Here is a 54,405-nt window from a genome sequence, read left to right as displayed (position 1 = left end):
CGGTCGGCGTGGTGATCGCGTTGCTGGTGCTGCTGCCCGAGACGCTCGCCGCGATCCGGGCCGCGCGCCGCGACCAGGTGCAGATCGGTCTCAATCTGGCCCTGGGTTCGGCCATGGCGAGCATCGGCCTGACCATCCCGGCGATCGCGGTGGCGAGCATCTGGCTGGACGGCCCCTTGGTGCTCGGCCTCGGCGCGACCCAGATGGTGCTGCTGGCCCTGACCGTCGTCGTCGGCGGCCTGACGATCGTCCCCGGACGCGCGACACTCCTCCAAGGGGGCGTCCACCTGGCGGTGTTCGCGGCTTTCGTCGGCCTGGCAGCCAGCCCCTAGCGTCGGTTTCTCGCGGCCTGCGCACTCGGGGGCCGCAGCGGTCAGTGGGGGTGCTGCGCGGAGTATCTGGCGCGTTCCCGCGCTTCCCGCTGGGCTTGTCGCGGGTTCTTCAGATCGGCGGGCAATCCGTGCTTCGCGAGCCGGTGCGCGCGGTTCATCGGCATGAAGGCGACGGTGTAGACCGGCGGGCCGCCTCGTTCACCCGGGTGAGGGCGTCGCGCAGCTGCTCGAGGTCGGCCATGGTCACGCCGAGGCGCTGTACGACGGCGGGCGGGATCTGCTCGGCCTTAGCGCGCAGCGCGGCTCCGTCCGACGTCAGGTTCACCACCAGGTTCCGCTCGTCCCGGCTGTCTCGTTCGCGACTGATCAGCCCGGCCGCTTCCAGGCGCTCGAGCAGCGGGGACAGCGTGGGAGAGTCGAGCTGGACGGCTTCGGCGATCGCTTTGACCGACATCGGCGCCGCACCCCACAGCGCGAGCATCACCAGATACTGCGGGTGGGTCAGGCCGAGCGGCTCCAGCTGGGCGACATCTCGGTGCGAGATCCCGGCTCCGGGGCCGCCGCTGGATACCGTGAGATCCATGCATTACGGACGCGGGGCCGATCCGCGCATCCAGGAACTGGACGCGGTTCGTGGCTTCGCGCTGTGCGGCATCCTGGTGGTGGATATCTGGCGGATCGCCGACATGGCGGCCACGGATGAATCGGGCGTGCTGATACCGATCCGGCACGTGCTGTCGGTGGTGTTCGAGGGGCGGTTCTTCCCGATCTTCTCGTTCCTGTTCGGAATCGGCTTCGCGTTACTGCTGGACAATGCCGCGGAGCGCGGCCAGCGCCCCCGGTCGGTCCTGATCCGCCGCTTGCTGGCGCTCGGGGTGATCGGCGCGGTCCATCAGCTGTTCCAGCCGGGTGAGGCGCTGCTTCCGTACGCGCTGGCCGGGCTGGTGATCCTGCTGCCCGCCTCGGCGCTGCCGAACTGGGTGGTGCTGGTGGCCGGGCTCGTGGGCACGTTGGGCGTGGCGCTGGCCCTGGGCGGCGGGCTGGCCCTGGCGCCCGGGTTGTTCCTGCTGGGCCTGGCCACCGCGCGCGCCGGAATCGTGGACACCCTGGACGAGCGGGTCTGGCAGATCGGCGCCGTGTTCGCCCTCGCCCTGCCCGCCGCGATAGTGGCGGGAATGTGGGAGTACCACACACCGTATCTGGAGCTGTGGTCCACGCCGGCCACGGCCGTGGCGGGCCTGCTGGGTGCGCTGGCCTACGTCACCGGATTGCTGCTGTTGCTGCGCGTCGAGCCCGGTCAGGTCCTGGCGGAGGTGCTGCGGCCGCTGGGCCGCATGGCGTTGACCAATTACGTGGGCGCCACCGCGCTGATCCTGCTCGCCGCACCGCGTCTGGGTCTGTACGGCTCCGGCGACTACGCGCCGGTGCTGGGGTTGGCGGTCGCGATCATCCTGGTGCAGGCGGTGTTCAGTGCGGTGTGGTTACGGTTGTTCGAATACGGTCCGCTGGAATGGGTGTGGCGGTGCGTCACCTGGTGGACGGTGGCGCCGATCCGGCGGGTGCGCATGCCGAGCCGCCCGTATTGAACTCGGCCACCGCCGATGGGGGGCTCGGCGCCATCCGGATCGTTCAGCGTTGCTCGTTCTCGATGCGCCGCAGGACATTCAGCATCGCCAGCACCGACTCGGCGCGGACCGTACCCTGGCGCAGCCCGTCGCGCAGCACCGGTTCCAGCGCCTCGTGCGCGGCGTTTCCCTTGAGCGCGTTGATCAATGCCAGTTCGTTGCCGCGCGTCGCCGCCAACCGGGGTTCGGTGAACGGGTCCAGGCTGGCGAGCCCGAAGTAACCACGGAACACCTCCAGCGTCTCGTAGGAGGGGTTCACCGCCTGCCCGGTGCGCAGCTTCCAGAGGTAGTTGGCGGACAGGCGCGCGCCGGTGGCGCGGTGGATGTCCGCGGCCAGCGCGCGGTGGGTGATCTGGTGCGGCCGCCCGTCGTTCCCGGTGGGCGGGTGCATTCCGTCGATGAGTGTGTTGAGCGCCCGCGTGAACGGGTGTAAATCCTCCCCCATGGCAGCGTTGTCTCCTGTGGTTGACAGGGTATGTGGCGTAGATCATACTCGTGCGTGCTCCGCCTGCGCATGCCGTTGTGGTCGCCCCGAAGGGTGAGTGACCGCGAAGGGTTCGGCGCCCGAGAGCGGTAGCAGGTGGGGCGATCATCGTCGCTCGCCCCATCTCCTCGGTGTCGCACGGACCGCCCGTGGGCGATACCGGAACCGCAGCGCCGGAAGATCTCTCACGCATTTGCCGCGAACGCCCTATGGCGGACGGGTTCGAAAGCGGCGCGGTTGACAGGCAGACCCGCGTGTTGCAGAGCGGGTGCGTGCGCCGTAGACGAGGGCGCCGAGGTTCGATGCCCTTGGCGGACCGGAGGTTTCGAGATGGTCGCGCCGGTGATCATCTCGCGGTGACGCGGGCGTGATCGCTCCACCGGCAGCGGCACCGTCGAATCGTCTGTCCGCGAGGGCCTTTCCGTGCCGGTTCCTCGAGGCTCGCTCGGTGCCGACGGCCTTTCGGGCGCGGCGACGCGAGGCACGGCCCGCGCACGCATGCGCTGGGGCGTCGTCCACCGATCCGGTGGAAACTCGACGTCCGACCACGTCCGTCACCCGCTCGGTGCCGGTGAGGCAACCGGAGGATGTGCGGCCCGCGGCGACGGCCCCGCGGGTTGCCTACCAGGGCTTCGCGCAGGTCGGAGGTACCGGGCAGCCGCGCGGCGGGCGAACGTCGATCAGGAGGCGGAGGCTCCGGTCTGCCGGATCGCGTCGAGAACCTCGCCGTAGGTCATCGTCGTGGAGTTCACGAGCGCGCGCTCCGACGACACGTCGATGTCGACGGAGTCGATGCCGTTGACGCCGCGCAGCGCCGATTCGATCGCCGACGCGGACTCGCGCGTAACGTTGTGCAGGGTAACTGTGTACGTCATGCAAATCGCATTGACCGATTCGATCCGCTCAAACTTTCCTTTTTGTCGCGTTTGACTGCCGGGGGCCCGGGAATAGCGGAGTTGTCAAACGACTCGACGCAACAGGGATTGCCATGATCATCATTATCGGGCTCATCGCCTTGATCGCGGCCGTGATCGTCGGCGTTGCCGCCGTAGTGGGCAACACCGGCTCCGCTCAGCAACTGACGAGCGATTTCGCGGTATTCGACTATCACTTCCACGGTTCCACCGGAGCACTGTTCGGTTACGGAGTGACCCTCGGTGCGATCGGGATGTTCGGACTGGCCCTCGTGCTGACCGGCGCCTGGCGGGTGACCCGTCGCGGCGTGGTCGCGCGTCGTGAACTCGCGAAGTCTCGCCGCGAGATGGCGGCGGTGCGGCGTGATCTGACGGCGGACACTTCCGCACCGGCGGCGCGGGCTCCTCAGCAGGAGCCGGCCTGGCGGCGGTGGCTGCACACCCCCCGTTCGGGTACTGCCCGGACCGATCGCGGCGCGACGGTCTCGACTTCGAAACCTGTGACCGCGAAGTAATTGAGAAGAAAAGGAATACGACAATGATCATTCTCGGCCTCATCCTCTTGGTCCTGGGCTGGCTGCTCGGAATTTCGCTGCTCACCACCGCGGGCATCATCGTGCTGATCATCGGGCTCGTGCTGCTGGTGGCCGGCTCGGTGGGCCGTCCGGTGGGTGGCCGCCGCTGGTATTACTAGGGATTGCTCATGAAGTTCGAAGATCGCCTCGCGCACCGAGTGCAAGCGACCAGGGGCAGCGTGAAGAAATTCCTCGGCCGAGCGACCGGCAACCCCCGGCTGGAGGCCGAGGGACGGCGTGAGCAGGGCCGCGGCAACGTCAAGCGCGCCGCGGACAAACTGCGGGACGCTTTCAAGCGCTGACCGCGCACCGCCCGCCGTGCCGGGCGAAGGCCATCGGCCTTCGCCCGGCATCGGCGTGTTCCGAGCAGTGCCCCGCGTTCGAGTCAGATGCCGGCGACGTCGGTGAGCTGGCCGATGCCGTAGGTGACGGCCATGGCCAGCGCGCCGCCGAGCACCACCCGGATCACCGCCCGGCCACGGGAGCTACCACCCAGCCGGGCGCTGACCGACCCGGTGAGCGCGAGCGCGGCGAGCACGGCTCCGAACGTCACCGGGATGCGGGCGGTAACCGGCGGCAGCAAGATGGCCAGCAACGGCAGCAGCGCGCCGAGCGTGAAGGCCACCGCCGAGGAGAACGCCGCCTGCCACGGATTGGTCAGTTCGGCGGGATTCAACCCCAGTTCGGCCTCCGCGTGCGCGGTGAACGCGTCGTGCGCGGTGAGTTCTTCGGCGACCTTGCGCGCCGTTTCGGGCGTCAGGCCCTTGGCCCGGTAGATCCCGGTGAGTTCGGCCAGCTCGTAGTCCGGTTCGTCGCGCAATTCCCTGCGTTCTTTCGCCAGCAGAGCCCGCTCCGAATCGCGCTGGGTGCTGACCGAGACGTATTCGCCCACCGCCATCGAGATCGCCCCCGCCGAAAGACCCGCGACGCCCGCGGTGAACAGGGCCTGGGTGTCGGTGGTCGCCGCCGCGACGCCGACGACGAGTCCCGCCGTGGACACGATGCCGTCGTTCGCGCCGAGCACCCCCGCGCGCAGCCAGTTGAGCTTGGATGCGAAGCCGTTGCCATGCGGTTCGTGCGGATGTGCGCCGGGGGCGCCGGTCGTGCGGTCCATGAAGACGCACCTTAATCACCCCGCGACGCGCGGGCGGGAATCACGACCCGGGCGCGGCTACGTGCGGGGCGGGCGGGGAACCGCGAGCGGATGCGGAAGCATCGTGCGGTGGATGACCTGGAGGATCAGCAGGAACATGACCGAAAGCCCCGCGGTGGCGAAATCCCCCGCCAGCACCGCGAGTACGGCGAACGCGCCGAATACCGGGAACTCCAGCACCGCGCACCAGCGCAGGATCCGCAGCCGCCTGGCGTTGGCGCTCAGCCGCTGCACACCGTCGTCGATGATGGTCAGCGCCGTCTCGTAGCGCACCATGCCGTCGCCGACCTGGACGAACATGTGCACCGCCTGGTCGCGGCTGAGTTCGCCGAGCCAGGCCCGGTCGATCAGCCGCTTGCCCTCCTCGGCGACCTCCTTGATAACCGCGTCCATGCGGCCCCCTTCCCAGTCGATCGGAGAGTCTAGCGGCCGAATCGCGCCTTCCCAGCGGCGATTCGAGCGGGCGCGACCCTGCGGGCCGCTGCCGCACCCCGAGGCGGCTACGAGGGCCGCTCGATCTCCGAACGGTCGTCACGGATACCGAGCCAGGCGAAGTCCCGTGCCCTGGTGATCGCGACCAGCTTCTGGCGCTCGGCCAGCCGGGCTCGTTCGCGGCTCGCGCCCGTTCGGGGCCCGCCACCGGACCAACTCGGATGGAAGACCGCCACGAAGTCGAGCCCCTTGGCGCGGTGCACCGTGCCGATCTTGACCGCGGGGTGCGGGGTCCCGTCGTAGTCCTCCAAGGGCAGCGCCGCGATGCCGACGGCGGCGAGCGCCCCGGCGAGCCGGGCGGCCTCCTTCCGCGTCCGGGTGAGTACCGCGATGTCGGACAACGGTTTCCCGCATTCGCGTATGCCGTCGACCAGCGCCGACTCCAGGTAGTGATCCGGTCCGCGCCAGATCCGCACCACGCCGTCGGGCAGGGTGACGTCGGCGTCGCGCAGCAGCACGCCGGGCGCGTCATCGAAATCGCCGAGCTCGTTCACCGCATCGATCCCGGCGGCGTTCTCCCAGACGCGACGGCGGTTGCGGTAGTTGACCCGCAGGACCTCGCCGCGGCCGCGCAGGTCGATGCCCGCGTCGGCCATGCGCCAGCCCCCGGCGTACACCTGCTGCTGGCCGTCGCCGAGCAGCAGCAGCGGGCTGGACCCGTTGCCGCCCGCGATGGCGTGGGCCAGCCGCAGCCCGGCCAGCGTCATGTCCTGCACTTCGTCGACGACGACCGCGTCGTAGGGTTCGGGCAGCGGTTCGTTGCGGATCTCGGCCAGGGCGATGGCGATGACGTCGCTGTAATCGGAGATCCCTCGTTTGCGCATCTCGCTCACGTACGGGACGTAGAGCTCGTGCCACACCTCGGCACGCCGGTCGTCGTCGAGACGAATGCCGTTGCGTCCGTGACGCTCCGCGCGCTGATAGACGTCGAGATCGTCTATCTCACGGCCCTTGATGACCCGGTCGATCTCCTCGCGCCAATAGCTTTCGTGCGGCTCGATGTCCTCGAAGACGGCTCTCGCCTGCTCCCAGACCCGGCCGAACACCCGGTCGGCTCCCCGCGGGTCGAGCTTCGGCGCCGCGATCCGCTGCCCGAGGAAATCCATAGCCCAGGAATGCAGGCCGGCGAACTGGACGCGCCCTTCGGTTCCCGGCGCGAGTCGCCGGAAATAGGTCTCCTGGCAGTTCGCGAGCGTCTTGACGAACGTCGTGTACAGCTGACGACCGGTAGACCGCTTCGCCTGCCTGGCCATGCGGTGCAGCGCGACCACCGTCTTGCCGGTGCCCGCGGGACCGGCGATCCGGGCGGGGCCGGTGTAGGTGCGCGAGACGAGCACCTCCTGTTCGGGATCCAGGAAGGTCATCCAGTGCTGGAACGGCATCTCCAGGGCCGCATCGCGCTGCGGCGACAGTACTTCCGACCGATCGAGCAGGGCCGGAACCGGTGGGTCCGGCGTCACGTCCTCGATCTCGAGCAGGTCGTACTCCCGGGCCGACTGGTGTGCGACGGTGTTCGCGATGGCCTGTACCCGGGTGGGCCGCAACTGCCGGTGGCGTGCGCGGATGACCCGATCGAGCTCACCCGGCCCGGCGACGGCGAACCGGCCGTCCCCGCGCCGCCGGATCTCGCCGGGTACGAGCAGCACGATCTGCGCGTCATGGGCGACGATCTTCTCGCGCCCGAACTGCAATTTGCCGAACGTCGCTTCGACATGGCGGCGGAGGCCGTCGAATTCCGCGGGGACGTCCTCGGCGAAGCGAAACGCGAAAAGCCCTGTGCGGCAGATCAGCAGCGCGTGGGCATGGTCGGCGGGCACCGGATCCCGGTGGACGAGAAGGTACCGTCCCGGCTCGGCCAGCGCCTCGGCGAAGAACGTCCGCTGCTGCGATGGGTAGCCGGGGATGCGGGTCAGCGCATCGGTGACAAGCGAAAGCCAGGTGTTCATGGAGTCCCCCTTCCGGTGCACACCTACCCCGTCTTCGACGGTAAAGACACGGCGTCGAGGAGGGAATGGGTCGAGGGCTTTCGGGGGCAACCGTTATCGAAACGGACGGATCGGACGCCGGAATGTTGTCGCCGCGTCACCCGAATGTGTTGTGCGGCTGGGCTCTTGCCTGCGCGCCGGTGCGGCGCACGGCGCTGGGCGTTGTGCCCCACCATCTTCGGGCGCATCGGGTGAACGTCGCCTGCTCGGACAACCCGATCAGCGAGGCCACCTGACTCATCGGCATGTCCGTCGTGGTCAGATACCGTCGCGCCGCGTCCCTGCGGACCTCGTCCAGGATCGCGGCGAACGAGGTGTGCTCGGCGGCGAGACGTCGTTGCAGGGTGCGCGGGTGCACCATGAGAAGCCGTGCCACCGCGCCGATCCCGGGTGCGGCGGTGCCGAGCAATTGCTCCGCCGCGGCGCGTACCTGCGGCGCGATCGCCGCCGCCGCGTCGCCGGACTGCGCGGCCAGGAACGCCATGGCCAGCCGGTGCAGGTTCTCATCACCGCCGGTGAGCGGCCTGCTCGCCAGGCTGCTCGGCACCCGCAGCGCCGCGAACGGCCGCTCGACCCGCACCGGCGCGCCGAAGAACTTCTCGTAACCGGCGACCGCCGCCGCCGGGCGATAGGGCAGCTCGACCGAGCGCAGTCCGTAACGGTCGTCCACCAAGCGCTGAATGGTGCGATGCACGAATGCCAGCCCGAGGTCGGTGCCCTGGACGGGAGTGGGAAGTCCGGGCCGCATGCCGTAGCGCAGCGCGATCACGCCGCGATCGCCATAGGGGTCGGGCTCCAGGGTCAAGCTGAGCGACCGCGCGTGCAGGAACAGGTATCGCGACGAACACTCGAGCACGTCGGCCAGTGACGCCGAATTGCGGATGGCCAGCGCCAGCGGGCCGAGCATGTCCAGGTCCTGCCGATGGGAGATCCGCAAGCCCAGGTCGGGACAGCGCAGCTGGTGCGCGGCCAGTTCCAGCACCGCCGCGACGGACTCGTCGGGCACGAGCAGGTCGTCGGCGTCCAGGGCGGCCACCGGCAGGCCGCATGCCGCGGCCAGTGCCTCGGCGTCACCACCCAGCTCGGCGACCGTCGCGCGAAATCCGCGCAACCCCGCGGAGCGAATCACCGACATGTCGTCGAGGATCAAATACTTGTCGCGCAAAGTCAAGAAAGCGGCCGCGCTCGGCTCGCACACTGGAGACATGACCGAAGCCGCCGCAGCACCGGACCACCTCGATGTCGTGATCGTCGGCGCCGGACTATCCGGCATCGGCGCGGCCTACCGGCTGCAGACCGAGTGCCGCGGCAAGACCTACGCCATCCTGGAGGCGCGCGACACCCTGGGCGGCACCTGGGACCTGTTCAAATACCCGGGCATCCGATCGGACTCGGACATGTTCACCCTCGGCTACCCGTTCAAGCCGTGGCGTGACGCCAAGTCGATCGCCGACGGTCCGTCGATCCTGCGCTACATCACCGAGACCGCGACCGAGCACGGCATCGACCGGCACATCCGCTACCGCACCAAGGTGATCGCCGCCGACTGGGACAGCGGCGCCGCGCGCTGGACGCTGACCCTCGAGCAGCGCGACGAGTCGGGTGCCACCGAGACGCGCACGCTCACCTGTGGCTTCCTCTACGCCTGCGCCGGGTACTACGACTACGACCGGCCCTACGCGCCGGCGTTCCCCGGCATCTCGTCGTTCGCGGGCGAAGTGGTGCACCCGCAGTTCTGGCCCGAGGACTTCGACTATCGCGGCAAGCGCGTCGTGGTGATCGGCAGCGGCGCCACCGCGGTCACGCTGGTCCCGGCCATGGCGGAGCAAGCGCAACTGGTGACGATGCTGCAACGGTCGCCGACCTGGATCAGCGCCGTTCCGGGCCGGGACAAAGTGGCCGACAAGATCCGCGAGCTGCTGCCGCCGCGGCCCGCGCACCGCCTGATCCGAACCAAGAACATCCTGTTCGGCATCGGCTTCTACCAGTACTGCCGGCGCCGTCCGGAAGCGGCGCGCAAGCTGCTCACCGGTCTCACCACCCGCATCCTGAAGGACGACCGGGCCGTCGCCGAGCACTTCACACCCAGCTACAACCCCTGGGACCAGCGGCTGTGCGCCGTCCCGGACGCGGACTTCTTCAAGGCGATGAAGAAGGGCAAGGCCGAGGTCGTCACCGACCACATCGACACGTTCGTGCCGGAAGGCATCCGGCTGACGTCCGGCCGGGTGCTCGACGCGGACGTCGTGATCACCGCTACCGGGCTGCAACTGCTGGCCTTCGGCGGCATCACGCCCAGCGTCGACGGCGCGCGAGTGGAGTTGTCCGACCAGTTCGTCTGGCAGGGGACCATGCTCACCGGCGTCCCCAACTTCGCCGTGTGCATCGGATACACCAACGCCTCGTGGACCCTGCGCGCCGATCTCACCTCTCGGTTGATCTGCAAAGTGCTCAATCACATGGACCGCAAGGGCTACGCTGCCGTGGTGCCCGAGCCGCGGGGCGAACTCGGCGAACACCCGCTGCTGGATCTGGCCTCCGGCTACATCCAGCGCTCCATCGGCGACTTCCCCCGCCAAGGCGACCGTCATCCGTGGAAGGTGCGGCAGAACTACCTGCTCGACTCGGCGACCACCCTGCGCACGGACTTGGACAAGACGCTCACCGGCACGCCGAAATCGGCGGTCCGGCCGCCGGTGCCCGTTTCCTAGCTCGGCGGAGGCGACCTATTCCGCGCCGAGGCGACCTATTCCGCGCCGAGGCGACCTATAGCGCGCGGAGGACGACGATGCCCGGCGTGGACCGCACGTACTCGGTGAAGGGCGAGTCCACCACTTTGTCGTTGCCCGCGAGCGAGGACGCGTTGCGGAAGACCGGCCCCGCGGCGGTCATGACGAAGATGCCGACGTGGGTGACGTCCAAGCCCGGCTGGTCGGTGTAGGCGCCGATGTAGTCGCCGGTGCGCAGCCCGTTCACGACGCTCTGGTCGACGGCCGCGCCGGGAATGTAGGTGATCGCGCGATCGACCACGGGGAGCCCGGGAAGGTAGTTGCCGCCGTCGGCTTTCGCGTTGAGGTGCTTGGTGACGGTCACCGCCGCGGGGCTCACCGCCGCCGTGACGTCGCCGGCCGCGACTCCGGTGGTGTGCGCCCAGTCGGTGAAGAAGTGTTTGCGCTGCCGGAAATCGACTCGGCCATCGGCGTAACGCGTCTCGATCAGGTTCCTGGTGAACTGGTCGCGGTCGGCGGATCTGCTGAGCGCCTCGACGTAATCGAGGTAGGTGAAGCAGTCCACCCTGCGGAAGTCGATGACCAGCTGTTCGGGCTGGGTCGCCGACCCGACCAGCATGTTCGCGCCGTAGGGCGTGCCGAGGAACGGACGCGACAGCAGCTCGATCAATTCGGCCTTACTCGCCGAAGCGGGTGCCTGAGCGCGCAACGACAGCACTTCGTCGAGCTTGCGCGCGGTGAAATCGTCGAGCCGCACGGCGTCCGGGGCGGCGAGCGCGGGCGGTGTCGACACCGCGGCGCAGACGAGGGCCGCGAGAACGAGCAGTACACGAGCGATGGTGCGCAAGACGCCTCCAGCAGCGGTGATCAGCCGATCGGGACACAACAGCGACCCCCACGGTAGCCCGGCGGCGGGCGCGCGGGGGGCATCATCGCCTAGCGCCGTCCAAACACCCTTCCTGATGGACTGAACGCCGGGCCGCGTCGCAGCGACCCGAACGTCCAACCGAAAGGGATATCCGACATGACGAGAATCGTTCGAGCCACCCTCGCTCTCGGCGGTCTGCTCGCCGCGGGTGCGCTGCTGGTTCCGGCGACCGCCTCCGCGCAGCCGCGGCCGGGTGGACTGCTCGAAACAACTTGCAGCTTCGCCCAGCTCGATGCCGCCGTCCACGCCCAGTTCCCCGATCTCGCCGCCCGGCTCGACGCGCATCCCGACCGCAAGGCGAAGTTGCAGGAGTTCCTGAGTCTCCCGGTCGAGCAGCGCAAGCAGCGTGCTCGGGAGTTCCTGGACAAGCACCCGGAGGCCAAGGGCAGGCTCGAGGAGCGCCGCGACTCGCCGCAGGCGCAGGAGCACCGCGACAAGATGCGCGTCCTCGCCGAGACCTGCCACAACTACTGAGCCAGGACGGGCGAGGTGTCGGACTCGCCCGTACCCCTCGGGTAGCCGCGCCGGGGTCGCGTCGACGCGACCCCGGGCGGTGCGTCATCCCTGGGCGCGCGGGAATTCGACGGTGACCGCGAGACCGCCGTCCGCACGCGCCGCCGCACGAACCGTGCCCCCGTGGGCCTGCGCGACGGAGCGCACGATCGACAGGCCGAGCCCGGCGCCGCGTGCGCCGGAATCGGCCAAGCGTTCGGTGGTGGAGAGTCGGCGGAACGGTTCGAAGAGGCTCTCGACCTCGAACGCGGGGACCGGCGCACCGCTGTTCTCCACGGTGAGCACGGCGCGGTCGCCGATCGCTCGGGACCGGATCGCCACCCAGCCGTGTTCGGGGAGGTTATAGCGCAGTGCGTTGTCCAGCAGATTGAGCACGAGGCGTTCCAGCAGGAGCGGATCTCCGAGCACAGTCGCGGGTTCGAGATCGGCGGAGATCTCGGCCCCCGGCCGCGCGGCGCATGTTCCGACCGCGTCGGCGGCGATGTCGGCGACATCGATGCGACGGTGTTCGGTCAGCCGCTGTTCGCTGGTCGCCAGCACCAGAAGGCCGTCGATGAGCCGTTCGTGCCTGCGGTTGACCTCCAAGAGCGTGGCGCCGAGCCGGCGGGTGGACTCGGGAACGCCGGGGTCTTCCAACGCCACTTCGATCAGCGTCCGGTTGATGGTCAGCGGTGTGCGCAGCTCGTGGGAGGCGTTCGCCACGAACCGGCGCTGTCCGTCGAAGGCCCGGTCCAGGCGCTCGAGCATCGCGTCGAACGTGTCGGCCAGATCCTTGATCTCGTCCTGCGGACCGTCGAGGGCGATGCGCTCGTGCAGGCTGGTATCGGCGACTCGCCGCGCGGTCGCGGTGATGCGCTGCAAGGGATGCAGGGCGCGTCCGGCCAGCAACCAGCCGAATCCGCCCGCGGCGATCCCCACCGCGCCGAGCGATACCAGCGACCAGACCAGCATGGCGCGCAAGGTGTCCCGCCGATTCCGCTGGGCCTGCTCGGTCAGCGCTTTGAACAACTCCGTGGAGACGGGCGCCCGGTTCCGCTCGGCCCGTTCGAGCAGATACTCCCGTACCACCTGCTGGGCGCCGCCGCCGGGCCGTCGCTCCAGCGACTGGTTCAGGTAGAAGTACATCAACGCGATGAGTACCGCACCGGCCAGGAAGAACGCCGTCGCGTACAGCAGGGTGAGCCGCAGCCGGATCGTGCGCCCGCTCATCGGATCCGGTACCCCACGCCGGGCTCGGTCTCGATCACCCGCGGCTCGCCCAGCTTCCGCCGCACGTTCATGATCGTGTACCGCACGACGCCGGTGAACGGGTCGATGTGCTCGTCCCAGGCCTTCTCCAGCAGCTGCTCGGCCGAGACCACGCCGCCGTCCGCGCGCAGCAGCTCGGCCAGCACCGCGAACTCCTTGCGCGACAGCGTGACCGGTGCGCCGTTCCTGGTGACGGAGAACCGGTGCGGGTCGAGCCGGATGCCGGAGCGCTCCAGCACCGGGGGAGCGGCGCTGCGCGCCCGGCGCCCGAGCGCCTGGATACGGGCGACCAGCTCGGCGAACGCGAACGGTTTCGTCAGGTAGTCGTCGGCGCCCAGTCCCAGACCCGCTACCCGTTCGGCCACGGCGCTCGCCGCTGTGAGCATCAGGATCCGGGCCGAGCCGCCGGACGCGGTGAGCGTGCCGCACACCGTGTCACCGGAGACCCCGGGTAGATCCCGATCGAGTACCACCACGTCGTAGTCGTTGACGCCGGTACGCTCCAGCGCCGCCGCGCCGTCGTACACCACGTCGACCGCCATGGCATGTCGGCGCAACCCGTCGGCGATCGCGTCGGCCAGCAATGTCTCGTCCTCGACAACAAGCACCCGCACCCCGTCATCGTGCCCCCTGCCGCTGTTGGTTGGCCGTTAGTTCGGCCCGGGGCCGCCGTCCTGGGTAGGCTCGCGACGACCCGGCGCACCCGACTCCGCAGGAGAGACAAGTCATGGCAGGCGACTGGAACACCCAGATCATCGAAGAATTCCGCGCCAACCAGGGCAAGGTCGGCGGCCCCTTCGAGGGCCGCGAGCTGCTGCTGCTCACCAGCATCGGCGCCAAATCCGGTCTTCCGCGCACCAATCCGCTCGCGTTCATCCGCGACGGCGACGACATCGTGGTCATCGCCTCCAAAGCGGGCGCTCCGACCAATCCGGACTGGTTTCACAACGTGCGCGTCAATCCGACGGTCACCCTCGAGATCGGCACCGAAACCCTCGAGGCGACGGCGACTCCGATCACCGAAGGGCCGGAGCGCGATCGCCTCTACGCCGCGATGGTCGAGGTGATGCCCGGCTTCGCCGAGTACCAGGAGAAGACCGACCGGGTGATTCCGGTCGTCAAGCTGACGCCGCGCTGAGCGGAGCCGGTGCGCGGTTCGTACCGGCGCGGTAGCCAATTCACGCCGCGCGGAGAGGTCAGCCTGCCGTGATCCCGGTGATCAGCGTTTGATCGGTTCCGGTGCGGGTGGTGATGAACTGGGTGAAGGTGTTCGGCTCTTCGTCCGGGAACTGCTGTGTCAACCGGACTTGCCACCGCGCTTGGCCGTCCGGGCCGTCTCCGGCCCGGGAGATCTCGACACAGTAGCGGGTGCCCGCAGGCACCTGGTTGATGCCGCGCTGGATCTGATCGGCGGGCGAGACCGCCGCGTCGGGGGCCACCACGGCGCGGGCCCGGTACCCGGACCGTTCGGCGTAATAGGCGTACTCGAAGGCGAAGATCGCGTCGGGGCCGTTGCCGGTGCCGCCCGGATCGGTGCCGGAAACGACGTCGGCGGTGCGCTTCTGCTCACATCCCAGCGTGGCGATCGCCCACGGGGGCTTGACGCGTGAGGTGGATGCCGAGGTGGTCGGGGCGGGCCCGGCCGCACGCGGTGGCTGCGTCGCCGCCACTTTGCGCGAATTCGCGTCGGAACCGTAGATCATGGCCAGGCCGATGGAGACGGTGGCGACCACGATGCCGAGCACGATCAAGACCGTCAGTGAGCGGTTGCCGCGCTGTTGATCGGTGCGCCGAGGATGGCGCACCGGGGTGCCGGGATGGATTCCGGAGCGATTGACGATCCCGGGCGTCGTGACGGGGCCGTCCTCGGACTCGACCGGCTCCGGCTCCGCGGACGCGGGGCGCTGCTGCGCGGCCACCGGTTGCGGCACTCGCGCGGCCGGTGGCGCGGGTTCGAGCCATTGCTCCCACTCGCCGAGGCGCGGACGGACACTCTGTTGTTCCGGAGGGCGCGGCGGTTCCGCGGGCTCGTACTCCGGCTCCCGTCGACGAATCTGCTTGCGGCGTCCGGGTGAACGCCGTCGCTTCGACGGCTTGCTCGCGGGAATGCGCAGCATCGGCAGACCCGTGTCGAACGGATTGGCCTGGCCCGCGTCCTGACTGGGATGTTCCCGGTCAGGGGGTGTCATCGTCGAATTCGCCCAGCACCGGTACGATCGCTGTCACAGCGGACGGGATGGTCACGCCGAGCTGTCCGTCGCGCGGCTTGTGCTCGTGGTCCTCGCCGCCCGGCGGCGGAGCAGGCGGCAGCACCATGCCGCCGGTCGGGCCGGGATGAACGGGGCGGTCCGGGCTGCCCGCAGGCGTCGGCGGCGTGGCGTCACCGGGCGGCGCGACGGCGGGCGCCGGCTTGCTCTCCGGCTTCGGCACGTCCGCCCGCGCGGCGGGCGCGGAATTGCCGGGCGGGATCACCGAACCGGGCCCGGTCGACGGCTTGTGCTCCTGCGACCCGCCGAAGTCGAACAGCTTCGAGGAATTCTTCGAGTCGTCGCCATTCGTGCCGGAGGTACCGGAGTTGGTGGTCGAGCCCGGGTTGATCAGTTCCGGGATCGCCTTGTCCGCGGCGGCCGCGACGGTGTCGATGCCGTGGATGCCGACTTCGGCGATCTTGTCGATGATGTGCGTGCCGATGTCGACGCCCGCGTTGATGGCCGTGGTGCCGAGGTCCACCCCCGCGGAGATCAGCTGCTGCTGCAATTGGAGCTGCGCGGCCATGGCCGGATCCATGGGCGTCGTAGTGGCCGGCGTCGTGGCGCCGGGCGTGGTGGCGCCGGGTACGACCTGCCCGGAGTTACCGGGGTAGACGGCCTGTCCCTGTCCGTGGGAGACGCCGGACGGTGCGGTGACCGTGAGCGGTCCCATCTCGTCGAGTCTCCTGGTGTGGTCGTCCATTTCGGTGCGCGCGGCCGTCACGGTGGTGAGCGCGTCGCGCAGCGCCTGGGTGGCGCGCGCGATGACCGCGTCGGTCTCCGGCGCGGAGGTCGAGTTGTCCAAGATCTCCCGTGCGTCGCGCCGGAAGTCGGCGATGATCTGGTCGACCTGCCGCGCCGCCCGTCCCGAGGTGGCGTGCGCGTCGGCGAGGACGGACAGGTAGGCGGGGCCCCGATCGGAGATGTCCCCGATCTGGGTCTGCGTGGTGCGCATCGCGGGCACCGCGCTGTCGGCGGCGCGGGAGGTCCAGGTGGACTCCAGCGCATGCAGGCCTTCGCGGTGCGGGCCCTCGGTGTCCGCCACCTGGGTGGAGGCGGCCGAGAGCGCCCCGGTCGCGGCGGCGCTGGGCACCCCGACGCCGGTGCCGAGCGAGGAGCGCAGCGTCAGTAGCGGGCGGACCAGCGCGGCCACGATCGGCGGGTCGGCCCCCGGCTCGGTGCTCGACGGCCGGGTGGTCTCGGCGGCGGGCTGGGTGGTGTGCGCCCGTTTCCGCAGTCCCATAAGGCTTCTCATGCCAGTGCCTCCCCCGAACGGGTGATCGCGCCCGCCGTTTCGGCGTCGACCTCCTGCGCGTTCTCGCTGTAACCGCGCAGGACCCGGCCGTAGGCGCCGACCAGTTGTCCGGCGGTCGACAGCGCTTCCGCGTGTTCGGATACGGCCGCCGAGAAGCGCGCCGCGAATTCCGCACCCACCAGGCCGAGATCGGCGGCCAGCCGGTCGGGATCCACCGCGCCGGAGGCGACCGTGGCCGCCGACGCCAATTGTTTCGACACCGCGTCCGCAATCGCGGTGTAGGCGGCCATCGCCGCCGGGTCGAGCTTGAGCGTGTCCACTGTTCCCCTCCCGGATCCCAGTCTGTCGCTACCGCGCCATGATTCACCGCCAAGGGTACTGTGCCGGAGCGCTGTCATGCGCCCGATCCTGGGTGGTCCGTTTCGCATAGCTGCCACCCTGCCGTGTGTCCGGCGCGCGGCGCGGCGCGAGCGCGATCCCGCCGCGTCCGCGGGCATGGTCCCGGGCGTCGGCCGACGTCCCTGTTCACGCCCTTCGTCGCACCGGCCGCATCGGCGTCCACCTGAGCAAACGCGCGCGTGTCGAGATTGTTATTCGGAACAACAAATTAGTTGTTGTGCGCTCGGTCACAGTCCAATATGTTGCTGTGGACAACATTCGTTCCACTCCGACCGGCGGGGACATCGTCCCGGCCGGTGATGAAAGGCCCACTCATGCGCAAGGGCATGTTCAGCGCTGCCGCGTTGTCGTTCGCGCTCCTGGCCGCCACGCTCACCGCGTGCGGCGACGATTCCGCGAATTCCGGTGGCAGAACGCAGATCGGCGTGATCCTCCCGGACAGCAAGACCTCCGCTCGTTGGGAGACGGCGGACCGTAAGTACTTACAGCAGGCGTTCGAGGCCGCGGGCGTCCAGGCCGATATCCAGAACGCCCAGGGTGACAAGAACGCCTTCCAGACCATCGCCGACCAGATGATCACCAACGGCGCCACGGTCCTGGTGATGACCAACCTGGACAGCGGCACCGGCAAAGCGGTGATCCAGAAGGCGAAGTCGCAGGGCGTCACCGTGATCGACTACGACCGGCTCACTCTCGGCGGCGGCGCCCAGTACTACGTCTCCTTCGACAACGTGAAGGTCGGCAGCCTGCTCGGCGAGGGCGTCGCGCAGTGCCTGACCGATCGCAACGCGGTGCGTCCGGTGGTCGCGTATCTCAACGGCGGACCGACCGACAACAACGCCACGCTGTTGAAGACCGGCTACGACGGAGTATTGAAGGCCCGGTTCGACGGGGGCCAGTACGTCAAGGGCCCCGATCAGGCCGTCCCGGAATGGGACAACACCAAGGCGGGCACCATCTTCGAACAGATGCTCACCGGTCGGCCGGACATCGGGGGTGTTGTCGCGGCCAACGACGGTTTGGCCAACGCCGCGATCGCGGTGCTGAAGAAACAGAAGCTGAACGGGCAGGTGCCGGTCAGCGGGCAGGATGCCACGGTCCAGGGCCTGCAGAACGTCCTGGCGGGCGACCAGTGCATGACCGTCTACAAGGCGATCCAGAAGGAGGCCGAGGCGACCGCGAAACTCGCGGTGGCCCTGGTGAAGGGGGAGCAAGGCAGCACCAACGGCGCGGTGCGCGACCCGGAGTCGAACGCCGACGTGCCGTCGGTGCTGCTGGAGCCCAAGCCGATCTACCCGCGCGACGTCAAGGACGTGGTGGCCGACGGCTACGTCACCAAGGCCGAGCTGTGCACCGGCGGGTTCGCGAAACTCTGCGCGGACAACGGGATCTGATATCGCACGCCCCTTCCGCGGTTCGATGAGGGGATTGCGGAAGGGGCTCCATCCTTCGGAGGAGCTACCCAATGTCCGAACTGCCGGTCATCGAATTACGCGGAGTAGAGAAAAGCTTCGGTCCCGTCCACGTCCTGCACGAAGTCGCCTTCAGCGCCTATCCCGGCGAGGTTACCGCTCTCGTCGGCGACAACGGCGCGGGCAAGTCCACGCTGGTCAAATGCATCGGCGGCACCCATCCGATCGACGCGGGCGAATTCCTCTTCGATGGCACGCCGGTGCAGGTGCACAGCCCGCGCGACGCGGCGGCGCTCGGCATCGAGATCGTCTACCAGGATCTCGCGCTCTGCGACAACCTGGACATCGTCCAGAACATGTTTCTCGGCAGGGAACGCAGGCGCGGTCTCGTGCTCGACGAATACGCGATGGAGGAACTCGCCGGGAAGACGCTGGCGAGCCTGTCGGTGCGCACCGTCAAATCGGTCCGGCAGCAGGTCGCCAGCCTGTCCGGCGGACAGCGCCAGACGGTGGCCATCGCGAAAGCCGTGCTGTGGAACAGCAAGGTGGTGATCCTCGACGAGCCGACGGCCGCGCTGGGCGTCGCGCAGACCCAGCAGGTGCTCGAGCTGGTGCGCAGGCTCGCCGACCAGGGGCTGGCGGTAGTGCTCATCTCGCACAACATGAACGACGTCTTCGCGGTGTCCGACCGGATCGCCGCGCTCTACCTCGGCCGGATGGCCGCGCAGGTACGGACCTCCGACGTGACGCACGCGCAGGTCGTCGAATTGATCACGGCGGGACGCAGCGGTGCGCTCGGCCTCGAGACGAGCGGAGCGACCCGATGACCGCGGTGACCACCGAGCGGCGACCGGCGGCGCCGGTGACCGAGCTGATGAGCGGCTACGTCGGCCGGGTGCGTGGCGGCGACATGGGGGCGTTGCCCTCGGTGATCGCACTCGTCGTGCTCTCGGCCGTCTTCTGGGCGGCGCGCCCGGTCTTCATGTCCGAGGCCAACTTCGCCAATCTGTTCACGCAGGGTGCGGCGATCGCGGTGATCGCGATGGGGCTGATCTTCGTGCTGCTGCTCGGCGAGATCGATTTGTCGGCCGGGTTCACCAGCGGTGTGTGCGCCGCCGTGCTCGCCGTGCTGCTCACCGACAAAGGATGGCCGTGGTACGCGGCGGTGCTGGTGTCGCTGCTCACCGGCGTGGTGATCGGGCTCGTGATCGGCACGGTCGTGGTGAAGATCGGGATCCCGTCGTTCGTGGTGACGCTGGCGGCGTTCCTCGCGTTGCAGGGCGTGGCGCTGAAGATCATGGACAACGGTCGCAACATCTCCATCCGCGACGAGACGATCGTCGCGATCGCGAACAAGAACGTGCCGCCGGCGATCGGCTGGGCGTTGTACGCGGTGCTGGTCGCCGGATTCGCGCTCGTGCAGTACCGGAAGTTGCGGGCGCGCACGAAACTCGGTCTCACCGGCACGACGGCGCGGGCGGTCGTGGTGCGCGTGGTGCTGCTGGCGATCGTGGCGGGCGCGGCCGTGCTGGTGCTCAACGGCGAGCGCAGCCGCAACCCCGCGTTGCACTCGCTGGCGGGGATGCCCATCGTCGTGCCGCTGATCGTGGCGCTGTTGCTGCTGTGGACGTTCGTGCTGGACCGCACCGCGTTCGGCAGGCACATCTACGCCGTCGGCGGCAATGCCGAGGCCGCCCGGCGCGCGGGCATCGCCGTGGATCGCGTGAAGATCACCGCCTTCGTGCTGTGTTCGACCATGGCGGCGGTCGGCGGACTCATCGCCGCGTCGCGCGCGAACTCCGTCGATCCGAACACCGGCGGCAGCGACGTGCTGCTCACGGCGGTCGGCGCGGCGGTGATCGGCGGCACCAGCCTGTTCGGCGGCCGCGGGCGGATGTTGGACGCCGTGCTGGGCGCCGCGGTGGTCGCGGTGATCAACAACGGCATGGGGCTGATGGGCTACAGCGCGGGCACGAAATTCGTTGTGACAGGATTCGTGCTGCTCTTGGCGGCCGGAGTGGACGCCCTGTCCCGTAGGCGTGCGCTCCTACAGCGATGAACCCCCCAGCCCCGTGACGAAAGCCCGGTGAATGCGAGCAGCACCTTCGCCCGAGGAGATCCGCACGCGCAATCTCGCCGCGTTGCTGCGGCATGTGCACCGTGACGGCGCGGTGTCGCGCGCCGCGCTCGCCGAGCGAATGGGGTTGAACCGCAGCACGATTCTCGCGCTCACCACCGATCTGGCGGCGGCAGGCCTGGTGAGCGAGGAATTGCCCGGGCAGACCGGACGGGCGGGCAGGCCGTCGCTGGTGGTGCGGCCGCGGGCCGACCGGGTCTACGTCGTCGCGCTGGACGTCGGCGCCGACCGCCTCGCCGCCGCGCGGGTCGGGCTGGGCGGTTCGGTGCTCGAGCGCACCGAGACCGCCCGTCCCGGCGGCGCGTTCGACCCGGACGAGGTGATCGCCGCGCTCGCGGCGATGGCCAGGGCGATGATCGCCACGGCCGCGCCCGACGCTCGGTGCGTGGGCGTCGGGGTCGCGTTCTGCGGCATGGTCCGCGAGGAGGACGGCGTGGTGCGGTACGGGCCGAATCTCGGCTGGGTGGACGTCGCCTTCGGCGCCGAGCTGACCAGGGAGCTCGATCTCGGCCTGCGCGTCGCGGTCGGCAACAACGCCAACCTCGGCGCGCTGGCCGAACGCGAACGCGGTGTCTGCGTCGGCCTGGCGAACTCGATCTACCTGCACGGCGATGTCGGCATCGGCGGCGGCATCATCGTCAACGGCGAATTGCTCGGTGGGGACGGCGGTTACGGCGGAGAAGTCGGCCACATGATCGTGAATCCGGGTGGGCGGCCCTGCGCCTGCGGATCCCGGGGCTGTCTGGAGGCCGAAGCGGGCGAACTGGGGTTGATCGCGGCGGCGGGACGCAGCGATCCGCCCGGGCAAGCGGCGGTGGACGCGATCGTCGAGGCCGCCGCCCGGGGCGACACGACGGCGCGGGACGCGCTGCGCCAGGTCGGCGAATGGCTCGGGTACGGCGTCGCCAATCTGGTGAACGTCTTCAATCCGTCGGTGGTGGTGTTCGGTGGCGTGCTGCGGGAGATCTATCTGGCCTCGGCGGCGCAGGTGCGCAGCCGGTTGGCGGTGAACGGCCTGCAAGCCGTCCGCGAACGGGTCCGGTTGCGCACCAGCGCGCTCGGCGGCGACGCGACCCTGATCGGCGCCGCGGAACTGGCCTTCACCGACGTGCTCACCGATCCGTTGCAGACGCCGGCCCGACCGTCGGCCGCGCGCGCCTGAGGATTCCGGCCGGATTCACGCGGCCCCTGCCGCGCTGAACTGCGACAGGTGGCCGGCGAGCAGTCGGACGCGCACCCGCTGTTCCTCGGTGGTTTCCTCGGGGTGGTGGATCTCGATGCTCAGGCGGTCGTCGAAGGTGCTGATGATGATGGTGCCGCTCGGCTGCTGGAGCCGGTGCCCGGTCTTGTCCGGCTTGCCGAGCATGATCGAGCGGAAGTCGGTGATCCGCAGCTCGTCCGGCACCCGTGGTCTGCGCACGCGTCCCCAGTTGGTGGCCAGCACGATTCCCGGGGCGCGCGGCGGAGGGCCCGCGGTGATCTCGGGGATGTGCAGCGGGGTCTGCTGCACCATGCCCGTGTCGAGTCCGGCGCGCAGCGTATCGCTGATGTCGCGGGCCAGATCGATGAGCGTCGCGCCGGTCCGCCGCGCCGGGACGAAGTTCGCGAAGCCGAGCACGTTGGTGCCATCGGTCATCCCGATCGGTGGCGTCACCCGGCTGCGCAGGTCGACCGAGTAGGTGTAGGACAGGTCGGTCAGCGGCAGCCCGCGCAACTCGGCCTCGGTGAGCAGGATCGCGGCGGAGGCGAGACCGTTGATCGTGGTGCGCTCCCGGTGCCCGAGCTCGACCAGCGCCGCGGTCTGCTTCCGGGTCAGCCTGCAGCGTGCGGTGCGGGGGACGAGGTAGCCGGGATCCTCCGGGCCCGAGCGACTCCGGGCGACATCCATGGGGCGGTGCGGCACGGCCGTGGCGTCGATCTTCCGCACGCCGCGCTCGTGCAGCAGGTCTTCCACCGAACGCGGGAAGCCGTGCGGCGGCAGGTCGGCCTGCCCGCGCCGGACGAGGTCGGTGTAGCAGGACCACAGCTCGGCGAACACGGCCAGCGAATGATAGGCATCCGCGACGCTGTGGTGGGTCACCAAGGTGAGCCCCGCGCCTGCGCCGTCGCGGACGACGCCCAGCGCGGCGACCGCGGTGCGCTGGTCCAGCCGGGCGCCGGTGAGCAACCGCTCGGGATCGCCTTCGGCGACGGTCAGCTCCGGTGCGGCCCCCGCTGATTCGAGCAGAAGGTGCCCGCCGCGCCCGTCCGGCTCCAGGCGGGCGCCGAGGATCGGGCGGGAGCGAACCACGGCTTCGAACGCCGCCGAAAGCGCGGCGAGATCCAACCGCCCCGCGACCCGAAGCGAATAGCCGACGAGCACTTCGCTGTTGGCGAAGATCGCTTCGCTCGGCGCCAGCGGGCGGATGACGGTTGCTGCGGTCATGTCGCTTCCTTCACCTGAGCCTGTCCCGAGGCTAGTCCGAAGCCCGGACGCGCCAGGCTTTTTCGGCAGCATCATGTGTTTCCTGTATCGGCGGATCCGCGGCCGCCGTTTCGTCTCGTTGCCGTAACGACACCTGGTCCGAAACCCGCCCTCCGGCCTGGAGCCCAGGGTTAGCTGCGCCAGATACTAGAGTGATACTCTAGAGTTCTGCTCTAGAGGAGGCTGCCATGACCGAACTCGTCACCTACCGGCTCGACGGCGGGGTCGCCACGATCACGCTCGACGACGGCAAGGCGAATGTCATGTCCGAGAACATGATCGGCGCCATCGCCGCCGCCTTGGACCGGGCCGAGGCCGACCGGGCGGTCGTCCTGTTGACCGGGCGCCCCCGGATGTTCTCGGCCGGCTACGACCTGGCGACGTTCTCCCGTTCCGCCGACGACATCAGCCGTACTCTGCGAGCCGGTGGCAACCTGGTCCATCGGCTGCTCGGTTTCCCGTATCCCGTCGTGGCGGCCTGTCCGGGGCACGCGATCGCCCAGGGAGCGTTCACGCTGCTGGCTACCGACGTGCGATTCGGTGTCATGGGGGATTTCGAACTGGGCCTCAACGAGGTCGCCATCGGGCTGACCATCCCGCACTACGGCGTGGAAGCGGCGCGGCACCGGCTCACCGCGCCCGGATTCGACCGGGCGGCGAACACCGGAATCCTGGTCGGGCCCGAGGAAGCCAGGGAATTCGGCTTTCTCGACGTGCTCGCCGCCGACGCGGACGACCTGCGCACGCGCGCGACGGCCGAAGCGCACCGATTGACCGGAATCGACTTCGCGGCGCACGCCGGGACGAAACTGCGGGTGCGTGCGCAGGTGCTCGCCGCGGTGCGTTCCGGCATCGACGCCGAGTTCGGCGCGTAGCGGGCCGTGCGCACCCGGGAGCGGATCCTGGCCGAGGCGACCGAACAGCTCCTGGCCAAGGGGTATCCGTCGTTCACGATGGCCGGCGTGCGCGATCGGCTGGGCTTGTCCAGCGGCAGCATGTTCCACGCGTTCGGGTCGAAAGCCGAATTGGCCGCTGCGGTCTACGTCTCCGGGATGCTCGACTATCAGCGGACCGTGCTGGACGACCTCGACGCACCGGATATCGGTCCCGAGCAGGCGATCCGCGCTATGCTCGCGGCACATCTCGGCTGGGTGCAGGATCATCGCGATCTCGCCCGCTTCCTGTTCGCCACCTTGCCGGACGAGGTGGCACGCGCCGCCGAGCCCGAACTGGCACAGCACAATCGGGCCTTCTTCGGCGCGCTGCGGCGCAGATATCGAGAGTTGCTCGGAACCGCAGACGTGGTCGGCGAGGGCTATCCGGTGGCCCACGCGATCTGCATCGGACCGGCGCAGGAGTATTGCAGGCAGTGGGTGCGCGGGCGCGTATCGCCGCCGCCGCGCTCGCTGACCGCGACCTTCCAGGATGCCGCCGTCGCCGCCCTCGCCACGCTGAGGCGTTAGCCGCTCGACGCGACCGCTGCTCACCACGAGGCCGGGACGTGACGAACGATGGAGTAGCGAGACGCGGGTCCGCGCCGAGCGTGGCGCGGTGACTGCCCGCCGACGCACGAACCGGTCGGCACACCGTCGACTGCTGTTCACCGCCATGCTGCCCGCGTCGCACGGCACCGATGGCCGTCGGCTCGCACGCGGATCTCCGCGTCGGTTGCGGATCGGCCACGGGTGCTCGACAGTGGTTGTCGAGTTACGGTGCGGCGACGGGAGGCCACCATGGACCGTGCGGACGTGGTAGTCGTCGGGGCGGGATATGCCGGGCTGTGTGCGGCGCGGACGTTGCGAGCGGCCGGTCGGGATGTCGTCGTCCTGGAGGCGAGTGACCGTGCGGGCGGTCGCACGCTGACCGCGCGGGTCGGGGACGGATGGGCCGTCGATCTGGGCGGACAGTGGATCTCGGGCGCGCACACGCGATTCGCCGCGCTGGCCGAGGAGTACGGCGCCGCGACCTACGCGCCGCCCGAAGGGGTCGACCTGCTGGTGGAGGGAGTGGTCCGGCGGCCGTTCGCCGGCGCCCGCCCGCCGCTTCCGACGTTCGTCCTGCTCGTGCTCGCCCAGGCCATGTGGCGGATGGAACGGATGGCCGCCCGCATCGACCTCGCCCGCCCGTGGACCACACCGGGCGCGGACCGGCTGGACGCGATGACCGCGGCGACCTGGTTGCGCCGGAACGTGCCGGAGCGGCGCGCGCGGAACCTGGCGGAGGTGATGATCGGAGAGGAGCTGTGCGTCGACGTGGGCAGCATTTCGATGCTGGGTCTGCTCACCACGATTCGCTCGGCGGGCGGTGTCGAGCCGGGGATCACCGCCGAGACGGTGACCCGCCTGTTCGTCGACGGCGCCGATGGGCCCGCGCTGGCCATCGCCGCCGAACTGGGCGACGCGGTGCGGCTCGGCGCGGCGGTCACGAGTATCCGTCAGGGCGTGGATGGTGTGCGGGTGAGCGCCGACTCCGGTGACGTGGACGCCGGGCACGTGATCGTGGCGGTGCCGCCCACCCTGGCCGGACGCATCGCCTACGACCCACCGCTGCCCGCCGCGCGGGACCAACTGACCCAGCGCATGCCGATGGGCTCGGTCCTGAAATCCTTCGCGGTCTACGAGCGGCCGTTCTGGCGCGACGACTCGTTCACCGGCCAGTCGCTGAACCTGCACGATCCGGTGCCGGTCACCTTCGACGCGACGCGCCCCGGCGGTCCGGGCGTGCTCGGCGCACTGGTGCCCGGCCGGGCCGCGCAACGGCTGGCCGCCCTTCCCCCGGCGAGCGACGCGCCATGATCATCGGTTCGCTCGTGCGCGCTTTCGGGCACGTCGCCCGCGAGCCGATCGAGTGGCACGAAAAGGTCTGGGCCGACGATCCATTCGCCCGCGGCGGCTACAACTCCTTCTTCCCGCCGGGCGTCCTGACCACCCTCGGCTCGGCGCTGCGCCACCCGGTCGGCGCGATCCACTGGGCCGGAAGCGAAACAGCCACGGAATGGTCGGGCTACATCGAGGGGGCGATCCGCTCGGGCGAGCGCGCGGCCGGCGAAGTGCTGGCGGCCGATCGCGCCGTCGCCACAGCCTGATTGCCACAAGGTTGCCAGAAGGCTGGCTCCGGCCTGGGGGAGGGATCACAATGGAGAGGTGTTCCAGCGGATCGTGGTGGGTTACGACGACTCGCCCGGCGCCAGGGCCGCCTTGACGATGGCGCTCGACTTGGCGACGGCGCACCACGCCGCCCTCACGGTCGTCGCGGTCGAAGAGTATCTGCCGCACTACGGCCCGGTGGTCGGTGAGATCGAGGACGAACGCTCGATCGGGGAACAGACCTGCCGCCGATGGCTGGCCACCGCCGCCGAGACCGCCGAACAGCGCGGCATCGCGGTGCGGGCCGAACTCCGCGCGGGTCAGGCGGCGCGGGAATTGGCCACGGCCGCCGCCGATCACGATGCCGACCTGCTGGTGCTGGGGCGCAGCGGGCACTCGGGCATCTGGGGGCGTTTCATGGGCAGCACCGCGGAGAAGGCCGCACGGCACGTCGGATGTTCGGTTCTCGTCGCGCACGACGGCGTCGAGAAGGCCGGGCAGCGGTGAGTGCGGCGTCGTTGCCCGCGGTGGCGCCGCCGCGCAGGCTTCGGGTAAGAGTTCTGCGTGACCGATGAGCTGACCGAGGAACCGGCAGGCATTGCCGATCGCGCGCGAGGCCCCGCGCGACGGCGGGATTTCTGGCGAACCCACGGCTCGGCCTCGGTGGTCGTCGCTCTCGGTGGGGCGCTCGGTGCGCTCGCGCGCTACGGTCTCGCCCAGGGGTTGCCCGGCCGCCCGGGGCACTTCCCGCTGGCCACCTTCGTCACCAATGTCGCGGGCTGCTTCGCGATCGGCGTGCTCATGGTCGCGGTGACCGAGATCTGGACTGTGCACCGGTTGCTGCGTCCCTTCCTCGGGGTGGGCGTACTGGGCGGGTTCACGACCTTCTCGACGTACGCCAACGAGGTCCGCGCTCTGCTGCGACCGGGAACGATCGTCGTCGCGGCCGGTTATCTGGCGGGCACCCTGATCTGCGCCCTCCTGGCCACCCTGATCGCCATGTGGCTCACCAGGGCCGGATACGATCGCCTGCGGCACGGGTGGAGGAGGGCGTCATGACCGTGCTTCTGGTTCTCGTAGGGGGTGCGATCGGCGCGCCGTTGCGATACCTCATCGACCGCGCGGTGCAGGATCGCCGCGACAGCCTGTTCCCCTGGGGAACGTTCTCGGTCAATCTGATCGGCTGTCTCGTGCTCGGCGCGCTCAGCGGAGCGGGGACGGCGCTGGCCTCGCCGCTGTTCGTCCTGCTCGGCACGGGATTCTGCGGAGCGCTGACCACCTACAGCACTTTCGCTTACGAAACCGTGCGGCTGGCCGAGCGCGGCGCCTATTTCTTCGCGGCGATGAACGTGGTGGTCAGTGTCTGCGCAGGGCTGATCGCGACGGTGTCGACCTATGCGGCAGTGCACGCCCTGTTCGGCTGACCCGCGCCGACGAGCGCGTGTGCGACGTGATCCAGCTCACTCCACTGCGCTGTCGCGCGCCGCTCGGGGTCGGCTAAGCTGACGTGACAGATGCAGATATGCGCATACATTCGGTGCTGGAAGGGGTCTGGGTCGATGGGACACGAACATGGTCACGCGCACGGGCACGGGCTGTCGGGTGCGGCCGATCGCAGGTGGCTGACCATCGCGCTGGCCCTCATCGTCGGTTTCATGTCGGTCGAGGTCGTGATCGGCGTGCTGGCCAACTCGCTGGCCCTGCTGTCGGACGCGGCGCACATGCTCACCGACGCCGCGTCCATTGTCCTCGCGCTCATCGCGATCCGGCTCGCGGCCCGCCCGGCGAACGGCAAGTACACCTACGGGTACAAGCGCGCCGAGATTCTCTCGGCACAGGCCAACGGAGTCACGTTGCTCGTGCTGGCGGGCTGGCTCACCTACGAGGCCGTGCGCCGTCTGCTGGAGCCGCCCGAGGTGACCGGCGGCCTGGTGCTGGCGACCGCGCTGGCGGGTGTGGTGGTCAACATCGCCGCGACCTGGGCGATCAGCAAAGCCAACCGCTCCAGCCTCAACGTGGAGGGCGCCTTCCAGCATGTGCTCAACGACCTCTACGGGTTCATCGCCACCGCCGTCGCCGGCCTGATCGTGCTGACCACCGGTTTCGCCAGGGCGGACGCGATCGCAACGCTGATCGTCGTCGCGCTGATGGTCAAGGCGGGGCTCGGGCTGGTGCGCGAATCCGGCCGGATCTTCTTGGAGGCGGCGCCCGCGGGCGTCGATCCGGACGCGCTCGGGCGCGGGCTGGTGGACATCGAGGGCGTCGACGAGGTGCACGACCTGCACGTCTGGCAGATCACCTCCGGCGACATCGCCCTGTCGGCGCATGTGCTGGTGCGTGCGGGTGCGGACTGCCACGGACTGCGTCAGCGGATCGAGCATCTGCTCGACCACGACTACGGCATCACACACACCACGTTGCAGGTCGATCACTCCCACGCCGTCACCTCCTCGGCGGGCGCGGAGGCGCAGCGCCTGCTGCCGGTGCTGGATGACCACTGCGACGACGCCCATGGCCCGGTGCACCGCGATCGCCCGTCATCCGCGGCGAACGCCGCGCCCTGACCTATCGGACACCACGCGCACGGACGATGGCGGGCGGGATGTCCCGCAGCACCGGAAGGCGCTCGAACAACGGAAGGCTCACCGCGAGCGGACTGCGGGAAGGGCTGAACGGCGTCGTCGTCACCTCCGCCACCCGCGGGCTCCATTCGCGTAGCAGTCGCGCCGCGTGGCTACGTTCGCCGCCCCACGGCATCGGCGGCACCGTCTAGTGCGGTGTTTTGGCACGGTCAGCGATCCAGGCGAGGGAACGGCCGCTCGGCCTCCACCAGGTAGGCCAGCTCCAGCAAGGTGCGTTCGTTGCCGCGGGTGGCGGCGAACTGCACACCGACGGGCAGTCCCGCGTCGGTCAGGCCCGCGGGAACGGTGACGGCCGGCGTGCCGGTGATGTTGTTGATCGGAGTGAAGCAGACGTAGGCGCGCAACCGGTCGATGAGTTCGTCGAACGGCACGGTCGGGCTGAGGTAGCCGAGTTCCGGCGTGGTGTGGCCGAGCGTGGGAAGCAGCACCGCGTCGTAGGGTCCGAGCGCCTGTTCGTAGGTGGCCGCCGCCGCGCGTAGTCGGTAGAGCGTGAGCGGAGCGTGCAAGGCGCGGCGGAGGAAGAGGGCGCGCAGGCCGACGGTGAGGTCGTCCACGCGGCGCGCGTCGAATCGGCGGTCGAGGAACCGTCCCGTCGTGGTGATCGCGGCCGCGAGCAGGCCCCAGTAGTGCAGGAAGGCGCGTTCGATCGTGGCGTCGAACGGCAGCGGGACCGGCTCGACCGAATGGCCGCCTGCCTCGAGGACACGCGCCACATTTTCGACTGCCTCCCGGGTCGGACCGGCGGCCAGCGGCCCTGCGAGGTTGTCGAGCACGACCGCTATCCGCATGCGCCGGGTCGGAGGGCCGTCGACGCGGCCGATCGGTGGCAGCGCCGGATTGCGCCAGTACTGTTCGGCCGCCGCGGTGTACACCGCCGTGTCGCGCACCGTCCTGGTGAGCACTCCTTCACTGACGATGTCGACCGGCAAGGTGCGCGCCAGCCCGGACACCACATGCCGTCCCCGCGTCGGCTTCAAGCCGACCAGTCCGGCGCACGCCGCGGGAATCCGGATCGATCCGCCACCGTCGTTGCCGTGCGCGATCGGGACGACACCCGCCGCCACCAGCGCGGCGGCCCCACCCGACGAGCCGCCCACCGAATAGCCGGTGTGCCACGGATTGCGGGTGGGCGCGAGGTGCGGCGTCTCACTGCTGGCGTTGAAACCGAACTCGGGCATGGCGCTCTTGCCGAGAACGGTGAGGCCGGTGCTGAGGAACTGCCGGGTGTAGCCGCTGTGCGCACCGGCGGGGCGCGCGCGGAACGCGGCCGTGCCCTGATTCGTCGGCATCCCGGCCACGTCGGTGTTGTCCTTCACGAAACTGGGCACGCCATACAAGGCGCCGGTCCGCTCGGCGGGCAGCAGCGGTTGCGCGTAGCTCGGGTAGGCGACGGCCGCCAGCTCTTCGACCTGCCCGGCGCGCGCCGCCGCGGCGGCGGCGAGTTCACCTGGCGAGAGCTCGCCGTCGCGCACCAGGGCGGCCAGGGCGACGGCGTCGTGGTCACCGAGCACGTCGTCGCCGAAGGCGTGGACGCGCGTGGGTAGTGGAATATGAGCGTCGGCGGTCATCCCCCGAATCTAATGTGTGCAGCAGGCAGCTCGTCCAGAGTGGAAAGGACAGCAGGTGGCGGCGACATATCCGGATCCGGTGCCGCCGAAGGGCCGGGTCGGCTCGCTGTTGTTCGCCCTGCCGCCCGCGGGCAGGCGGTGGAGCGTGGCGGTGCGTGCCGCGCTGGCGTTCGCCGTCCCCGCCGCGATCGTCACCGGTCTGGGATATGCGGACGCGGCCGTGTTCGTCATGTTCGGCGCCTTCGCGGTGCTCTACGGCGAGGGGCGGCCGTTCCGGGTGCGCGGCAGGGTCGTGCTGACGGCCGGATCGGCGCTGCTCGCCGCTTGCGGCGCGGGCGCGCTGATCGGCGGAGTGCTGGACGCGGGGTTCGGTTCGTCGCTGCTCATGGTGCTCGTGGTGTCGGCGATCGCGGTCGTGGCGGTGTTCGTCATCGACGCGCTGCGGCTCGGTCCGCCGGGTGCGCTGTTCTTCGCGCTGGTCTGCGCGGGCGCGATGAAAGCCGTCGAGGCCGGGGCCGCTGTGGTGACGCTGTTGCTCTGTACGGCCTGCGGTGTGGTCGCGTCGATCGTCGTCTCGATGGCCGGGGTGCTGCGCGATCGCCGCAAACCCGAACGGATCGCGGTCGACGCGGCGGTCCGGGCGGTCGACGCCTACGTCGCGGCCCGGGAGGCGGGGACGCCCGCCATCGACCTGCGTCACCGGGCGGGCGCGGCGATGGCGGACGCGTGGGCGGCGGTGTACGACGCGGGCGTGCCCTCGGATCCCGGGGAAGCCGAACTGCTGGCCACCCTGCAGGGCGCGCGGCGCGGCCTCGCCGGGCACGTGCCCGATGACGACACCGACGACCTGCTGGTCGATCCACTGGTCTCGTTCGCCCGGCCCGGCGTCGGCTTCCGGCTGCGGCGCTCCCTGTCGTTCTCCTCGCACGCGGCGATCAGCGCGATGCGCGTCGCCGCGGGCTGTGTGGGCGCGGGTGCGCTGAGCGCGCTGCTCGGTCTGGACCGGCCGCACTGGGCGGTGCTCAGCGCCCTCATCGTCCTGCAAGCCGGGCCCGATCGGGTGCGCGGGCAAGTGCGGGCCATTCACCGGTTCGTCGGAACGATCGCGGGCCTCGGGCTGTTCGCGCTCATCTACCAGCTCGGGCCGACCGGGTACGCGCTGATCGCACTGGTCGCCGCGTTGCAGTTCTGCATCGAGCTGTTCGTGCCGCGGAATTACGCCCTTGCCGTCGTCTTCATCACGCCGGTCGCGCTGATCGCGGGTGGGGTTGCCACCACGGGCGGCCCGATCGGACCGGTGATCCGCGATCGGCTGTGGGAGACGATGATCGGCGTCGCCGTCGCCGTGCTGGCGCTGCACGGCGTCGCGCCCCACGGGCACCGGCGCACATTCCACCGGATGGAACACCGGGTGCGCGCCGCCGCCCGCGCCCTGCTCGACCACCTGCGCCACAAGCCGATGGACGCCGAAGCGTGGGTGCTGGTCCAGCATCTGCAATTCGAACTGGTCGGCGTGGTCCGCAGCGGCATCGACTCGGCGACCGACGACCCCGAGTGGACCAGCGAGTACTGGCCGGAGCACGCGGCCCTCGCGCACTTCGGCCACGATCTGCTCGCCGCTTGCTGGGTGCTGCAACCCGGACGGCGGCTGTCCGACGTGGACGGCTGGGCGGCCCGCCTGACGGCGGCCCGGTTCGACCCGGAAGCGACGGCGGGACCGCCTGCTAGCGTTCGGCGCATGCATGACAGCGTGACCGTCCGGATGGCCGCCCCCGCCGACAAGATCTGGGAACTGGTCAGTGACATCGAGAACACCGGGCGGTTCAGTCCGGAGACGTTCGCCGCGGAGTGGCTCGGCGGCGCCACCGGGCCCGCGGTCGGCGTGAAGTTCCGCGGTCATGTCAACCGCAACGGCTGGGGGCTGAAGTACGCGACGGTGTGCCGCATCGTTGCCTGCGAGCCCGGTCGCGAGTTCGCGTTCACCGTGCTCGGACCGAAGGGCATGCCGGTCAACACGTGGCGCTACGTCTTCGAACCGGCCGACGGCGGCACCGATGTCACCGAGTCGTTCCAACTGCACAGCAACCCTGTGCTGCGGCTGTACTGGTTGCTCGCCGGGTGGACGCGCGGCAAGACCAACGTCGAGGGCATGCGCGAGACGCTGAACCGGATCAAGGCCGTCGTCGAATGACCCCGTCCGACAGCCGCCCGGCCCCGGAAACCTCGACTGCTCCCGTGCTGCTCGTGCTCGGCGCCGGTCCCGGTGTCGGGCTGGCGGTCGCAGGCCTGTTCGCCGCCGACGGCTTCACCACCGTGCTGGCCTGCCGGTTACCCGAGGAGGCCGAACCGCTGGCGGCGCGGTTGCGCGAGCAGGGGTTCCACGCGGAGGGCGCCGGGGTGGATCTGCACGATCCCGCCGACGTGGGCCGGGTCGTCGCCGAGGTGGGCGAACGCTACGGCCGCATCGACGTGTTGCACTTCAATCCCAGCATCTTCCGTGAGGCCGATCCGTTGCAGCTCTCGGTCGCCGCATTGATCGAGGACTTCACCGTGGGCGCCGCGGCTCTGCTGCCCGCGGTCCAGGCAGCGCGCCCATTCCTGGCCGATGGCGCCCGTGTACTGGTCACCGGCAGTGCGGCCGCGGACAAGCCGTGGCACCGGGCCGCCTCGCTCGGCGTCCAGAAGGCGGCGGTGCGCAACCTGGTCACCAGCTTGGACGCCACCCTTGCGCCCGTCGGTGTACGGGCCGTCGCGGTGCAGGTCAACGGAGTGCTCGGCGAGGGAGCGTTCACGCGGGACCGGGTGGCCGCGGCGCTGCACGCGGCGGCCACCCGCCCTGTCGAGGGGTGGACGCCGCACGTGTCCTACGACGGCTGACTACCTGGGCCGGATCGCCGCGAACTCGATGGGCAGGTGCGCGGGCCCGCGCAGATTCACGTGTTCCCGGTACGGCGGCGGATCCACCGGCAGCGAGGGGTCTTCGACTCGTTGCGCGAGCCGGGTCAACGCCACTCGCGCCTCCAAGCGAGCCAGGGGAGCGCCGAGGCAGAAATGCGCCCCGAGGCCGAAGGCCAGGTGGCGGTTCTCGCGCGCCGGATCGAATCGGTCGGGGTCGCCGAACGCCGACGGGTCGCGGTGCGCGGCGGCGATCAGCAGTACCACCAGATCGCCGCGCTGGATGTCCATGCCGCCGATGCTCAGTTCGTCGGCGGCGACGCGCGGGATCAGCTGGACCGGCGGGTCGAAGCGCAGCGTCTCCTCGACCACGCCCGCCGCCCGGTCCGGATCCGCCCGGAGGGCGGTGAGTTCCTCCGGCCTGCGCAGCAGGGCGAGGATCGCGTTGGCGATCAGGTTGACGGTGGTCTCGTGCCCGGCGACCAGCAGCAGCGCGCAGGTCGAGATCAGTTCCGCGTGGGTGAGCACGTCCCCGGCGTCTTCGGCGGCGATGAGTTCGGACAGCAGATCCGGGCCCGGGGTGCGCCTGCGGCGGTCGATGAGTTCTTCGAAGTAGGCGTGCAATTCGGTTCCGGCGCGCCGGATCTCGGCGGGGTCGGCGCGGAATCGGGCGGCCGCGCGGGACGTCGGGTCGAGCGTGCGGGACAGCAGCGCCGACCAGGCGCTCAACCGCGCCTCATCCGCCAGCGGGACGCCGAGCAGTTCGCAGATGACGGTCACCGGCAGCGGATAGGCCAGGTGGTCGACGGCGTCGAATCGTCCCGCACGAGCGCGCTGGTCGAGCAAGTCGTCGACGATCTCGGTGATCCGGGGCTCGAGCTGCCGTACGACGCGCGGGGTGAACGCCTTGGACACCAGGCGGCGCAGGCGAGTGTGGTCGGGCGGGTCGAGGAACAGGAACGACGGTTTCGCCTGTGCCGCACCGTCTTCGCGGGTCCCGTCGTAGATCGGCATCGAACCGAGCTGCAACCGGGCCAGTGACCGGTCGACGCTCGCGCGCGGATCGCGCAGTACCGCGGCGCAGTCGGCGTAGCGGGTCAGCACGACCACCGGCGCCGTGCCGATCCGGAACGCGCCGCAGTCGCGTAGCCGCGCGAAGAGCGGGTACGGATCCGGCCGCACCGCGGGGTCGAGCAGGCGCACGTAATCGTCGGTCGGGTGGTTCGTGGTCGTCATCGACACTCCCAGCTGTCCGGCCCGGAACGGGCACCGGTAATGTTGGTATTATTCCGATACCGTCAGTAGGAATGCAATACCGTGACGGGATGCGAAAATAGCGCCATGACACTGCGGCGCCCGGTCGACGATTCGGTCACCCGCGTCGTCGAACTGCTCGGCGACCGGTGGACCATCCTGCTCATCGCCGAGGCGTTCTTCGGGGTGCATCGTTTCAGCGATTTCGCCCGCAATATCGGCATCACCAACCGCAACCTGCTCACCAGCCGCCTGCGCATGCTGATCGACGCGGGCATCTTCACGCGCACCGACCACGGCGGCGGGCGCGTCGACTACCACCTCACCGCCGCGGGCCGCGAGTTGTATCCGATCGTCACGGCGATGATGGTCTGGGGTGATCACCACCTGGTCGGGCCGGAGGGCAGGCCGGTCGTCCTGGAACATCGCACCTGCGGGGAGGAGACCTCACCCATGCTGGTCTGCGACCACTGCCGCGAGCCGATCGACCCGCGCGAGGTCGAACCGAAGGCGGGTCCCGGCTTCCACCAGCCACCAGGCGCCGAACAGGCCGGTTGAGAAGATCGCTCGGGCCGAGCACCAGGGAATCGGCGCTGACGACGCATCGAACTCGCGGTGGACGTCACCTGTTCCGAGCGGTACGAGAGGGGGTAGGCCGAGCGCGGCGCGTCGATCGCGGAAGCGGCCCCCGTGAAGTGTGTTGCGGCCGAGCGGCGCTCAGTGCAGCTGGTTGACGAATGCCTCGGCGAGATAGAGCGGTAGGAGTAGGTAGTACAGCAGCATCGCCATCGAGCCGGCTCCGATCGTCAACGCGGGGTCCCGCGCGGTGCCGTCGCGGGTGTGCCGCGCAGGGATTGGAGACCGATTGGTCTCGCGAGTGCAGGAATGTAGTGCAGCTTCCCGGCATCGGCAAGGGCGGCCAGCGTGTCGGCCGGACGGACCCTATCGAAGTGCGCTGCCCTGCCCCCACTGATCCCACGGCAGCCCCCAGTCGCCGTTCTGCCAGACCTCCAGCGGGGCGCCGCCGGTGTTGCGGATCTCCACGACGTCGCCGGGGACGGCGAAATTGAAGAACCACTGGGCGTTCTCGCCGCTGAGATTGAGGCAGCCGTGCGAGACGTCGGTATTGCCCTGGGCCCAGATGGTGGAGTCGAGCTGGTGCAGGTAGATACCGTCGGTGCTGATCCGGGTCGCCCAGCCGATGGCCTCCTTGTAGCCCAGGCGGGAGTTGATCGGCAGGCCGTAGGTGGAGGAGTCCATGATCACCGGATTGGCCTTGTCCATCACCGTGTAGATCCCGGGCTGGGTCCAGAACGTGAGCGTCTTGCCGCCGATGACCTCGCTGCCGCCCATGCCCATCGAGGTCGGCATGGTGCGGATCAGCTTGCCGTTCTCGAAGACCTGGATCTGCTTGGTGTTGTCGTCGGCGATCGAGACGTGCGACGCGCCGATGGTGAACGTGGTCTTGGTGTCCTCCTGGCCGTAGAGGCCGCGGCCGAGTTCCTGGCCGTAGATGTTCGCCGCCACACTGACCTTCGTGCCCGGCGTGTAGTACTCCCGCGGCCGCCAATGCACGTTGCGATCGTCCAGCCAGTACCAGGATCCCTCCACCGGCGGGTCGGTGGTGACCGACAAGTGCTTCTCGGCGATGGCGCGGTCGGGGACGTCCTCGTCGAAGTGGGCCACCACCACGGTGCCCACCCCGAACGTGCCGCCGTCCGACAGCGGTGTGCCGCCCGTGGTGGTCAGCGACACCTTCGTCTGATTGTTCGGGGTCAGCGTGGAGAAGGTCGCGGTGGTCGGCCCGGTCCTGCCGGTGACGGTGAGCCCTTCCGCGGTCACCGTGTAGGTGCGGCCGTAGCCGAGCGGCTCGGTGGGCTTCCAGGCCGTCTTGTCCGGCGTCATGATCCCCTCGACGGCGTTGCCCTGCTCGTTGGTCATGGTGACCGAGGTCAGCTGCCCCTCGGAGGCGCTGACCTGGATCGGGGCGAGCGGATCGACGTTGCGGGCCCCCGACGCGGGCGTGATGGTGAGGGGCGAGGGCGCAGGGCCTGCCGCTCCCGGCGTACCGCCCGGATCGGACGACGAGCATGCCGCCACGATCACCGCCATGACCAGGGCGATCCCCCCGACGACTCCGGATCGGACGCGACTGGTCGCCAATGCATTTCTCCTGTTTCAGCCCAGCGCAAACGAATGGCGCACCCGCGCCCACTGCCCCTTCGCATTTTACCGACCGCTCCCACGCGCAACCCCATGCGAAGAAGGACCCACGGCAGATTCCCAGCCCGGCACACAGGAAGGGACGCGGGATCGTCGCGGCTGCGCGGCCAGGGGTGACGGCCGAAAGTGCCGATCGGGACGGTACCGGTGCGTGCCATGCTGGGGGCCGGAACCGACCGAGGGGAACGCATGCAGAATCGCCCATCGGCAGCGGAGCTGCTGGAATCGATCGCCGAATTGCTCGAGCAGACGCTGCTGCCCGCCCTGCCCGCGGGATTGCAGCACAAGGCGCGGGTGGGCGCCAATCTCGCCAGGATCGTGCGCAGGGAGATCGAATCGGGCCCCGCCGCGGCCGAGCACGAGCGCGAGCTGCTCGACGCGGTGGCCGAGGGGGATGACGAGCGACTCCGGGAAGCGCTGGTTTCGATCGTGCGGGCCGATCTGGCGATCGCCAAACCCGGGTACGACGCCTGGGCGGGCGAGTGAGCGCCGACCTGGCACGCGGTCTGGCCCGGTTTCTCGAGTCCGGGAGCGGCCGTGCGGTGACGGTGTCGAACGTCGAATACCTCTCCGCGGGCGCCCGTCGCCGAAACGTCGCCTTCGAAACCGACCTGGAAGGCGGGACGCGCCGCCTGGTCGCGACCATCGTGCCGAGCGCGATCGAGCTGGTTCCGGTCGACGTGGAGGCCGCCGTACGCGAACTGGCACGGACGCACGGTGTGCCGGTGCCGCCCGTGGTGGCCATCTGTACCGACAGCGCCTACGTCGGCGGGTCGTTCGTGGTCTCCGAACGGGTGGACGGGGAAACCGTGCCCCGCAAGGTATTACGGCTGACGGAGGCGGCGGGTCTCGGCGAACGAGTGGCCGAACAACTCGGTGAGGCCATGGGCCGTCTGCATGCCATCGACCCGGCGTCCGCGCCCGCTCGCCTGCCCGAAGCGGCCGCCGATCCGGAACGCCAGCTGACCGAGGCAGGCGAGCACGTGCGCGCGCTCTTGCCGGACCGGCCGGTGTTCGCCCTCGCGCTGCGCTGGCTGGAACGCCACTGCCCACCCGCGCCGCCCCGTACCGCGCTGCTGCACACCGACATGCGCAACGGCAACATCGTCGTCGGGCCCGACGGCCTGCGAGCCGTGCTGGACTGGGAAGGCGCGCAGCGCCACGGCGATCCGATGCGGGACGTGGCCTGGCCCGCGCTGCGCATGTGGCGCTTCCGCGCGGACGACCGCGAATTCGGCGGGCTCGCGGGCCGCGCCGCGTTCGTGCGCGGCTACCGGCGCGCGGGCGGCGGTTTCGACGAGGACCGGTTTCGCTGGTGGAAGGTGATGTGCACGCTCGCCTGGGGCATCGGGCTGGCCGGGCAGGCCGCGGCACACTCGGATGGCAGCGTGCGAGACATCGTGATGGCGGCCAGCGGGCGCCGCGTGTCGGAAATCGAATGGGACCTGCTGATGCAGATCCGACCCACTGCGAAAGGCTGATGCCCGATGGATTTCGAGCTACCCGCGGAACTGGTCGAATATCTGGCCGAACTCGACGCGTTCATCGAGCGCGAGATCACGCCGCTCGAGCAGACCGACGACAACATCCGCTTCTTCGACCACCGCCGCGAGGATGCCCGCACCGACTGGGAGCGCGGCGGCCTGCCGAACGCGCGATGGGAGGACCTGCTGGCCGAGGTACGCAGGCGCGCCGACGCCGCCGGGCACCTGCGGTACGCGTTCCCCGCGCGGTACGGCGGCCGGGACGGCACCAACCTGGGCATGGCCGTGATCCGCGAGCACCTGGCCCGGCGCGGCCTCGGCCTGCACTGCGATCTACAGAACGAGCACGCCATCGTCGCCAACAACGTCGGCCTGCTGCTCATGCTCGAACACGGCACACCCGCGCAGCGGGCGGAGTGGGTGGACGGCATGGCCTCGGGGACGAAGTTCTTCGCCTTCGGCATCACCGAGCCCGAGCACGGCTCCGACGCCACCCACATGGAGACCGCGGCGGTCCGCGACGGCGACGACTGGGTGATCACCGGGCAGAAGACCTGGAACACCGGCGTGCACATCGCCGTCGCCGACCTGATCTTCGCGCGCACCTCCGGCGGCCCCGGCGACGCGGCGGGCATCACCGCCTTCCTGGTGCCCACCGACGCCCCGGGATTCGTCGTCGAGGAATACCTCTGGACTTTCAACATGCCCACCGACCACGCCCGTGTCTCCCTGAACGGCGTCCGGGTCCCCGACAGCGCCGTCTTCGGCGGTGAGGGGCGCGGCCTGGCGGTGGTTCAGCACTTCTTCAACGAGAACCGGATCCGCCAGGCCGCGTCCAGTCTGGGTGCGGCGCAGTACTGCATCGACCAGTCGGTGGCCTACGCCAAACAGCGCAAGCCCTTCGGCAAGCCGCTGGCGGCCAACCAGGCGATCCAGTTCCCCTTGGTGGAGCTGCACACCCAGTGTGAGATGTTGCGCGCCCTGATCCACAAGACCGCCTGGTCGATGGACACCTACGGCACGTTCGCCGTCTCCGAGCAGGTCTCGATGTGCAACTACTGGGCCAACCGGTTGTGCTGCGAGGCCGCCGACCGCGCCATGCAGGTGCACGGCGGCCTCGGCTACTCCCGGCACAAGCCGTTCGAGCACATCTACCGCCACCACCGGCGCTACCGGATCACCGAGGGCGCCGAGGAGATCCAGATGCGGCGGGTGGCGGGCTACCTGTTCGGCTTCATGGGAAGCAAAGCGCCGAAGGGCGTGTGACTCAGAGGCGGCGGATCCGGGCCAGCCACGCGGCGAGGTCGACGTGGCCGGACGCGGAGACCTCCAGGTTCGCCGCGTCCTGGGCCACCGGGTCGGTCACCCGCCCGCGGTAGCGCGCCTGCCGCACGTCTTCCACCGTCCAGCCGTCGCGGAACGACTCCCGGATCAAGGTGTCGCTGATCCGCGGGCCGAACCCCGGCTCGACATCGGAGAGCGCGAGAACATGGACGGTGCCGCCCGGCTTGCAGATCGCGTGCAGGCTGCGGACATAGGCGGCGCGCGGCTCGTCCTCGGTCCCGAAGACGTGGAACAGCGCGCTGTCGACGATGGTGTCGAACGCGGGTGCGGAGCCGGGCGGATCACCGGCGAACTCCGGCCGGTCGCCGAGTGCGAGGGCGTCGGCCACCTCGAAGGAGGCCGACGGCACACCCTGCTCGGCGGCGTTGGCCCGCGCGTACGCCACCGCGCTCGGCGACATGTCGATTCCGCGCACGTCGTACCCGAGCCTGGTCAGCAGGATCGTGTGCTCACCGGCGCCGCAGCCCGGGTCGAGCACGCGTCCGGTGATGCCGCCGTCCCGCTCGAGCGCGACGATGGCCGGTTGCGGCTCGCCGATCACCCAGGGGGCGGTGTCGTTGTCATAGACGGTGTTCCAGAAATCAGCTGGACGAGTCATGCTCACCATGCTCCATCCTCAACCGTGCTCGAGGTCAACCCGCCACTCCCGCCGAGAGCGCCGAGCCTGCTTTCCCGCCGAGGCCGAGGTGTGTGCGTCAGGGCCGCACCGCTGGGTACGCGCGGGTTATGAGCACACCGAATGTCGATCCGACGACGGCGGAGTCGATGCAGCAGGACGCGGATTTCGCCGACGAGCACACCAAGCCGACACACGCCGACGAGCACCCGGCCGGCGCCGAACTCGAGACCGACGAGTCGACGCCGAGCGGGCACAGCGGCATGGATCAGTGAGCCCGGCACGGTTCCGTGTGGGAACCGTGCCAGGGGCTCAGGCCACGGCGATCAACCGGGCCGCGTTGGCGGATTCGTCGTCGGCCGCCTGGTTGGCGGCCAATTCGGCGTGCACCCGATCGCGGTAGCGGGTGATCTCCCGCTCGGTGGCAGCGGCGTCCCAGCCGAGGTGCGCGCCGATCAGCCGAGCCACCCCGGGAGCGGCGGCCAGGCCGCGGTCGGCCGTTTCGATGGACACCCGGGTGCGGCGGGTGAGCACGTCGTCCAAGTGCAGTGCGCCCTCGTGCGTCACCGCGTACACCACCTCCGCGCCGGAGTATTCGGGTGCTCCGGTGAGCGGCTCACCCAACTCGGGCTCGCGGGCGATCAGGTCGAACAGGTCGGTGATCGTCGAGCCGTACCGGCCGAGCAGCCGCTGCACCGTCGCTCGCGGCAGGCCCGTGCGCTGCGCCAGGCTGTCGAGGTCGGCGGCGAGTTCCTGGTAGCCCACCGCGCCGAGGATCGGCAGGTGCTCGGTCACCGACGGCGCGACCGCGCGGCCGAGTCCCGCCACCGCCGCGTCCACGACGTCGGCGGCCATCACCCGGTAGGTGGTGTACTTGCCACCCGCGATGACGAACAGGCCGGGCGCCGGTTCGGCGACCGCGTGCTCCCGGGACAGCGTCGCGGTGTCGGCCGACGCGCCGGACAGCAGCGGGCGCAGACCCGCGTAGGTGCCGACGATATCGTCGCGGGTGAGCGGCTCCCGCAACACCCGGTTGACCTGGTCGAGCAGGTACCGCACGTCGGCGTCGCTGGCGGCCGGATGGTCCTTGTCCAGCGACCAGTCCGTGTCGGTGGTGCCGATGATCCAGTGCCCGTGCCACGGGATGACGAACAGCACGCTCTTCTCGGTGCGCATGATCAGGCCGGTGTCCAAGTGCAGGCGATGGCGGGGCACCAAGATGTGCACGCCCTTGGACATCCGGACGTGGAAAGGGAACTCGACGCCGGTCATCCGGTTCATCTCGTCGGTCCACACTCCGGTGGCGCTGATCACCCGGCGCGCGCGGACCGCGTGCACCCGCCCGGTCTCCAGGTCGGTGACCTCCGCGCCGACCACGCGCGCGCCGTCGCGCAGCAGCGCCGTCACCTTGGTGCGGGTGAGCACGGTCGCGCCGTGCCCGGCCGCCGTGCGCGCGATCATCATCGTGTGCCGGGCGTCGTCGACCTGCGCGTCGAAGTAGCGGATGGCCCCGGTCAGCGCGTCCTCGCGCAGGGCGGGCGCGAGTTCCAGCGCGCGCGTGCGCGACAGGTGCCGGTGCATCGGCAGGGCGCGGGCGCCGCCGATGGTGTCGTACAGGGCGACGCCCGCGCCGATGTAGGCGCGCTCCCACACGCGATGCCGCAACGGCAGCAGGAACGACACCGGCCGTACCAGGTGCGGGGCCAGCCGGTGCAGCAGCAGGCCGCGTTCCTTCAGCGCCTCCCGCACCAGCCAGAAGTCCAGCTGTTCCAGGTAGCGCAGCCCGCCGTGGATGAGCTTGCTGGAGCGGCTCGAGGTGCCCGCGGCGAAGTCCCTCGCCTCCACCAGGGTCACGCTCAGGCCGCGGGAGGCGGCGTCGAGTGCGGCGCCCGCGCCGACCACGCCGCCGCCGATGACGAGCACGTCGATCTCGGTGTCACCGAGCGAGTTCACCGCGCGGTCGCGGTATCGGGCGTCCAATCGTGCGGACACAGCGCTGTCTCCTTGTTTCGGGGATATTCGGGTACGACGGGGTCGCCGGCTCAGTCCTCGTCGTCGATCCAGTCGAGGGTGCGGGCGACCGCTTTCTTCCAGCGCGCGTAGCCGCGCTCACGCTGCGGTGGCGACCAGGCCGGGTGCCAGCGCTTGGCTTCGTTCCAGTTCTGGGCGAGTTCGTCGGTGTCGCTCCAGAAGCCGACCGCCAGCCCGGCCGCGTAGGCCGCGCCGAGGGCGGTGGTCTCGGCGACCACCGGGCGCGACACCGGCACGCCGAGGAAGTCGGCCTGCAACTGCATGCACAGCTCGTTGGCGGTGACGCCGCCGTCCACCCGCAGCACGTCCAGCCGGACGCCGGAGTCGGCCTGCATCGCCTCGACCACATCGCGGGTCTGGTAGCAGATCGATTCCAGCGTCGCCCGCGCGAGATGGGCGTTGGTGCTGTAGCGGGACAGGCCGACGATCGCGCCGCGCGCGTCCGACCGCCAGTAGGGCGCGAACAATCCGGAGAACGCGGGCACGAAGTACACCCCGCCGTTGTCCTCGGCCTGCCGGGCCAGCGACTCGCTCTGCGCCGCCCCGGAGATGATGCCCAGCTGGTCGCGCAGCCACTGCACCGCCGAGCCCGTCACCGCGATCGAGCCTTCCAGCGCGTACACCGGCTTCTGCGAGCCGAATCGGTAGGCCACGGTGGTGAGCAGTCCGTGTTGCGATCGCACGATCTCGGTCCCGGTGTTGAGCAACAGGAAGTTGCCGGTGCCGTAGGTGTTCTTCGCCTCGCCGGGACGGAAGCAGACCTGTCCGACGGCGGCGGCCTGCTGGTCGCCGAGCACACCGGCGAGCGGGACCGCGCCGCCGAACGGCCCGTCGGGCCGGGTGCGGCCGAACAGGTCCGGATTCGCCGACGGCGCGATCCTGGGCAGCATCGCGCGCGGCACCCCGAACAAGGCCAGCAGTTCGTCGTCCCAGTCCAATGTCTCCAGGTCCATCAGCATGGTGCGACTGGCGTTGGTCGGGTCGGTGACGTGCACGCCGCCGTCCACCCCGCCGGTCAGCTGCCACAGCAGCCAGCTGTCGGTGGTGCCGAACAGCGCGTCGCCGCGTTCGGCGTCCCGGGCCACCCCTGGGACGTTGTCGAGGATCCAGCGCAGTTTGCCGCCCGAGAAATAGGTCGCGGGCGGCAGGCCCGCCTTGCGCCGGATGGTGTCGCCGTGCCCGGCCCGCTCCAATTCGGCTGCGATGCGATCGGTGCGGGTGTCCTGCCAGACGATCGCGTTGCAGTACGGCCGCCCGGTCCTGCGGTTCCACACCACCGTGGTCTCCCGCTGGTTGGTGACGCCGACCGCGGCGAGGTCGCTCGCGACGAGATCGGCCTTGGTCAGCGTGGTCTGCACGACCGCGCGGGTGCGCTCCCAGATCTCGGTCGGATTGTGCTCCACCCACCCGGGGCGCGGCAGGATCTGCTCGTGCTCGAGTTGGTGGCGGGCGACCTCGTTGCCCCCGTGGTCGAACACCATGAAGCGGGTGCTTGTGGTGCCCTGGTCGATGGCGCCGACGTACCGGCTACCGCCCCGAGTCATCGCTGAGCCTCCGTTCGCCGCGCAGGCCGCGGGCGCGACCGTGCTCGAAACGGAAACTACGGCGGAATGCCGGACCCGGATAGCGCTGCCATTCGACATTGTCGAATGCTCGGGCGGGTCGCGGAGAACGCAATGGCTGCCGAGTCGGGCGAGACGAAGGTATGGCGCAGCTCATGCCGGGTGCGCCGGGCGTCGCGCACGATTGTCGAATCACGACACGGGGGATAGGTTTCCGGACATGCCGGGTCCGATCCAGTCGATCGAGCGGGCGGCGGCCGTGCTGCGACTGCTGGCCCGCGGCTCCGGTCGTCTCGGCGTCGGTGACATCGCGGGCGCGCTCGACCTGCCCAAGCCGACCGCGCACGGCATCCTGCGCACGCTCCAGGGCGTCGGCTTCGTCGACCAGGACCCGGCGAGCGGCAAGTACCAGCTCGGCGCGGCGTTGCCGCACCTGGGCGGCGGCTACCTCGACGCGAACGAGTTGCGCTCCCGCGCGATCAACTGGGCCGACGCGCTGGCGGCGCGCACGGGCGAGGCGGTGCGGATCGGCGCGCCGCTGGACGGCGCGGTGGTCGTGGTCCACCACGTGTTCCGGCCGGACAACACCGAACAGGCGCTCGAACTCGGCGAACTCCTGCCGCCGCATGCCACCGCGCTGGGCAAGGTGCTGCTCGCCTATGACGCCGACCTGGCCGCGACGGTGCGCCGGGCCGAGCCGGCTGCGCTCACGCACCGCACCCTCGTCGACCGCGCCGCGCTCACCAGGGAACTGGCCGGCGTGCGGCGGGCCGGATGGGCGGGCGACATCGAGGAGTTCCGGACCGGCGAGGCGGGTATCGCGGCGCCGATCCGAGCGCCGGGTGGGCTGGTGGTCGGCGCCATCGGCATCACCGGCGCGGTGGACCGGCTCTGTGACGCGAAGTCGCGGCACCGACCCGCGCTCGTCGGCCGGGTGCTGGACGCCGCACGGGCGGTGTCGCGCGATCTCGGTGCGGGCGACCGACCGCCGTCGCGCCGGTGACCAGCGGATTTCCTCCAGGAGCAGCATGAAGCAGCGTTACGTGCTCGCCATCGATCAGGGCACCACCTCCACGCGGTGCATCCTGTTCGACCAGCGTGCCCGGCTCGTGGGGGTCGCCCAGCGCCCGCACCGGCAGCACTACCCGCGGCCGGGATGGGCCGAGCAGGACGCCGTGGAGATCTGGCGCAACGTCGAGCGGATCGTGCCGCAGGCGCTGCGCGATTCCGGTGTGGCCGCCGATCAGATCGTCGCGCTCGGCATCGCCAACCAGCGCGAGACCACCGTGGTGTGGGACCGCCGCACCGGCACGCCGGTCGGTCGCGCCATCGTCTGGCAGGACGTGCGGACCGAAGAACTGGTCCGGGAACTGGAGGGCAAGCCGGGCGCCGACCGGATCCGCGAACTGTGCGGTCTGCCACCGGCGAGCTATTTCGCCGCGCCGCGACTGCGCTGGATGCTGGACACGATGCCCGGTCTGCGCGAGCGCGCCGAGCGGGGCGAGGTGCTGTTCGGCACCATGGAGACCTGGCTGATCTGGAACCTCACCGGCGGCCCGGACGGCGGCCTGCACCGCACCGACGTCACCAACGCAGGCCGTACCCTCCTGATGAACATCGGCACCCTCGCCTGGGACGACGAACTGCTGGAGTTCTTCGGCATCCCGGCGGGGATGCTGCCGCGCATCCAGCCGTCGACCGCGTCCTACGGCACTACGCGCCGGGTGGTGCCTGGCATCCCGATCGCCGCCGCGCTCGGCGACCAGCACGCCGCGTTGTTCGGCCAGACCTGTTTCGCGCGTGGGGAAACCAAGTGCACCTACGGAACGGGCGGATTCCTCATGATGAACACCGGGCGTGAGCTGGTGCGCTCCGGGCACGGCCTGCTCACCACGATCGGCTACCAGATCGGCCCGGAGCCGGTGTACGCGCTGGAGGGCCCGATCGCGGTCACCGGTTCGCTCGTGCAGTGGGTACGCGACAACATCGGGCTCGTCACGAGTGCGCCGGAGATCGAAACCCTCGCGCGCACCGTCGAAGACAACGGCGGCTGCTACGTCGTGCCCGCGTTCTCCGGGCTCTACGCACCGCATTGGCGCAGCGACGCCCGCGGTCTCATCGCCGGACTGACCTCCTACATCACCAAGGGCCACATCGCCCGCGCCGTACTGGAGGCCACCGCCTGGCAGACCCGCGACGTGGTAGAGGCGATGAACGCCGATTCGGGCCTGCGGGCCGAGGCACTGCGCGTGGACGGCGGCATGACCTCCAACAACCTGCTCATGCAGATCGTGGCCGACGTCCTCGACGTTCCGGTGTCGCGTCCGTTCGTCGCAGAGACGGTCTCGCTCGGCGCCGCGTACGCCGCGGGCCTGGCCGTCGGTTACTGGCCGGACCTGGAAGGACTGCGGAACAACCGGCGCCTTGCCGCGCAATGGGTTCCACGGATGGACCCCGAGCTGCGAGCGGAGGAGTACGAGAACTGGAAGCGCGCCGTGGAGCTGACCTTCGGCTGGGTCCGGTCGGCGAAGCGGGCGCGGCGGTGAGTCCGGTCGTGGTCGCGTGCCACCGGGACGAGCGTGTCGGGATGGTGGGTTAGCGTCGGAAGCATGCGGCTTCACGTGGGATGTGCGATGTGGACGCACGCGGCTTGGCAGGAAAGGCAGCTCGCGCCGGGGGAGCGGCTGCGCTGGTACGCCACGTGGTGCAATGCGGTCGAAGGCAATACGACCTTCTACGCGACGCCCTCGCGGCGCACGGTGGAATCGTGGGCGAGTCAATGCGATCCCGCGTTCCGGTTCGTCCTCAAGCTGCCCAAGCCGATCACTCATGAACGCAGGCTGACCGGCGTCGAGGAGGATCTGCGCTCGTTCCTCGCCGCGATGGAGCCGCTCGGGGAACGCATTCACGCCCTGTGGGTGCAGCTGCCCGGCTCGTTCGGCCCCACCGATCTCGGTGCGCTGGCCGGATTCCTGCGGCAATTGCCGCGCACCTACCGGGCCGCCGTCGAGGTCCGGCATCCCGCGTTCTTCGCCGACGAGCAGGCGGCGCGCAGCCTGGAATACGTCTTGTCCAGGGTGGGCGCCGAATGGGTTCCGTTCGACACCACCGTGCTCTTCGACGGTCCGCCCACCAGTGCGGCGGAACAGGAGGCGGCGTCGAAGAAGCCGCGGGTGCGGCGCAGGATGCGCGCCCTGACCGAGTACCCGATCGTGCGGTACCACGGCCGCGACGATGTCGAGCGCACCGTCGGCGGCTGGCAGCAGTGGGTCGGCACGGTCGCCGAGTGGCTGCGCGAAGGCCGGTCGCCGACGGTATTCGTGCACACCCCGGACAACGCGGGCTCGCTGGAGCTGGCCCGCCGCTTCCACGACGAGGTCCGCGCCCGGCTGCCACAGCTCGACCCGTTGCCGGAGCCGACGCCTGCCGAGCCGATGACCCTCTTCTGACGAAAAAACGGTCCCGCAGGCACTCCCGCGGGACCGTCCGGATCACTCAGGACTGCAAACCGACCTCGATCTCGAGGGTGAGCGTGATCTTGTCGCCGATCACCGCGCCGCCGTCGGGCAGGGGCATGTCGATGGTGATGCCGAAGTCGCGGCGGTTGATCACGGTCTTGGCCTCGAAGCCCGCGACCGGCCCGTGGCCCATGCCGGGGTTGACGCCGAGGAACTCCACGTCCAGCGTGACCGGCTTGGTGACGCCGCGGATGGTGAACTCGCCGTCCACGATGAAGTCCTCGCCGTTCACCCGGAAACCGGTGGACGCGAAGGTGGCCACCGGAAACTCCTCGGCCTGGAAGAAGTCCGCGGTGCGCAGGTGCGCGTCGCGCTGTTCGTTGTCGGTGGTGACCGAGTCGACCCGGATCTCGGCCGTGGCCGAGGCGCTGCCGTCCTCGCCGATGACCAGCTTGCCGGAGAAGTCGGTGAAGCGGCCGCGTACCTTGCTGACCATCAGGTGGCGTACCGAGAAGCCCAGGGTGGAGTGGGCGGGGTCGATGGCCCAGGTGCCCGCGGTGAGAGCGTTGGTGGTTCCGGTCGACATGGTGTTCTCCTTGATGATTGAGAATTGAACTAGTTCGGTGTGGGTGGGGCTCGGTCGGTGGGAATGGGTCAGTGGGTGCCGAGTAGCTGCGCGAACGGTACCGGGTCGTCATACGGATCTGCGGCGCGCTCGCGCGGTGTGCCGGTCAGCAGGGCGGCGAATTCCGCTGCCGCACGGTCGATCCGGGTGCTCAATCCGCCCGCCGCCGCGGATGCCCAGTCCTCGGACGCCGCGTAGACGGCGGTAGGCGCGACCACCGCGCGCAGGTAACTGAACATCGGCCGAAGGGCGTGTTCCAGCGCCAGCGAATGGCGCGCCGAGCCGCCGGTGGCCCCGAGCAGCACCGGCATTCCGGCCAGCGCGTCCGGTTCCAGGACGTCGAAGAACGTCTTGAACAGGCCGCTGTAGGACGCGTTGAAGATCGGCGTGACGGCGATCAAGCCGTCGGCGCCGGTCACCGTGTCGATCGTCGCGCGCAGCCCGCCGGGCGCGAACCCGGTCAGCAGGTTGTCGGCCAGATCGCGGGCGTGCTCGCGTACTTCGACCACGTCGAATGCCACGTCCGCGCCCGACGCGGTCAGCGCCGCGCCGGTGGCGGCGGCGAGCCGATCGGCGAGCAGCCGGGTCGAGGACGGCTGCGACAAGCCCGCGGCGACGACGGCGATGCGGGTCATCGGGTCGCCTCCAGTGCGGCGTCACGGGCGGCGACCAGGCTCGCGTGCGTCGGCGCGTCGGGCACGTGCGCCGGGCGCAGAGCCGCGAATTCCTTGCGCAGCACCGGAACCACTTCCTCGCCGAGCAGGTCCAGTTGCTCCAGGACGGTTTTCAGCGGGAGGCCCGCGTGATCCATCAAGAACAGCTGGCGCTGGTAGTCGCCGAACGCCGCGCGGAAGGTGAGCGTCTTGTCGATGACCTCCTGTGGGCTGCCCACCGTGAGCGGGGTCTGCTCGGTGAACTCCTCCAGCGACGGGCCGTGCCCGTACACCGGCGCGTTGTCGAAGTAGGGCCGGAACTCGCGCACCGCGTCCTGGGAGTTCTTGCGCATGAACACCTGTCCGCCCAAGCCGACGATCGCCTGGTCGGCGGAGCCGTGGCCGTAGTGCTCGTAGCGCTGCCGGTACAGCGCGATCAGCCGCTGGAAGTGCTCTTTCGGCCAGAAGATGTTGTTGGCGAAGAATCCGTCGCCGTAGTAGGCCGCCTGCTCGGCGATCTCGGGGCTGCGGATCGAGCCGTGCCAGACGAACGGCGGCACGTCGTCCAGCGGGCGCGGCGTCGAGGTGAACGATTGCAGCGGCGTGCGGAACTTGCCCTCCCAGTCGACCACGTCTTCGCGCCAGAGCCGGTGCAGCAGGTGATAGTTCTCGATCGCCAGCGGGATGCCGTCGCGGATGTCCTTGCCGAACCAGGGGTAGACCGGCCCGGTGTTGCCGCGGCCGAGCATCAGGTCCACCCGCCCCTCGGCGAGGTGTTGCAGCATGGCGAAGTCCTCGGCGATCTTCACCGGGTCGTTCGTGGTGATCAGCGTCGTGGCGGTGGAGAGCTGGAGCCGCTCGGTCCGCGCCGCGATGTAGCCGAGCATGGTGGTCGGCGACGACGGTACGAACGGCCGGTTGTGGTGCTCGCCGGTGGCGAACACGTCCAGCCCGACCTCTTCGGCCTTGCGCGCGATCGTCACCATGGCCGTGATGCGCTCGTGCTCACTGGGCGTCCGGCCGGTCGTGGGGTCGGTCGTCACATCACCGACCGTGAAAATTCCGAACTGCACGACGCCTCCTTCGTTCTCAGTCTGTCTCAATTTGGTGGATATGGCAACCAAAGGAACGGAGCGGGGTACGCGGGTATTCCCGCTCCGGCGATATGGCGTCGGTTACGGCAGGTATTCCGTCAGCCAGGTGCGGGTGAGTTCGCGGGTGACCAGCGCGCCGGTGTCGAGTTCGGTGGCGCCGAAGGCGTGATCGAGGAAGGGGAGCTCGACGTAGCGGTGCGGCACGCGCGCGGTCTCCAGGGCCGCGGCGTAGGCGGCGGTGTGCTCGGCGAGCACCAGGTGATCGTTGGCGCCCTGGATCAGCAGGGTGGGCGGGGAGTCGCCGGTGACCTGCGCGGCGGCGCCGGCCGCGGTGTAGCGGTCCGGGTACTGGTCGGGCGTTCCGCCGAGGTACTGCCGGGCCGCGTCGACGCCGAGCGCGGTCTCGGTGCCCGACGCGGCGAGGTCGACCGCTGGGTACAGCGCCACCGCCGCGCGCACCCTCGGCAGTTCGGCGGCGCCGCCGCAGCTGGGCCGCAGGACACCCGCGTTGATCTTGTTCGCGACGTTGACGGCCAGATTGCCGCCCGCCGAGTCGCCGAACGTGGCGACCCGCCGCATGTCCCAGCCGTACCGCTGGGCGTTCGCGGCGGCCCAGCTCAGCGCACAGGCGACGTCGGCGTCCTCGGTGTTCCAACGGTGGTTGCCTTCGTCGGAGAGGCGGTAGTCCACATCGAGGACGGCGTATCCGTTCTCGGCCAGCCAGGTCGTGTAGGCGTCGGTACCACGGCTGCCCGTGACGAAAGCGCCGCCGTGAATGCTCACCACCAGCGGCGCCGGTCGCGGCCCCGGAGCGGGCAGGTACAGGTCCGCCTGGATCGGCTGTCCGTCGACGGTCGCGTAGGTGACGGTCTCGTCGGGCGCGTCGCCCACGGTGCTGAACGGCACGGCCGGGGCGAACGGGATCCAGACGCCCGCGGCGTCACGCGCCGCGAACACCAGCGTCGCGCTGGTCACGACGGACAGCACCAGGCCGACGGCGGCCACGCCGGTCACCGTGCCCGCGAGGCGCCGTCCGCGCTCGCCCCCGCGAAACACCGTCAGCGCGAGCGCGGTCGCGACCACCGCCAGCACCATGTTCCACGAGCCGAGCGCGTCGCGGACGGCGCCGAGCAAGAGCACGGCCGACTGCGCGACCGCGTTGCCGAGCAACGGCATCACCCAGGAAACCGGCAGGATCGCGATCAGTTGCGCGAGCGCGAGATACGCGGCGAGCGCTCCGGCGAGCGTGAGCAGGCCGATGCGGACCAGGCGACGCGGGGTCGCGGACTTTCCGGGCACGGTCACGTCCGCTCCTCGCTCGTCGGTCATCAAGGTCTCCGGTTCCGGGTCGGGGTTCGCCGGCTCCAACATAGGTCGGTCTTCGTGGCCGTCGGTTTCCGGTGGTGGCGTGCCGGGACGGATTCGGGTAGCCGACTACGCGCGACTTCCGGTGGCTGGTCCGCAGAATCGGTCCCCACAGGGTTTCGACCACCGGGTTCTCGAAGGGATGTGCATGGCTGGTTATCAGGATTGGTTGGCGCCTGCTCCGAATCCGGAGCCGCCCTTGGACAGTCGCCGCCGCGCCGAGGCGCAGCCGTCGGCATGCGATCCGGCGCCCGCTCGGGCGCTACCGTGCCGGCCGCGGCCGCACGCGACCTCCGGTCGGTCCAGTGCCGGGATACGCAGCGCGGTGCGGCGAAGCCATGCCTCCACCGCGCCGGGCGAGGACGAGTCACGCTCGGCGGCACGCCGATTCGCCGAGTCGGCGGTGCGAGTCGTCCTCGAGGTGCTCGACCGCAGGAGGCCCGTGCCGCAACTGGCCGTCGTCGCCGACGCCACGGTCGTCGCCGCGGTGCGCACGTTGATCGGCGCCGGTCTCGTGCCTGGCCGCGACCTCGGCGTCGCGGTGCCGATGCGGGTGAACGTGGTCCTGGTGGACGCCAAGACCGCCGAGGTCTTCGCCACCTACGGCCGGGGCGGGCGCCATTTCGCCTTGGCGGCGCGCATCGCGCGGACCCGCTCGGCGGGCTGGCGGCTGACGGCGCTGCGCATCCGATGACGCGGTCCACGTGGAGCCTGGGCGCGTCACCGGTGACCGGCGCTCAGCCGAGCTGAATGGATCGGCGTGCCATGCCGAACCAGTAGCCGTCGATGACGGTGCGCAGCGTGCCGAAATCCTCCTCGCCCGCACCGAGTGCGACGAACAGCGGCGCGAAGTGGTCGGCGCGTGGATGGGCCAGGCGAGCCGCGGGCGCGGTGCGCTCGAAGTCGAGCAGTGCGTCCAGGTCGCGGGCGGCCAGCGTCTCGCGGCCCCACGCGTCGAATTCGGCCGTGAAGGAGGGCACGTGCTCGTCGTCGGCGGTCAGCGCGCGCAAATTGTGCGTGAAGAACCCGCTGCCGACGATCAGTACGCCTTCGTCGCGCAGCGGCGCCAGCTTCCGGCCGATGCGCAACAGGACCTGCGGGTCCAGCGTCGGCATGGACAGCTGCAACACCGGGATGTCGGCGTCCGGATACATCTCCTTCAACGGCACGTAGGCGCCGTGATCGAGCCCGCGATCCGGGACGTCCGCGACCGCGGCGCCCGGTCCGCGCAACAGATTTCGCACCTTGCCGGCCAGCTCGGGCGCGCCCGGCGCGGCATAACGCACCTGGTAGTACCGCTCCGGAAAGCCCCAGAAGTCGTAGACCAGCGGCACCGTCCGGGTGGCGCCGAGCGCGATCGGCGCGGCCTCCCAGTGCGCGGAGACGATCAGGACGGCGCGGGGCCGGGGCAACGCGCACGACCATGCCGCCAGTTCGGCGGGCCACCTCTCGTGGTCGGCCAGCGGCGGAGCGCCATGCGAGAGATAAAGCACCGGCATTCTTTCGGCGGCCACGGTCATAGTGCTCCTCCCGGCTCGGTCGCCCAGTTAGTTCAAATTCGAACTCGACTGTAGCTTGTTGTTCAAATTTGAACAATAGGGATAGGGTGGAGCCGTGGAGACCACGTGGCTGAACGTCCGCGAGATGGCGGTGTGGCAGAACTTCCTGGCGGCAGGCGCGCTGGTGGGTCGCGAGGTGGAACGGCAGCTCAAGCGGGAAGGGCTGTCGCACACCCAGTACGAGGTGCTCGTGCGGCTGGCCGACGCGCCGGAGGGTCGCCTGCGGATGACCGAACTCGCCGAGGCGCTCTACACCTCCAAAAGCGGTCTGACCTATCAGGTGACGCAGTTGGAGAAGGCCGGGTTGCTGGTACGCGAGGCCTGTCCGACCGACGTGCGCGGGGTCATCGCCGTACTCACCGCCGCGGGCCGGGAAAGGCTGGCGCAGGTCGCGCCGGGCCATGTCGCGACCGTCCGCCGCGTCCTCGTCGACGTGCTCACCGACGCGCAGCAGGGCGCTGTCGCGGACAGTCTGGGCGAGGTCGCGCGGCGGCTCGCTCCCTGACTCAGGCCAGCGATGCCAGCCAGTCGTGCATCCACGACAGCGCGGTCGCTCCGCCTCCGACGGGGTAGCTGCCGTAGGCGGTGTGCGCCTCCGAGCGGTAGAACTCGTCCAGCAGCCGAGCCCGTTCCTGGTTGGCCGACTCCGAGAGCTGGCTCTGCAAAACGGGGATTCCGCCGTTGGACATCAGGTCGCCGACGATGGCGCCCATTTCCATCTGGTAGCGCCACAGGTAGGCCGGGTCCGGGTGGGAGGTCTGGGCCAGGAAGCCCGCGAAGCGGGTCACGAAATCGTCCGACGCCGTGGTGCAGTACAGATCGCCGATCGCGCAGATGGTGCGGGTCTGCGGGGTGAGGAGACCGAACCCGCCGATGCGCGGACCGCCCGCGCCCGCGCCGCCGACCGGTGGACCGACCAGCGCGTCGGTGGGGGAGCGGCGGGGATCGGAGATGAGCCCCACCGCGGCGATCCGATGCGGCGGCACGACGCCGAGCCCGGTGCCGATCTCGGCGGCGAGATCACCGGCGGCGTCCGCGCCCTGGCTGTAGCCCAGTAGCGCGATCCTGGTCGCGCCGCACTCCCGGCCCATCGCCGCGATCATGCCGCGCGCGTTGTCGACGGCCTCGCGTTTGGAGGCGCCGTATACCTCGCTCTCCCAAGGGAAGGCGGTCGCTGCGTAACTCACGTAGTCCACCCGGGCCGAAGGCGGCAGGCCGCGCGTGACTCCGGCCAGCATCCCGGGCCCGGGGCGCTCACCGTCCGCGGTGGTCTCCCATGTTCCCGGGATCGCCACCACGTACAGACTCGGGCAATCCGGTGCGGCGACGGCGGGCCCGCTGCCCGGTCCCACACACGACAGCGCCATCACCGCGAAACCGATGGCCGCCGAGATCAACTTCGATCGCATGGCGTTTGCTCCTGGTAGTACAGGCGCCGCAGGCGCTCCCGGCAGGAATCGGGCCTCCGCGGGCGCCGTGCGGTGGTCGGACCCGGCCCCGTCGAAGGCTGCATTGAGACTCGGTGGTCTCAAAGTGCAGCCAGGATAGCGACAGTGTGGGAGAGTACACAATCGGAGTCTGAAGTGACGCGTATCACATCCGATTCGGAACCGTCGGCGCTCGCCGATTGCTAGTGGCCCTGTGCGAGAAGAACTGTCATGGCCTCCGCCCATCGATCGATGGTTGCCGCGGCGGCGCGCTCGGAAGTGCGCAGCGGCCGGGACATCGCGGTCCCGCGCAGGATCGCGATGGTGAGGTCGCGGACGGCGGGGTAGCGCGGATGGGCGACCATGTCCGGCTCGAACAGTGCGTCCACCACGCGCCGCAAGTCGCGCCCGGCTTTTCGTTCGGCCGCGCGCAACGCCTCGGCAAGCGCCGGATCGGTCCGCGCGGCCGCCCACAGTTCGAACTCGGCTTGCGCCGCCGGGCGTGCCATCGACTCGTACAGGGCGGTCAAGGCGCGGCGTAGCGGATCGGTCCCCGCGCCGAGCCCGGCCGCGACCTCTCGCACCGCCGCCTCGTTGCGTGCGACCAGATGTCCGACCAATGCGC

At 70.1% G+C, this 54,405-nt stretch carries 59 protein-coding genes and 2 pseudogenes (2 of these 61 running past the window's edge); 33 read left to right on the top strand and 28 right to left on the bottom strand.

Annotated elements, in window-relative coordinates; genetic code table 11:
• Window positions 1-332 carry the 3' end of a calcium:cation antiporter gene (locus NG1_RS16275; RefSeq protein WP_210750853.1) on the top strand. It extends 760 nt beyond the left edge of the window, so only the last 332 of its 1,092 coding nucleotides appear in the window; its start codon lies beyond the left edge, outside the window; the stop codon is at window positions 330-332.
• A 41-nt stretch (window positions 333-373) separates the two neighbouring features.
• On the opposite strand, the gene NG1_RS38845 is transcribed toward NG1_RS16275, so the two are convergent.
• Both NG1_RS38845 and NG1_RS16270 read right to left on the bottom strand, forming a co-directional pair.
• On the bottom strand, window positions 374-496 hold the full coding sequence (locus NG1_RS38845) for a hypothetical protein (protein ID WP_281218229.1): 123 nt from the start codon (window positions 494-496) through the stop codon (window positions 374-376).
• Window positions 487-915, bottom strand: coding sequence for a MarR family winged helix-turn-helix transcriptional regulator (locus NG1_RS16270; protein ID WP_062971671.1), 429 nt, complete (start codon window positions 913-915; stop codon window positions 487-489). The genes NG1_RS38845 and NG1_RS16270 overlap by 10 nt, the downstream gene beginning before the upstream one ends.
• Between NG1_RS16270 and NG1_RS16265 the strand changes: the two genes are divergently transcribed.
• Complete coding sequence (locus tag NG1_RS16265; protein ID WP_062971669.1) at window positions 914-1,918, top strand: DUF418 domain-containing protein; 1,005 nt, start codon at window positions 914-916, stop codon at window positions 1,916-1,918. The genes NG1_RS16270 and NG1_RS16265 overlap by 2 nt on opposite strands.
• A 43-nt stretch (window positions 1,919-1,961) precedes the next feature.
• On the opposite strand, the gene NG1_RS16260 is transcribed toward NG1_RS16265, so the two are convergent.
• Together NG1_RS16260 and NG1_RS16255 are read right to left on the bottom strand one after the other, a co-directional pair.
• Complete coding sequence (locus NG1_RS16260) at window positions 1,962-2,402, bottom strand: hypothetical protein (protein ID WP_062971667.1); 441 nt, start codon at window positions 2,400-2,402, stop codon at window positions 1,962-1,964.
• A gap of 719 nt (window positions 2,403-3,121) precedes the next feature.
• Window positions 3,122-3,316, bottom strand: a complete 195-nt coding sequence (locus tag NG1_RS16255) for a heavy-metal-associated domain-containing protein (RefSeq protein ID WP_062971665.1) — start codon at window positions 3,314-3,316, stop codon at window positions 3,122-3,124.
• 113 nt (window positions 3,317-3,429) lie between these two features.
• Here NG1_RS16255 and NG1_RS16250 point away from each other — a divergent pair, with 113 nt between their 5' ends.
• From NG1_RS16250 to NG1_RS35705, 3 genes are read left to right on the top strand one after another with little or no spacing between them, the layout of a single operon-like run.
• Complete coding sequence (locus tag NG1_RS16250; protein WP_062971663.1) at window positions 3,430-3,870, top strand: hypothetical protein; 441 nt, start codon at window positions 3,430-3,432, stop codon at window positions 3,868-3,870.
• 23 nt (window positions 3,871-3,893) lie between these two features.
• Window positions 3,894-4,049 carry a DUF6131 family protein gene (locus NG1_RS37475; protein WP_085994835.1) on the top strand — a complete coding sequence of 52 codons (156 nt, stop codon included), beginning with the start codon at window positions 3,894-3,896 and terminating at the stop codon, window positions 4,047-4,049.
• 9 nt (window positions 4,050-4,058) lie between these two features.
• Entirely contained in the window at window positions 4,059-4,232 is a 174-nt protein-coding gene (locus NG1_RS35705; protein WP_084498963.1) for a CsbD family protein, read from the top strand.
• A gap of 83 nt (window positions 4,233-4,315) precedes the next feature.
• On the opposite strand, the gene NG1_RS16245 is transcribed toward NG1_RS35705, so the two are convergent.
• From NG1_RS16245 to NG1_RS16230, 4 genes are all read right to left on the bottom strand, one after another.
• Window positions 4,316-5,044, bottom strand: a complete 729-nt coding sequence (locus NG1_RS16245; protein WP_062971661.1) for a VIT1/CCC1 transporter family protein — start codon at window positions 5,042-5,044, stop codon at window positions 4,316-4,318.
• A 57-nt stretch (window positions 5,045-5,101) separates the two neighbouring features.
• Entirely contained in the window at window positions 5,102-5,476 is a 375-nt protein-coding gene (locus tag NG1_RS16240) for a hypothetical protein (protein WP_062971659.1), read from the bottom strand.
• A 107-nt stretch (window positions 5,477-5,583) separates the two neighbouring features.
• Window positions 5,584-7,521 carry a UvrD-helicase domain-containing protein gene (locus NG1_RS16235; RefSeq protein ID WP_062971657.1) on the bottom strand — a complete coding sequence of 646 codons (1,938 nt, stop codon included), beginning with the start codon at window positions 7,519-7,521 and terminating at the stop codon, window positions 5,584-5,586.
• 136 nt (window positions 7,522-7,657) lie between these two features.
• Entirely contained in the window at window positions 7,658-8,695 is a 1,038-nt protein-coding gene (locus tag NG1_RS16230; protein ID WP_062971781.1) for an AraC family transcriptional regulator, read from the bottom strand.
• 70 nt (window positions 8,696-8,765) lie between these two features.
• On the opposite strand from NG1_RS16230, the gene NG1_RS16225 reads away from it, so the two are divergent.
• Window positions 8,766-10,271, top strand: a complete 1,506-nt coding sequence (locus tag NG1_RS16225; protein ID WP_062971779.1) for a flavin-containing monooxygenase — start codon at window positions 8,766-8,768, stop codon at window positions 10,269-10,271.
• A 55-nt stretch (window positions 10,272-10,326) separates the two neighbouring features.
• Here NG1_RS16225 and NG1_RS16220 read toward each other — a convergent pair whose 3' ends face one another.
• A complete protein-coding gene (locus NG1_RS16220) occupies window positions 10,327-11,136 on the bottom strand; it encodes a DUF1460 domain-containing protein (RefSeq protein WP_062971655.1) in 810 nt (269 codons plus the stop codon).
• 177 nt (window positions 11,137-11,313) lie between these two features.
• On the opposite strand from NG1_RS16220, the gene NG1_RS38335 reads away from it, so the two are divergent.
• The gene (locus NG1_RS38335) at window positions 11,314-11,691 is read left to right on the top strand and encodes a hemophore-related protein (RefSeq protein ID WP_062971653.1); all 378 of its coding nucleotides are present in this window, start codon (window positions 11,314-11,316) and stop codon (window positions 11,689-11,691) included.
• Between the two features lie 84 nt (window positions 11,692-11,775).
• Here the strand turns inward: NG1_RS38335 and NG1_RS16210 are convergent, their stop codons facing one another.
• A complete protein-coding gene (locus NG1_RS16210) occupies window positions 11,776-12,939 on the bottom strand; it encodes a sensor histidine kinase (protein ID WP_062971651.1) in 1,164 nt (387 codons plus the stop codon).
• Window positions 12,936-13,592 carry a response regulator transcription factor gene (locus tag NG1_RS16205; RefSeq protein ID WP_174315468.1) on the bottom strand — a complete coding sequence of 219 codons (657 nt, stop codon included), beginning with the start codon at window positions 13,590-13,592 and terminating at the stop codon, window positions 12,936-12,938. Before NG1_RS16205 ends, NG1_RS16210 begins: the two co-directional genes overlap by 4 nt.
• A gap of 113 nt (window positions 13,593-13,705) precedes the next feature.
• On the opposite strand from NG1_RS16205, the gene NG1_RS16200 reads away from it, so the two are divergent.
• Window positions 13,706-14,116, top strand: a complete 411-nt coding sequence (locus NG1_RS16200) for a nitroreductase family deazaflavin-dependent oxidoreductase (RefSeq protein ID WP_062971649.1) — start codon at window positions 13,706-13,708, stop codon at window positions 14,114-14,116.
• Between the two features lie 58 nt (window positions 14,117-14,174).
• On the opposite strand, the gene NG1_RS16195 is transcribed toward NG1_RS16200, so the two are convergent.
• From NG1_RS16195 to NG1_RS16185, 3 genes are read right to left on the bottom strand one after another with little or no spacing between them, the layout of a single operon-like run.
• Window positions 14,175-15,167 (bottom strand): DUF8176 domain-containing protein, encoded by a 993-nt coding sequence (locus NG1_RS16195; RefSeq protein WP_062971647.1) that lies wholly within the window; start codon window positions 15,165-15,167, stop codon window positions 14,175-14,177.
• On the bottom strand, window positions 15,154-16,482 hold the full coding sequence (locus NG1_RS16190) for a hypothetical protein (RefSeq protein WP_062971645.1): 1,329 nt from the start codon (window positions 16,480-16,482) through the stop codon (window positions 15,154-15,156). The genes NG1_RS16195 and NG1_RS16190 overlap by 14 nt, the downstream gene beginning before the upstream one ends.
• The gene (locus NG1_RS16185; protein ID WP_040865232.1) at window positions 16,479-16,802 is read right to left on the bottom strand and encodes a hypothetical protein; all 324 of its coding nucleotides are present in this window, start codon (window positions 16,800-16,802) and stop codon (window positions 16,479-16,481) included. The genes NG1_RS16190 and NG1_RS16185 overlap by 4 nt, the downstream gene beginning before the upstream one ends.
• A 378-nt stretch (window positions 16,803-17,180) precedes the next feature.
• On the opposite strand from NG1_RS16185, the gene NG1_RS16180 reads away from it, so the two are divergent.
• The 4 genes from NG1_RS16180 to NG1_RS16165 all read left to right on the top strand — a co-directional run bounded on the left by NG1_RS16180 (window position 17,181) and on the right by NG1_RS16165 (window position 21,592).
• Window positions 17,181-18,275 carry a sugar ABC transporter substrate-binding protein gene (locus NG1_RS16180; protein ID WP_245659927.1) on the top strand — a complete coding sequence of 365 codons (1,095 nt, stop codon included), beginning with the start codon at window positions 17,181-17,183 and terminating at the stop codon, window positions 18,273-18,275.
• A 71-nt stretch (window positions 18,276-18,346) separates the two neighbouring features.
• Window positions 18,347-19,120 (top strand): ATP-binding cassette domain-containing protein, encoded by a 774-nt coding sequence (locus NG1_RS16175; RefSeq protein ID WP_062971641.1) that lies wholly within the window; start codon window positions 18,347-18,349, stop codon window positions 19,118-19,120.
• Complete coding sequence (locus NG1_RS16170) at window positions 19,117-20,352, top strand: sugar ABC transporter permease (protein ID WP_062971639.1); 1,236 nt, start codon at window positions 19,117-19,119, stop codon at window positions 20,350-20,352. Before NG1_RS16175 ends, NG1_RS16170 begins: the two co-directional genes overlap by 4 nt.
• 31 nt (window positions 20,353-20,383) lie before the next feature.
• Entirely contained in the window at window positions 20,384-21,592 is a 1,209-nt protein-coding gene (locus NG1_RS16165; protein WP_062971637.1) for an ROK family transcriptional regulator, read from the top strand.
• Between the two features lie 15 nt (window positions 21,593-21,607).
• Here NG1_RS16165 and NG1_RS16160 read toward each other — a convergent pair whose 3' ends face one another.
• A complete protein-coding gene (locus tag NG1_RS16160; protein ID WP_062971635.1) occupies window positions 21,608-22,855 on the bottom strand; it encodes a phthiocerol/phthiodiolone dimycocerosyl transferase family protein in 1,248 nt (415 codons plus the stop codon).
• 227 nt (window positions 22,856-23,082) lie between these two features.
• On the opposite strand from NG1_RS16160, the gene NG1_RS16155 reads away from it, so the two are divergent.
• From NG1_RS16155 to NG1_RS16115, 8 genes and pseudogenes are all read left to right on the top strand, one after another.
• The gene (locus tag NG1_RS16155; protein ID WP_062971633.1) at window positions 23,083-23,769 is read left to right on the top strand and encodes a crotonase/enoyl-CoA hydratase family protein; all 687 of its coding nucleotides are present in this window, start codon (window positions 23,083-23,085) and stop codon (window positions 23,767-23,769) included.
• A gap of 6 nt (window positions 23,770-23,775) precedes the next feature.
• Window positions 23,776-24,357 (top strand): TetR/AcrR family transcriptional regulator, encoded by a 582-nt coding sequence (locus tag NG1_RS16150; protein WP_062971631.1) that lies wholly within the window; start codon window positions 23,776-23,778, stop codon window positions 24,355-24,357.
• A 270-nt stretch (window positions 24,358-24,627) separates the two neighbouring features.
• Window positions 24,628-25,979: pseudogene (locus NG1_RS16145) on the top strand (flavin monoamine oxidase family protein).
• A gap of 58 nt (window positions 25,980-26,037) precedes the next feature.
• Entirely contained in the window at window positions 26,038-26,487 is a 450-nt protein-coding gene (locus tag NG1_RS16135) for a universal stress protein (RefSeq protein WP_062971628.1), read from the top strand.
• A gap of 57 nt (window positions 26,488-26,544) precedes the next feature.
• Window positions 26,545-27,039, top strand: coding sequence for a fluoride efflux transporter CrcB (gene crcB, locus NG1_RS16130; protein WP_245659923.1), 495 nt, complete (start codon window positions 26,545-26,547; stop codon window positions 27,037-27,039).
• Window positions 27,036-27,404 carry a fluoride efflux transporter CrcB gene (crcB, locus tag NG1_RS16125; protein ID WP_062971773.1) on the top strand — a complete coding sequence of 123 codons (369 nt, stop codon included), beginning with the start codon at window positions 27,036-27,038 and terminating at the stop codon, window positions 27,402-27,404. The genes crcB (NG1_RS16130) and crcB (NG1_RS16125) overlap by 4 nt, the downstream gene beginning before the upstream one ends.
• 135 nt (window positions 27,405-27,539) lie before the next feature.
• On the top strand, window positions 27,540-28,544 hold the full coding sequence (locus tag NG1_RS16120) for a cation diffusion facilitator family transporter (RefSeq protein ID WP_210750854.1): 1,005 nt from the start codon (window positions 27,540-27,542) through the stop codon (window positions 28,542-28,544).
• A 38-nt stretch (window positions 28,545-28,582) separates the two neighbouring features.
• Window positions 28,583-28,753 carry a hypothetical protein gene (locus NG1_RS16115; RefSeq protein ID WP_157114084.1) on the top strand — a complete coding sequence of 57 codons (171 nt, stop codon included), beginning with the start codon at window positions 28,583-28,585 and terminating at the stop codon, window positions 28,751-28,753.
• 18 nt (window positions 28,754-28,771) lie between these two features.
• Here the strand turns inward: NG1_RS16115 and NG1_RS16110 are convergent, their stop codons facing one another.
• Entirely contained in the window at window positions 28,772-30,190 is a 1,419-nt protein-coding gene (locus tag NG1_RS16110; RefSeq protein WP_062971624.1) for an amidase, read from the bottom strand.
• A gap of 229 nt (window positions 30,191-30,419) precedes the next feature.
• Here NG1_RS16110 and NG1_RS39045 point away from each other — a divergent pair.
• The 3 genes and pseudogenes from NG1_RS39045 to NG1_RS16100 all read left to right on the top strand — a co-directional run.
• Window positions 30,420-31,529 (top strand): annotated as a pseudogene (locus NG1_RS39045) (FUSC family protein); the annotation flags it as partial.
• 399 nt (window positions 31,530-31,928) lie between these two features.
• Window positions 31,929-32,381 carry an SRPBCC family protein gene (locus tag NG1_RS39040; protein ID WP_084498970.1) on the top strand — a complete coding sequence of 151 codons (453 nt, stop codon included), beginning with the start codon at window positions 31,929-31,931 and terminating at the stop codon, window positions 32,379-32,381.
• Window positions 32,378-33,067, top strand: coding sequence for an SDR family NAD(P)-dependent oxidoreductase (locus NG1_RS16100; RefSeq protein WP_062971622.1), 690 nt, complete (start codon window positions 32,378-32,380; stop codon window positions 33,065-33,067). The genes NG1_RS39040 and NG1_RS16100 overlap by 4 nt, the downstream gene beginning before the upstream one ends.
• Here NG1_RS16100 and NG1_RS16095 read toward each other — a convergent pair whose 3' ends face one another.
• Window positions 33,068-34,321: a cytochrome P450 gene (locus NG1_RS16095; protein ID WP_062971620.1), complete on the bottom strand. Its 1,254-nt coding sequence runs from the start codon at window positions 34,319-34,321 to the stop codon at window positions 33,068-33,070.
• Between the two features lie 105 nt (window positions 34,322-34,426).
• Here NG1_RS16095 and NG1_RS16090 point away from each other — a divergent pair, with 105 nt between their 5' ends.
• A complete protein-coding gene (locus tag NG1_RS16090) occupies window positions 34,427-34,897 on the top strand; it encodes a winged helix-turn-helix transcriptional regulator (RefSeq protein ID WP_062971618.1) in 471 nt (156 codons plus the stop codon).
• A gap of 384 nt (window positions 34,898-35,281) precedes the next feature.
• Here the strand turns inward: NG1_RS16090 and NG1_RS16085 are convergent, their stop codons facing one another.
• Window positions 35,282-36,451, bottom strand: a complete 1,170-nt coding sequence (locus tag NG1_RS16085; protein ID WP_062971616.1) for a L,D-transpeptidase — start codon at window positions 36,449-36,451, stop codon at window positions 35,282-35,284.
• Between the two features lie 300 nt (window positions 36,452-36,751).
• Between NG1_RS16085 and NG1_RS16080 the strand changes: the two genes are divergently transcribed.
• From NG1_RS16080 to NG1_RS16070, 3 genes are read left to right on the top strand one after another with little or no spacing between them, the layout of a single operon-like run.
• Window positions 36,752-37,048, top strand: coding sequence for a DUF6285 domain-containing protein (locus NG1_RS16080; protein ID WP_063910361.1), 297 nt, complete (start codon window positions 36,752-36,754; stop codon window positions 37,046-37,048).
• Window positions 37,045-38,043 carry a phosphotransferase family protein gene (locus NG1_RS16075; protein WP_062971612.1) on the top strand — a complete coding sequence of 333 codons (999 nt, stop codon included), beginning with the start codon at window positions 37,045-37,047 and terminating at the stop codon, window positions 38,041-38,043. The genes NG1_RS16080 and NG1_RS16075 overlap by 4 nt, the downstream gene beginning before the upstream one ends.
• A 6-nt stretch (window positions 38,044-38,049) precedes the next feature.
• Window positions 38,050-39,312 carry an acyl-CoA dehydrogenase family protein gene (locus NG1_RS16070; RefSeq protein WP_062971610.1) on the top strand — a complete coding sequence of 421 codons (1,263 nt, stop codon included), beginning with the start codon at window positions 38,050-38,052 and terminating at the stop codon, window positions 39,310-39,312.
• 1 nt (window position 39,313) lies between these two features.
• Here NG1_RS16070 and NG1_RS16065 read toward each other — a convergent pair whose 3' ends face one another.
• Complete coding sequence (locus NG1_RS16065; RefSeq protein WP_157114083.1) at window positions 39,314-39,988, bottom strand: class I SAM-dependent methyltransferase; 675 nt, start codon at window positions 39,986-39,988, stop codon at window positions 39,314-39,316.
• A gap of 128 nt (window positions 39,989-40,116) precedes the next feature.
• Here NG1_RS16065 and NG1_RS37470 point away from each other — a divergent pair, with 128 nt between their 5' ends.
• A complete protein-coding gene (locus NG1_RS37470) occupies window positions 40,117-40,281 on the top strand; it encodes a hypothetical protein (RefSeq protein ID WP_168434229.1) in 165 nt (54 codons plus the stop codon).
• 37 nt (window positions 40,282-40,318) lie between these two features.
• On the opposite strand, the gene glpD is transcribed toward NG1_RS37470, so the two are convergent.
• Both glpD and glpK (NG1_RS16055) read right to left on the bottom strand, forming a co-directional pair.
• Window positions 40,319-41,998: a glycerol-3-phosphate dehydrogenase gene (glpD, locus tag NG1_RS16060; protein WP_062971606.1), complete on the bottom strand. Its 1,680-nt coding sequence runs from the start codon at window positions 41,996-41,998 to the stop codon at window positions 40,319-40,321.
• A 50-nt stretch (window positions 41,999-42,048) separates the two neighbouring features.
• Entirely contained in the window at window positions 42,049-43,581 is a 1,533-nt protein-coding gene (gene glpK, locus NG1_RS16055) for a glycerol kinase GlpK (protein WP_062971604.1), read from the bottom strand.
• A 238-nt stretch (window positions 43,582-43,819) separates the two neighbouring features.
• Here glpK (NG1_RS16055) and NG1_RS16050 point away from each other — a divergent pair, with 238 nt between their 5' ends.
• The 3 genes from NG1_RS16050 (at window position 43,820) to NG1_RS16040 (ending at window position 47,048) form a co-directional block, all read left to right on the top strand.
• Window positions 43,820-44,602 carry an IclR family transcriptional regulator gene (locus tag NG1_RS16050; protein ID WP_062971602.1) on the top strand — a complete coding sequence of 261 codons (783 nt, stop codon included), beginning with the start codon at window positions 43,820-43,822 and terminating at the stop codon, window positions 44,600-44,602.
• 25 nt (window positions 44,603-44,627) lie between these two features.
• The gene (gene glpK / locus NG1_RS16045) at window positions 44,628-46,145 is read left to right on the top strand and encodes a glycerol kinase GlpK (protein WP_062971771.1); all 1,518 of its coding nucleotides are present in this window, start codon (window positions 44,628-44,630) and stop codon (window positions 46,143-46,145) included.
• A gap of 63 nt (window positions 46,146-46,208) precedes the next feature.
• The gene (locus NG1_RS16040; RefSeq protein ID WP_245659922.1) at window positions 46,209-47,048 is read left to right on the top strand and encodes a DUF72 domain-containing protein; all 840 of its coding nucleotides are present in this window, start codon (window positions 46,209-46,211) and stop codon (window positions 47,046-47,048) included.
• Between the two features lie 46 nt (window positions 47,049-47,094).
• Here NG1_RS16040 and NG1_RS16035 read toward each other — a convergent pair whose 3' ends face one another.
• The 4 genes from NG1_RS16035 to NG1_RS16020 form a co-directional block, all read right to left on the bottom strand.
• The gene (locus NG1_RS16035; protein ID WP_062971598.1) at window positions 47,095-47,643 is read right to left on the bottom strand and encodes a YceI family protein; all 549 of its coding nucleotides are present in this window, start codon (window positions 47,641-47,643) and stop codon (window positions 47,095-47,097) included.
• Between the two features lie 68 nt (window positions 47,644-47,711).
• Entirely contained in the window at window positions 47,712-48,317 is a 606-nt protein-coding gene (locus NG1_RS16030) for an FMN reductase (protein WP_062971596.1), read from the bottom strand.
• Complete coding sequence (locus NG1_RS16025) at window positions 48,314-49,408, bottom strand: LLM class flavin-dependent oxidoreductase (protein ID WP_040865253.1); 1,095 nt, start codon at window positions 49,406-49,408, stop codon at window positions 48,314-48,316. The genes NG1_RS16030 and NG1_RS16025 overlap by 4 nt, the downstream gene beginning before the upstream one ends.
• Before the next feature lie 102 nt (window positions 49,409-49,510).
• Window positions 49,511-50,758, bottom strand: a complete 1,248-nt coding sequence (locus tag NG1_RS16020) for an alpha/beta hydrolase (RefSeq protein WP_168434230.1) — start codon at window positions 50,756-50,758, stop codon at window positions 49,511-49,513.
• 361 nt (window positions 50,759-51,119) lie between these two features.
• On the opposite strand from NG1_RS16020, the gene NG1_RS16015 reads away from it, so the two are divergent.
• A complete protein-coding gene (locus NG1_RS16015) occupies window positions 51,120-51,488 on the top strand; it encodes an Rv3235 family protein (protein ID WP_062971592.1) in 369 nt (122 codons plus the stop codon).
• 43 nt (window positions 51,489-51,531) lie between these two features.
• Here NG1_RS16015 and NG1_RS16010 read toward each other — a convergent pair whose 3' ends face one another.
• Window positions 51,532-52,314, bottom strand: coding sequence for a dioxygenase family protein (locus tag NG1_RS16010; protein WP_062971590.1), 783 nt, complete (start codon window positions 52,312-52,314; stop codon window positions 51,532-51,534).
• A gap of 94 nt (window positions 52,315-52,408) precedes the next feature.
• Here NG1_RS16010 and NG1_RS16005 point away from each other — a divergent pair, with 94 nt between their 5' ends.
• Window positions 52,409-52,858 carry a MarR family winged helix-turn-helix transcriptional regulator gene (locus tag NG1_RS16005; protein ID WP_245659921.1) on the top strand — a complete coding sequence of 150 codons (450 nt, stop codon included), beginning with the start codon at window positions 52,409-52,411 and terminating at the stop codon, window positions 52,856-52,858.
• Window position 52,859: 1 nt separating this feature from the next.
• Here NG1_RS16005 and NG1_RS16000 read toward each other — a convergent pair whose 3' ends face one another.
• Window positions 52,860-53,762 carry a cutinase family protein gene (locus NG1_RS16000; RefSeq protein WP_084498961.1) on the bottom strand — a complete coding sequence of 301 codons (903 nt, stop codon included), beginning with the start codon at window positions 53,760-53,762 and terminating at the stop codon, window positions 52,860-52,862.
• A 221-nt stretch (window positions 53,763-53,983) separates the two neighbouring features.
• A protein-coding gene (locus NG1_RS15995) for a TetR/AcrR family transcriptional regulator (RefSeq protein ID WP_062971588.1) crosses the window boundary here: on the bottom strand, window positions 53,984-54,405 show its 3' portion. It continues 178 nt past the right edge of the window; only the last 422 of its 600 coding nucleotides appear in the window; the start codon falls outside the window, past its right edge; the stop codon is at window positions 53,984-53,986.

The sequence above is a fragment of the Nocardia gamkensis NBRC 108242 genome, from assembly GCF_001612985.1.
GTDB lineage: Bacteria > Actinomycetota > Actinomycetes > Mycobacteriales > Mycobacteriaceae > Nocardia > Nocardia gamkensis.
The sequence above is the reverse complement of the archived record's forward strand: the minus strand, read 5'-3'. Positions and strand labels throughout refer to the sequence as shown.

Coding starts and splice junctions, on each gene's coding strand:
- NG1_RS38845 (WP_281218229.1), bottom strand. CDS start 496: ATGCCGATGAACCGCGCGCACCGGCTCGCGAAGCACGGATTGCCCGCC.
- NG1_RS16265 (WP_062971669.1), top strand. CDS start 914: ATGCATTACGGACGCGGGGCCGATCCGCGCATCCAGGAACTGGACGCG.
- NG1_RS16270 (WP_062971671.1), bottom strand. CDS start 915: ATGGATCTCACGGTATCCAGCGGCGGCCCCGGAGCCGGGATCTCGCAC.
- NG1_RS16260 (WP_062971667.1), bottom strand. CDS start 2,402: ATGGGGGAGGATTTACACCCGTTCACGCGGGCGCTCAACACACTCATC.
- NG1_RS16255 (WP_062971665.1), bottom strand. CDS start 3,316: ATGACGTACACAGTTACCCTGCACAACGTTACGCGCGAGTCCGCGTCG.
- NG1_RS16250 (WP_062971663.1), top strand. CDS start 3,430: ATGATCATCATTATCGGGCTCATCGCCTTGATCGCGGCCGTGATCGTC.
- NG1_RS37475 (WP_085994835.1), top strand. CDS start 3,894: ATGATCATTCTCGGCCTCATCCTCTTGGTCCTGGGCTGGCTGCTCGGA.
- NG1_RS35705 (WP_084498963.1), top strand. CDS start 4,059: ATGAAGTTCGAAGATCGCCTCGCGCACCGAGTGCAAGCGACCAGGGGC.
- NG1_RS16245 (WP_062971661.1), bottom strand. CDS start 5,044: ATGGACCGCACGACCGGCGCCCCCGGCGCACATCCGCACGAACCGCAT.
- NG1_RS16240 (WP_062971659.1), bottom strand. CDS start 5,476: ATGGACGCGGTTATCAAGGAGGTCGCCGAGGAGGGCAAGCGGCTGATC.
- NG1_RS16235 (WP_062971657.1), bottom strand. CDS start 7,521: ATGAACACCTGGCTTTCGCTTGTCACCGATGCGCTGACCCGCATCCCC.
- NG1_RS16230 (WP_062971781.1), bottom strand. CDS start 8,695: ATGTCGGTGATTCGCTCCGCGGGGTTGCGCGGATTTCGCGCGACGGTC.
- NG1_RS16225 (WP_062971779.1), top strand. CDS start 8,766: ATGACCGAAGCCGCCGCAGCACCGGACCACCTCGATGTCGTGATCGTC.
- NG1_RS38335 (WP_062971653.1), top strand. CDS start 11,314: ATGACGAGAATCGTTCGAGCCACCCTCGCTCTCGGCGGTCTGCTCGCC.
- NG1_RS16210 (WP_062971651.1), bottom strand. CDS start 12,939: ATGAGCGGGCGCACGATCCGGCTGCGGCTCACCCTGCTGTACGCGACG.
- NG1_RS16200 (WP_062971649.1), top strand. CDS start 13,706: ATGGCAGGCGACTGGAACACCCAGATCATCGAAGAATTCCGCGCCAAC.
- NG1_RS16195 (WP_062971647.1), bottom strand. CDS start 15,167: ATGACACCCCCTGACCGGGAACATCCCAGTCAGGACGCGGGCCAGGCC.
- NG1_RS16190 (WP_062971645.1), bottom strand. CDS start 16,482: ATGAGAAGCCTTATGGGACTGCGGAAACGGGCGCACACCACCCAGCCC.
- NG1_RS16180 (WP_245659927.1), top strand. CDS start 17,181: ATGAAAGGCCCACTCATGCGCAAGGGCATGTTCAGCGCTGCCGCGTTG.
- NG1_RS16175 (WP_062971641.1), top strand. CDS start 18,347: ATGTCCGAACTGCCGGTCATCGAATTACGCGGAGTAGAGAAAAGCTTC.
- NG1_RS16170 (WP_062971639.1), top strand. CDS start 19,117: ATGACCGCGGTGACCACCGAGCGGCGACCGGCGGCGCCGGTGACCGAG.
- NG1_RS16165 (WP_062971637.1), top strand. CDS start 20,384: ATGCGAGCAGCACCTTCGCCCGAGGAGATCCGCACGCGCAATCTCGCC.
- NG1_RS16160 (WP_062971635.1), bottom strand. CDS start 22,855: ATGACCGCAGCAACCGTCATCCGCCCGCTGGCGCCGAGCGAAGCGATC.
- NG1_RS16155 (WP_062971633.1), top strand. CDS start 23,083: ATGACCGAACTCGTCACCTACCGGCTCGACGGCGGGGTCGCCACGATC.
- crcB (WP_062971773.1), top strand. CDS start 27,036: ATGACCGTGCTTCTGGTTCTCGTAGGGGGTGCGATCGGCGCGCCGTTG.
- NG1_RS16120 (WP_210750854.1), top strand. CDS start 27,540: ATGGGACACGAACATGGTCACGCGCACGGGCACGGGCTGTCGGGTGCG.
- NG1_RS16115 (WP_157114084.1), top strand. CDS start 28,583: ATGTCCCGCAGCACCGGAAGGCGCTCGAACAACGGAAGGCTCACCGCG.
- NG1_RS16110 (WP_062971624.1), bottom strand. CDS start 30,190: ATGACCGCCGACGCTCATATTCCACTACCCACGCGCGTCCACGCCTTC.
- NG1_RS39040 (WP_084498970.1), top strand. CDS start 31,929: ATGCATGACAGCGTGACCGTCCGGATGGCCGCCCCCGCCGACAAGATC.
- NG1_RS16100 (WP_062971622.1), top strand. CDS start 32,378: ATGACCCCGTCCGACAGCCGCCCGGCCCCGGAAACCTCGACTGCTCCC.
- NG1_RS16095 (WP_062971620.1), bottom strand. CDS start 34,321: ATGACGACCACGAACCACCCGACCGACGATTACGTGCGCCTGCTCGAC.
- NG1_RS16090 (WP_062971618.1), top strand. CDS start 34,427: ATGACACTGCGGCGCCCGGTCGACGATTCGGTCACCCGCGTCGTCGAA.
- NG1_RS16085 (WP_062971616.1), bottom strand. CDS start 36,451: ATGGCGGTGATCGTGGCGGCATGCTCGTCGTCCGATCCGGGCGGTACG.
- NG1_RS16080 (WP_063910361.1), top strand. CDS start 36,752: ATGCAGAATCGCCCATCGGCAGCGGAGCTGCTGGAATCGATCGCCGAA.
- NG1_RS16070 (WP_062971610.1), top strand. CDS start 38,050: ATGGATTTCGAGCTACCCGCGGAACTGGTCGAATATCTGGCCGAACTC.
- NG1_RS16065 (WP_157114083.1), bottom strand. CDS start 39,988: ATGACTCGTCCAGCTGATTTCTGGAACACCGTCTATGACAACGACACC.
- NG1_RS37470 (WP_168434229.1), top strand. CDS start 40,117: ATGAGCACACCGAATGTCGATCCGACGACGGCGGAGTCGATGCAGCAG.
- glpK (WP_062971604.1), bottom strand. CDS start 43,581: ATGACTCGGGGCGGTAGCCGGTACGTCGGCGCCATCGACCAGGGCACC.
- NG1_RS16050 (WP_062971602.1), top strand. CDS start 43,820: ATGCCGGGTCCGATCCAGTCGATCGAGCGGGCGGCGGCCGTGCTGCGA.
- glpK (WP_062971771.1), top strand. CDS start 44,628: ATGAAGCAGCGTTACGTGCTCGCCATCGATCAGGGCACCACCTCCACG.
- NG1_RS16040 (WP_245659922.1), top strand. CDS start 46,209: ATGCGGCTTCACGTGGGATGTGCGATGTGGACGCACGCGGCTTGGCAG.
- NG1_RS16035 (WP_062971598.1), bottom strand. CDS start 47,643: ATGTCGACCGGAACCACCAACGCTCTCACCGCGGGCACCTGGGCCATC.
- NG1_RS16030 (WP_062971596.1), bottom strand. CDS start 48,317: ATGACCCGCATCGCCGTCGTCGCCGCGGGCTTGTCGCAGCCGTCCTCG.
- NG1_RS16020 (WP_168434230.1), bottom strand. CDS start 50,758: ATGACCGACGAGCGAGGAGCGGACGTGACCGTGCCCGGAAAGTCCGCG.
- NG1_RS16010 (WP_062971590.1), bottom strand. CDS start 52,314: ATGACCGTGGCCGCCGAAAGAATGCCGGTGCTTTATCTCTCGCATGGC.
- NG1_RS16000 (WP_084498961.1), bottom strand. CDS start 53,762: ATGCGATCGAAGTTGATCTCGGCGGCCATCGGTTTCGCGGTGATGGCG.